Raw genomic sequence first — 48,542 nt, 5'->3', positions numbered from 1 at the left:
TGGTGATGATGGCAGAGAGGCCACACCCGTTCCCATACCGAACACGGAAGTTAAGCTCTCTAGCGCCGATGGTAGTTGGGACCTTGTCCCTGTGAGAGTAGGACGTCGCCAAGCAAGCTAAAACACGAATCATTTGATTCGTGTTTTTTTGTGTTTTCAAACAGCACGAAAAAAGAAGTAATGGTAATACAAACACGTTGCCCAAGAGTGAATCATATTATATAAGAGATTGATGTATATTTTTCTGTAAATTGTTAAGGAATAGGAGTATAAAATATGTCCATTTAAATAGGGAGGGCAAGATATGAAATCACAAAATGAAGTTTGTATTGTTTGTGAGACAGAAAGAAAAGAAGGGATATATATTTATAATAATTTGATATGTTATGAATGTGAAAAGGACATGGTGAATACGGAGACAAATGATCCGAAGTATATATATTATTTAAAACAGCTTCGGAAATTAGAAGTATCATATTTTTAAATAGGCATATGCCTATTATTTTTTTTGTTCTGTATAATAGATAAAGAATGAAATAATAAGGAAGAGATATAGATGAATCAAAATCGCATACCTTTATATGAGGCATTAATAGAGTTTAAAGAAAGAGGGCCATTATCTTTTCATGTTCCAGGGCATAAAAGTGGTTTAAACTTCCCTCAGGAGGCAATAGAGGGGTTTAAAGATATACTATCTATCGATGTAACTGAGTTGTCAGGATTAGATGATTTACATAGTCCATTTGAATGTATAGATGAGGCACAACAATTATTAGCTGATGTATATGGAGTGGAAAAAAGTTATTTTTTAATTAATGGTTCAACAGTGGGGAACCTAGCAATGATTTTGTCTTGTTGCGGGGAACATGATATTGTTCTTGTACAAAGAAATTGTCATAAATCAATTATTAATGGTTTAAAATTAGCGGGAGCAAATCCAATTTTTTTAGATCCATGGATTGATGAAGCTTATAACGTACCAGTGGGAATTCATAATGAGGTTATTAAGGAAGCAATTGAAAAATATCCAAATGCTAAAGCACTCATTTTAACACATCCTAATTATTATGGTATGGGGGTGGATTTAGAGGAAAGTATTGCTTATGCACATGCACATAAAATTCCTGTTTTAGTAGATGAAGCACATGGCGCTCATTTTTGCTTAGGTGGAGCATTTCCAAAGTCAGCTTTAGCATATGGGGCAGATATTGTAGTTCATTCTGCACATAAAACATTACCGGCGATGACGATGGGATCCTATTTACATATAAATAGTAACTTAGTGAAAGAAGAAAAAGTTTCTACTTATTTAAGTATGCTACAATCTAGTAGTCCATCGTATCCAATTATGACTTCTCTTGATATTGCACGTTTTACAATAGCGCGTATAAAAGAAGAGGGACATGATGAAATTGTCGAGTTTTTACGGGAATTTAAAGAAGAATTGTCTTCTATTCCACAAATAGCTATTTTACAATATCCATTACAAGACGAGTTAAAGGTTACCGTACAGACACGTTGTCAGTTATCAGGATACGAATTACAGTCTGTATTTGAAAAGGTCGGTATATATACGGAAATGGCAGATCCATATAATGTCCTATTTATTTTGCCCTTGCAAGCCAATAAGGAGTATATGAAGGCTATAGAGATGATTCGAGTGGCATTGCAATATGATGAGGTCAAAGACAAGAGGGAATCTATTCGTTATACTTATAAAGGGGGAATTTCCCCTTTACCGTATACATATAAACAACTAGAAGGATATGAAACAAAAGTAGTATCTGTAGAAGAAGCAGTTGGTTTGATAGCGGCGGAAATGATAATTCCGTATCCACCTGGAATTCCATTGATTATGTACGGGGAAAGAATTACTTCAGAACATAAAGAGCAAATTATGTATTTAGAGAAAGCGGGCGCTCGTTTTCAAGGTAGTACGAAATATATGAAAGTGTATGATATAGAAAGTAGGTTTTAGGATGAAGGGATTATTTGTAACAATTGAAGGTCCAGAAGGTTCGGGTAAAACAACATTAATTCAAAGTTTATTGCCATACTTTGAACAAAAAGAACAAAAGGTAATGGCGACGAGAGAACCAGGTGGTATTGCAATTTCTGAGGATATTAGAACGATTTTACATAAACAAGAATATACGATGATGGAAGCACGTACAGAGGCGCTTTTATATGCTGCTGCACGCAGACAACATTTAGTAGAAAAAGTTATGCCGGCTCTTAACGAGGGCTACCTTGTATTATGTGATCGTTTTATAGACAGCTCCTTAGCGTATCAAGGATATGCAAGAGGATTAGGTATGGATAAAATATTTGAAATAAATCGTTTCGCAACAGAGGACTGTATGCCTAGTTTAACAATTTACTTAGACATTGAACCAGAGATTGGTTTAGCTCGAATTGAAAAAGATGCAGGACGTGAAGTGAATCGATTAGATATGGAAGATATCTCTTTCCATAAACGTGTGCGTGAAGGATATTTACAAGTTGTAGAACGTTTCTCAGATCGTATTGTATTAGTAAATGCTGATCAACCAATGGAAAAACTTATAGAAGAAGTTGTTCAGATTATAGAAGATAAATTGTTATAATAGAAGGAAAGAATGAAATAAGTGAGGTATGCATTATGATGAAGACGTGGGAGCAGCTTTCTGCTATACAACCCATCGGTGTAAAAATGTTGATGAATAGCATTGCAAAAGAGCGTATATCCCACGCTTACTTGTTAGAGGGAGGGAAAGGGACAGGAAAGTTTGCGACAGCAATTCAAATGGCAAAGAGTTTCCTCTGTTCTCAGCGGAACGGGGTAGAGCCTTGTCACGTATGTACAAATTGTAAGCGAATTGATTCAGGTAACCACCCGAACTTACATATTGTAAAACCAGACGGATTATCGATTAAGAAGCAGCAAATTCATGATTTACAAGAAGAGTTTTCAAAAACAGGATTAGAAGCAAATAAAAAAGTATATATTATTGAGCACGCAGACCGCATGACAGCAAATGCAGCGAATACACTCTTGAAATTTTTAGAAGAACCAAGTAGTGATACAACAGCTATTTTACTTACTGAACAAAGTCATCAAATTTTAAATACGATTTTATCCCGCTGTCAAGTTGTTACATTTAGACCGTTACCTACTGAATCTTTAATTAGAAGATTACAGGATGAAGGTATTACGGCATCTTTAGCGACACTTGCTGCACAACTCACGAATAGTTTTGATGAAGCTTTGGCTTTATGTAGTGATGAATGGTTTGCACAAGCACGAGCTTTAGTGATAAAATTATGTGAAGCGCTCGAAAAAGACAAAGCCTCTATTTTTTTTGTACAAGAAAAATGGGGAAAGCACTTTGGAGAGAAAGAACAATTACAGCAAGGTTTAGATATGTTACTCCTTATTTATAAGGATTTATTATATGTTCAACTTGGAGAAGAAGATCGTCTTGTTTTTCATGAGCAGAAAGAGATGTTTGAATCTTTCTCCTATGCTCAGAAGCGCATTGTATCAGCTCTCTTTAATATATTAGAGGCAAAAAATAGAATCAACGCTAATGTAAATGCGCAGCTTGTGTTCGAACAGTTAGTGTTGCGGTTGCAGGAGGGATGACCGTTTTGTATGATGTAGTAGGTGTTCGCTTTAAGAAGGCCGGAAAGGTGTATTACTTTGATCCGAATCAGTTCGATATCTCTGAAAATGAGTTTGTAATTGTAGAAACAGTAAGGGGTATTGAATACGGAAAAGTAGTTATTACCAAAAAGCAAGTTGATGAAAACGACGTTGTATTACCGCTAAAAAAGGTTATTCGTATTGCTAATGAAAATGATCGTACCATTGTTGAAGAGAACAAACATGCTGCGAAAGAAGCATATCAAGTTTGTCAGCAAAAGGTAGTAGAACATAATCTTGATATGAAACTTGTAGATGTAGAGTATACGTTCGATCGCAATAAGATTATTTTCTACTTTACTGCGGATGGTCGGATTGATTTCCGCGAACTAGTGAAGGACTTAGCGGCAATTTTTAGGACAAGAATTGAACTAAGACAAATTGGTGTTCGTGATGAAGCAAAGATGCTTGGTGGTATTGGTCCATGTGGTCGTATGCTTTGTTGTTCTACTTTTTTAGGAGATTTTGAACCTGTATCCATTAAGATGGCAAAGGATCAAAATTTATCATTAAATCCTGCAAAAATCTCTGGTTTATGTGGTCGCTTAATGTGTTGCTTAAAATATGAGAATGATGAGTATGAGGCAGCAAAGGAACAACTTCCTGATTTAGATCAACGTATACAAACCCCGCATGGTACTGGCCGTGTTATCGGATTAAATATTTTAGAAAGATTAATTCAAGTGGAACTAGTAGACAAGGAACGGATAGTAGAATATACGTTAGATGAGTTAGTGAATAAAGGGGTCGTTTCGAGTCAAACCACAGATTAATGAGGTGGGTGCTTGTGGAGAAAAAAGATATTTTTGCATCGGTTTCTAGTATGGAAGAGCAAATTGGACATTTATACAAACAGTTGGGAGAATTAAAACAACATCTTGCAGAGTTGTTGGAAGAAAACCAACATATAAAAATGGAAAATGAAAATTTGCGACACCGCTTTGAAGAAGTGCAGATTAAGGAAAAACAAAAAACTCAAAAACGTAAAGAAGTGAAACCGAAGACAGATATTGGTGAAGGCTATGATAATTTAGCGAGACTATATCAAGAAGGTTTTCATATTTGTAATCTGCATTATGGAAGTGTACGTAAAGAGGGCGATTGTTTATTCTGCCTGTCATTTTTAAATAAAAAGTGAAATTACCTTTCCAATGATAATTGGAAAGGTAATTTTTTATACATGAGAGTAGAATGAAATATGTTTTTAATTAGTAGAAGATGAAATAGGGTAGGTTAAGGGTAAGAAAAGGAGTAATATATGAAATTATATGAAGATGAACGTTTAGATTACTTATTAGCACAAGAAATGAAAATTATACAAAGTCCATCGGTATTTAATTTTTCATTAGATGCTGTTTTACTTTCAGACTTTGCTTGGGTGCCAATTCAAAAAGGTAATTTACTTGATCTGTGTACAGGTAACGCAGTTGTACCCCTTCTGTTGAGTACGAGAACGAAAGGGAATATTACAGGGGTGGAAATTCAAGAACGTTTATATGATATGGGAATAAGAAGCGTTCAATACAATAAGTTAGAAGAAAGAATTCACTTAATACATGGGGATTTAAAAAATATGCCGGAGAAACTTGGACGTCATCAATATGATGTTGTCACATGTAATCCGCCGTATTTTCAAACACCTGCAACTTCTGAGAAAAATATGAATGAACATTTAGCGATAGCTCGGCATGAAATTATGTGTACATTAGAGGATGTTGTATCTGCAAGCAGTCAGCTAGTAAAACAGGGCGGGAAAGTGGCATTTGTACATCGTCCAGGTCGTTTATTAGACATTGTTACATTAATGCGTAAATATAAAATTGAACCAAAACGTGTACGATTTGTTTATCCTAAGGCAGGGAAAGAAGCGAATACATTGCTAATTGAAGGAATTAAGGACGGAAATGCAGATTTAAAAATATTGCCACCTCTTTTTGTATATGAAGAAAATAATGAATATACAAAGGAGATTCGTTCAATTTTATATGGAGAAGAATAAGCATTGTTTTTATGTAGTGGAGTGCTCTGATGGAAGTTATTATGCTGGATATACAAATCATATAGAGAAGCGGATTCAGACCCATAATAGCGGGAAAGGGGCTAGGTATACGCGTGCTAGACTTCCTGTTGTTTTAAAATACGTAGAAGACCATGAGGATAAGCGTACAGCTATGCAAGCAGAGTATTATTTTAAACAATTAAATAGAAAACAAAAAGAAGAATATATGCAAAAAGGAGAACCATATGTGGCAACAAAAAAGCTTTCAGCAAAATGAAAAGGGAGTTTTATATTTAGTACCAACTCCAATCGGAAATTTAGAGGATATGACATTTCGTGCAATTCGAATTTTAAAAGAAGCAGATGTTATTGCAGCGGAGGATACAAGGCAAACGAAGAAGCTTTGTAATTATTTTGAAATTGAAACACCTGTGATGAGTTACCATGAACATAACAAAGAAGTAAGTGGACGAAAAATTTTAGATAAGTTAGCAGATGGTAAGACTGTAGCCATTGTGAGTGATGCTGGTATGCCGTGTATTTCAGACCCTGGTTACGATATTGTTGTAGAGGCTGTAGCAGCACAGTATCATGTTATCCCGCTTCCTGGGGCAAATGCAGCACTTACAGCATTAATTGCATCAGGTCTTGAAACAAAACAGTTTTATTTCTATGGATTTTTACAAAGAAATAAAAAAGAAAGAAAAATGGAGTTAGAGAAGCTTCGTTATGTACAACCTACAATAATGTTTTATGAAGCACCTCACCGTTTAGATGATACTTTAATCTCGATGCAAGAAGTGTTGGGAAATAGAGAAATTGTATTATGTCGAGAGTTAACGAAAAAATTTGAGGAATTTATTCGAGGGACAATCGAAGAAGCAATTGAGTGGACGAAACAAAATGAAGTTCGTGGCGAGTTTTGTATTTTAGTAGCTGGTTCAACGGAAGAACCTGCCCCAGAAGAACAATGGTGGGAATCTATTTCAGTATATAATCATATTGAACATTATATAAATGAAAAAGGTATGAATTCAAAAGAGGCGATAAAAACAGTCGCTAAAGATCGAGATTTGTCGAAACGCGATGTATATCAAATCTATCATGTCGATAAAAAATAAGCTTCTCATAATTGAGAAGCTTATTTTGCTGTTTCGATATAATCTTGAAGTTCGTTTAAGATTTGCTCAGCGCCTTCTTTGCTTAAGATAATTTTACCTTCAGCTAAAGATAGGTTACCATCAGATACTTCACCAGTTACTTGGCAAGTCATGTTTGGCTTATATTTTTTTAAGATGATTTTCTCGTCATCAACGTAGATTTCAAGAGCATCCTTTTCTGCAATACCTAAAGTACGGCGTAATTCGATTGGAATTACTACACGACCTAATTCATCAACTTTACGAACGATACCAGTAGATTTCATAATTCTTTTCCTCCTAAAGAAATAGTTTATAAGTTTCGAGTCTATTTTCTAGATTCGTCATTTTTCGACAAAATACCCTATGGACATATGATACCAATCATTTACATTTCCGTCAATTCTTTAATTCTATATTTTTTAAAAAGATTTATAGATTTCTTACTTCTTATATATAATAGAATGTGAGTAATTTCTACTATTATTTCACTTTATTTTCAGAAAAATTTATAGATTGTAAGTAAGGACTGTATATTTTCTTGAAATATGAGCAATAGATGATAAAGATACTAAGTATTAACTCGTTTTTATCCAGCATTAACAAGCAGTAAGATTCTAAATTTAAAATTTGGCTAGAGCAAAGAAGTTAAGTTGGAGTCGGATTGCTCGTAAAAGCCCGATTGGTGCGGGCTAATAATCCGCGGGAGTGAACAAAACCCCCACAGATTAAAGTTTCACTTTATATATAAGTTTTTGATATACTATTTATAAATACATATGAGGTTATCCGGGAGGTCCAAAACAATGACAGAGGAAAAAAAATCCTTTTATATTACTACCCCAATTTATTATCCAAGTGGAAAATTACACATTGGACATGCTTATACAACAGTAGCAGGAGATGCGATGGCACGCTATAAGCGTATGCAAGGATATAATGTTCATTATTTAACAGGAACTGATGAGCATGGACAGAAGATCCAAAAGAAAGCAGAAGAACTAAATGTTACACCACAAGCATATGTGGACAACATCGTTGCAGGAATTAAAGAACTTTGGGAGAAGATGGATATCTCTTATGATGATTTTATTCGTACAACTGAAGATCGTCATAAAGATGTTGTTGAAAAAATCTTTAAGCAACTAGTAGATCAAGGTGATATTTACCTTGATGAATATGAAGGTTGGTATTCTGTACAAGATGAGACATTCTATACGGAGCACCAATTAGTAGATCCAATTATGGAAGGTGACAAAGTAGTTGGAGGGAAAAGTCCAGATAGTGGTCATGATGTAGAACTTGTTCGTGAAGAATCGTATTTCTTTAGAATGGGTAAATATGTCGATAGACTATTAAAATTCTATGAAGATAATCCACAGTTCATTCAGCCAGAGTCTCGTAAGAATGAAATGATTAATAACTTTATTAAACCAGGCTTAGAAGACTTAGCAGTTTCTCGTACTTCATTTGACTGGGGAGTTCGTGTTCCAGGTAACCCCAAACACGTTATTTACGTATGGGTTGACGCATTATCTAACTACATTACAGCATTAGGTTATGGAACAGAAAATGAAGAGATGTATAAGAAATTCTGGCCGGCAGATGTACATTTAGTTGGAAAAGAAATCGTTCGTTTCCATACAATTTATTGGCCAATCATTTTAATGGCATTAGATTTACCTCTTCCGAAAAAAGTCTTTGCTCATGGTTGGATTTTAATGAAGGATGGAAAGATGAGTAAGTCAAAAGGAAATGTAGTAGATCCAGTTACATTAATCGATCGTTACGGATTAGATGCATTACGTTATTACTTACTTCGTGAAGTTCCATTCGGATCTGATGGCGTATTCACACCAGAAGGATTTGTGGAGCGTATTAATTTCGATTTAGCAAATGACTTAGGTAACTTATTAAATCGTACAGTAGCTATGATTGATAAGTACTTTAATGGAGAAATCCCTGCATTTAAAGCAAATGTAACAGAATTTGATGAAACGTTAGTAACGTTTGCGAAAGATACATTGAAAAAAGTAGAAGAAGCAATGGAGAATATGGAATTCTCTGTAGCGCTAAGCTCAATTTGGCAATTGGTTAGCCGTACGAATAAATATATTGATGAAACACAACCATGGGTATTAGCGAAAGATGAGAATGATCGTGAAAAGTTAGCTTCTGTAATGGCTCATTTAGCAGAAGTACTTCGTCAAACGGGTATTATGCTTATGCCATTCTTAACAGTAGCACCAAGCAAAATGTTTGCTCAGCTTGGTCTTAATGATGAAGCACATAAATCTTGGGAAAGTCTATCTACAATTGGCTGTATTCCAGCTGGAACAAAAGTAGAAAAAGGAAACCCAATTTTCCCTCGTTTAGAAATGGAAGTGGAAGTAGAGTACATTAAAGAACAAATGAAAAGCTCTGCACCTAAAGTAGAAGAGAAAAAAGAAGAAGAACCGAAGGCAGAAGAAATTACAATTGATGATTTCTTTAAAGTAGAATTACGCGTAGCAGAAGTACTATCTGCTGAACCTGTGAAAAAAGCAGATAAGTTGTTAAAAATCCAGCTAGACTTAGGCACAGAAAAGCGTCAAGTCGTTTCTGGAATTGCAAAATTCTATTCGCCAGAAGAACTAAAAGGTAAAAAGGTTATTTGTGTAACAAACTTAAAACCTGTAAAATTACGCGGTGAATTATCACAAGGTATGATTTTAGCGGGTGAAGAAAATGGCGTATTGTCATTAGCGTCAATTGACCAAAATCTACCAAATGGTACAAAAATCAAGTAATTAAGACAAGAAAAGAGATGTTTCACGTGTAACATGTGTGAAGTGTCTTTTTTCTTTTTACACTCTCTATTTTTGCATTAAGATTGTAGTATTGTTATCGTTAAGTTATTAAAGAGCTTATTTGTGTAGAATAAATTTGATTTCAATATAAAAGGAGTTATGTATTATGTTGTTTGATACACATTCACATTTGAATGCGGAGCAATTTGAAGAAGATTTACAAGAAGTTATTGCACGAATGAAAGAAGCAGGAGTTACTTATACAGTCGTTGTTGGTTTTGATGAAGTAACGATAAAAAAAGCGATTGAATTAGCCGAAGCCTATGATTTTATTTACGCTGCGGTTGGATGGCATCCAGTTGATGCAATCGACATGACAGAAGAGCATTTAGCGTGGTTAGAAGAACTTGCTTCCCATCCTAAAGTCGTTGCACTTGGGGAAATGGGCTTAGATTATCACTGGGATAAGTCTCCAAAAGAAATACAGAAGGAAGTATTCCGTAAACAAATTACATTAGCCAAAAAGGTAAAATTGCCGATTATTATACATAACCGCGATGCAACTCAAGATATTGTTGATATTCTGGAAGAAGAGAATGCAGCTGAAGTGGGAGGCATTATGCATTGCTTTAGCGGCAGCGTAGAAGTAGCGCAGCGATGTGTTGATATGAACTTTTTAATTTCGCTAGGCGGACCGGTTACATTTAAGAATGCTAAGAAACCGAAAGAAGTTGCTGCAGAGATTCCATTAGAGAAATTGTTAATAGAGACGGATTGTCCATATTTAACACCACATCCGTTTCGAGGGAAACGAAATGAACCGAGTTATGTAAAACTTGTAGCAGAAGAAATTGCGAACTTAAAAGGAATTTCTTATGAGGAAGTAGCAGAAATAACAACAAAAAATGCAAAAGCTTTATTTGGTGTTGAATAAAAAGGAGTGGGAGAACCCATTCTTTTTTTATTTCTGTGAAAAAATGGTGAGAGTGATAGAGAAAATAAGGGCGAATGAGGAAGTGTTACAATAAGGAGAGAGAACAAAGTTTTGGACATTCTATTTTTTAAAATGTAAGAATGGGGAAAATAATAATGGAAAAGTCGTCATTTTTTTGTTTTACTAAGTAGAGACGAAACGAGTGTGGAGGCAAGCATGAAAATTAAAGAGATTATCGTTGTAGAAGGTAAAGATGATACAGTTGCGATTAAGCGTGCTGTTGATGCGGATACAATTGAAACGAACGGTTCAGCAATCGGTGATCATGTTATTGAGCAGGTGAAATTAGCGCTGCAAAAAAGAGGCGTTATTATTTTCACAGATCCGGATTATCCTGGAGAGCGTATTCGAAAAATCATTTCTGATAAGGTCCCTGGTTGTAAACATGCTTTTTTACCGAAGGAAGAAGCACTTGCTAAAAGGAAAAAAGGCGTCGGAATTGAACATGCTTCTAATGAATCAATTCGCCGTGCTTTAGAGAATATACATGAAGAAATGGAAGCTTACACAAGTGAAATTAGTTGGAGCGATTTAGTCGATGCAGGCTTAGTGGGCGGAGAAAGGGCAAAGAGTCGCAGAGAAAGAATGGGTAAGCTATTAAAGATTGGTTATACAAATGCAAAACAGTTACATAAACGTTTACAAATGTTTCAAGTTTCAAAAGAATCGTTTGCAGAAGCTTATAAGCAAGTCATACAGGAGGAAAGAAAATGAAGGATATCGCAACGCCAAATCGTACGAAAGACATAGTTGAAAAATATGGATTTTCATTCAAGAAAAGTTTAGGGCAAAATTTTTTAATTGATACGAATGTATTAAATCGTATCGTTGATCATGCTGAGATTGGTTCAGAAAGTGGTGCAATTGAAATTGGACCAGGTATCGGTGCGTTAACAGAACAATTAGCGAAGCGTGCTAAAAAAGTAGTTGCTTTTGAAATTGATCAGAGATTATTACCGATTTTAGATGAAACGTTAGCTCCATATAGCAACGTTACAGTTATAAATAAAGATGTACTAAAGGCAGATGTACATGAGGTGTTTAGTGAGCAATTTGAGGAAGGGCAAGATGTAATGGTAGTAGCTAACTTACCATACTATATTACAACGCCAATTTTATTTAAATTGCTGGAAGAGAAATTACCGGTTCGTGGATTTGTTGTTATGATGCAAAAAGAAGTTGGAGATCGTTTAGCTGCTAAACCTGGAACGAAAGAGTATGGTTCTTTATCGATTGCTATTCAGTATTATACAGAGGTAGAAACAGTTATGACTGTACCACGTACAGTGTTTGTACCACAACCAAATGTGGATTCTGCAATTATCCGTCTTCTAAAACGTCCGAAACCAGTTGTAGAAGTAACAGATGAGAATTTCTTCTTTGAAGTAGTACGAGCAAGTTTTGCACAGCGTCGTAAAACTTTAATGAATAATTTATCAAATAATTTAAATGGTTTCCCGAAAGATAAAGAGCTGTTAGATCGAATTTTAACAGAAGTAGAAATTGATCCAAAACGAAGAGGCGAAACACTATCGATTGAAGAGTTTGCAACATTAAGTAATGCATTAGTTCTTCATAAATTGTCATAAGAATATAAAAGGGACAGTTCAACTTGAACTGTCCCTTTTGTCACCTTTTCTCTCCTAAATTCATACTTTAAAAACAGGTAAGATGGCCTAACGAGTTTGGAGGTAGGAGAATGGCTTTACATGTTGGAGAATTAGTGGAACGATATTCTCATAATAGGGATATCCTTTTTCGTATTATAGAAATAAAAGGCGAGATAGCTATATTGTTTGGAGAGGAAATTAGATTGGTGGCGGATGCGCCACTTGAAGATTTAATTAGTATAGATCAACGAGAACATAAAAAAAGAGCGAAGCGTGAGAAAGAAACAATGGAGCGCACGTATCGTTTGTTTCAACAAGATTATGTATTGATGAAACAAAGGCATGAACATACTTCAACTGGTGGATATACAAGTGAGGTAAATTATTTTCAAATGCCAGGACGTGTATTGCACATAGATGGAGACCCGTTATATTTGCGCAAGTGCCTAGACCTATATAATAAAATTGGTGTTCCTGTACAAGGTATTCATTGTAAAGAAACAGAGATGCATGAAAAGGTAGTAGATTTAATAGATCATTTCCGTCCGGACATTTTAGTTATTACAGGGCACGATGCGTATACAAAATCCAAAGGGGTAAAGGGAGATTTAGCGGCATATAGGCATTCAAGACATTTTGTACAGGCTGTTCGAGAAGTGCGAAAAAAATATCCATCATTGGATCAACTCGTTATTTTTGCTGGAGCATGTCAATCACACTTTGAAGCATTAATTCGAGCGGGTGCTAATTTTGCTAGTTCACCATCTAGAATTAATATTCACGCACTAGATCCTGTATATGTGGTTGGCAAAATTAGTTTTACGTCATTTATGGAGAGAGTCAATGTATGGGATGTTGTACGTAATACGATTACTGGCGAAAAAGGACTTGGCGGGATTGAGACAAGGGGAATTTTGCGAACTGGATTACCCTTTCAACATTATGAAGAATAAGCAAGGTACATATGTATCTTGCTTTTTTGTATGGAAAGGATTTAAATCAGCTTGGATAAAAAGAGACAAGAACGTACAGACTACATAATGATACTTTTACAATATAGTATTTCTTCTATCTATTCGAACGCATGATGCTTTTATAATGATATTGTCTGTGAGTTGCGGTTAATAATTGGGATAGATATATCGTGTTTTAAGTGTTCAATCTAAATTACAGCGAGGTGTAACGAAGTATATGTCAAAACGTTTAGATGAAATTAAAAGCGAATTAGATCACCATCTTGGACAGAGACTGATGTTAAAGGCAAATAGTGGGAGAAGAAAGACTGTAGAACAATCAGGTGTACTTGCAGAAACGTACCGTTCTGTTTTTGTTGTACAACTGGATCAGCAAGAAGATGCGTTGCAACGTGTATCGTATAGCTATGCGGATGTTTTAACAGAGACAGTAGAGTTAACATTTTATGGTGAACCTCATAATGAAGTACTTTTATAATTTATGTATCGTTACATATATTCCCACAAATGAAAAGCTATATTATTTTGCATACTAATTATACCGTAGCAAAATAAGGAGGGACTTTGCATTGAGTAGACGAAGAGGTGTCATGTCAAATCAATTTAAAGAAGAGCTTGCAAAAGAGCTAGGCTTTTATGATGTTGTTCAGAAAGAAGGCTGGGGCGGAATTCGTGCGAAAGATGCTGGTAACATGGTGAAACGTGCTATAGAAATTGCAGAACAGCAATTAATGAAACAAAACCAGTAGTTGTAAGATACTTTCTATGCTACGGTAGCCGAGGAATGATTCCTCGGCTTTTTGTACTATAAAAGGTGCCGTCATTTTACATAAGTAGTTTCATTCTGAATGCTTTTCGTTATAATTAGGGAAGTGTCATCGTCTTACTATAAATTTATGGTAAAATAAACGATAAAAGATTGAGTACATAGAGTGGGTGAATAGATTGAAGCTACTAGTGAAAGCACCAGCAAAGATTAATCTGTCGTTAGATGTACTGGGAAAAAGACAAGACGGATATCATGAAGTGAAAATGATTATGACAACAATTGATTTAGCGGATCGTTTAGAACTAATGGAATTAGCAGAAGACCGTATTGAAATTTTATCCCATAATCGGTATGTCCCAGACGACCAAAGGAATTTAGCTTATCAAGCAGCGAAATTATTAAAAGAGAAGTTTAATGTGAAAAAAGGTGTATCTATTACTATCGAAAAAACGATTCCAGTAGCAGCTGGATTAGCGGGTGGAAGTAGTGATGCAGCAGCGACATTACGTGGTCTTAATAAATTATGGAATTTAGGGCTTACAATTGACCAGTTAGCAGAGCTTGGCGCAGAAATTGGGTCAGATGTATCGTTTTGCGTATATGGTGGAACAGCAATTGCCACTGGAAGAGGAGAGCAAATTGAGCATATAAAAACTCCACCTTCTTGTTGGGTTATTTTAGCAAAACCACATATTGGTGTATCTACTGCTGATGTGTATGGAAATTTAAAATTAAATCGAGTTACACATCCAAATGTAGATAAAATGGTTGATGTCATAAATGCTGGGGACTACAAAGGGATTTGTGATACTGTTGGTAACGTTTTAGAAGATGTAACGTTTGCGATGCACCCTGAAGTTGCGCGTATTAAGGCACAAATGAAGCGATTTGGAGCGGATGCCGTATTAATGAGTGGAAGTGGCCCAACCGTATTTGGTCTTGTGCACCATGATTCGCGAATGCATCGTATATATAACGGATTAAAAGGATTTTGCGAACAAGTATACGCAGTACGTTTATTGGGAGAGCGAGAAACGCTTGAATAAAGACGTATAATACGTTATGATTTGTTTAGAATATTCGTGATTTGAGGTGAGAGTATGAAAATTAGACGAAGTACAAGATTAGTCGACATGACTTATTACTTGTTACAAAACCCTCGTCAGCTAGTTTCTCTCACTTTTTTTGCTGAAAGGTATCAATCGGCTAAGTCTTCTATTAGTGAAGATTTAGTTATTATTAAGCAAACGTTTGAACAACAAGGGGTCGGCACATTGCAAACGGTACCAGGAGCAGCAGGAGGAGTGAAATATATACCATATATAAGTGAAGAAGAGGCAGATCTAATTATTGGCGAGCTGTGTAGCTTATTCGAAAATCCAGATCGTATTTTGCCTGGTGGTTACTTATATATGACAGATCTTTTAAGTAATCCTCGTCATATTAATGGCGCAGGTCGTTTGTTTGCTTCTGTTTTTGCTAGGCAACCAATTGATGCAGTTATGACGGTGGCAACAAAGGGGATTCCACTTGCTTATGCAGTGGCAAATTACTTAGATGTACCGGTAGTAATTGCAAGGAAAGACAATAAGGTAACAGAAGGACCAACAGTTAGTATTAACTATGTATCAGGTTCTTCTAAGCGAATTCAAACAATGACGTTAGCAAAGCGTAGTCTTCCAGAAGGATCAAATGTTTTAATTATTGATGACTTCATGAAAGCTGGCGGAACAATTCAAGGTATGATGAGTATGTTAGAAGAGTTTAAGGCTAATGTTGTTGGTATTGGTGTATTAGTAGAGTCCACGGATATTGAAGAAAGATTAATTAATAATTTTGTATCATTAATCCGTCTTTCAGAAGTTGATGTGAAGGAAAAAGCAATTCAAGTGGAAAAGGGAAATTATTCACTGGCACCATTTGAAGAAGGGCTTGTAGAGGCTGAGTAAAAAGGTAAAGCAGATAGCTTTATCTTTTTTTTATTCTATTTATAAATTATAAAATAGATGGACAAACTGCTTTTCGTGCACTATTTTTAAAGAGTAAAAATAAATAATAAAAGGGTGAAAAAAATGAAAGTTGTTCAAACAAACAATGCACCACAAGCGATTGGACCATATTCACAAGGGATTATTGTAAATAATATGTTTTATAGTTCAGGACAAATTCCGTTAACTGCAAGTGGAGAGCTTGTAGCAGGAGACGTGACAGTACAAACAGAGCAAGTGTTTCAAAATTTACAAGCAGTATTAGAAGAAGCGGGTGCTTCATTTGATACAGTAGTAAAAACAACAGTATTCTTAAAAGATATGGATGATTTTAATGCTGTTAATGAAGTATATGGCTCTTATTTCTCTACTCATAAGCCAGCTCGTTCTTGTGTACAAGTAGCAAAATTACCGAAAGATGTATCAGTTGAAATCGAAGTAATTGCCCTAGTTAAGTAATTCTTTGTAAGCGATAACGTCTACTAATCTCTATATTCAATTACATTAAAAATTTTTATCTTAAAAATTTTTAAAAAATTAAAGGGAAAATAGAAATTTTGTGGAATTTATACAAATATATCGCTTATTTAGAAAAGGGTGGTGAACACAAGATGGAAGTGACTGACGTAAGATTACGCCGCGTAAACACAGAAGGCCGCATGAGAGCAATTGCCTCTATTACTCTAGACCATGAATTTGTTGTTCATGATATTCGTGTAATTGACGGTAATAATGGATTATTTGTAGCAATGCCAAGTAAACGTACTCCAGATGGAGAATTCCGTGACATTGCACATCCAATTAATTCTAATACACGCTCTAAAATTCAAGATGCGGTTTTAACAGAGTATCACCGTTTAGGCGAGTTAGAAGAGGTTGAGTTTGAAGAAGCGGGCGCTTCGTAAAATTCGAATGACAAGGGCTTTTTAAAGAAAGTCCTATAATTTTGCAACAAACTCCTGTAAGCATTTACAGGAGTTTGTTTTTTTGTGTTTATATTTATATGTCGTTCGGAAAATTCTAAATTCAATAAAACAAAGAGGAAAACTTCTAATTTTTTCAAAATCATTTTAAATAGTATAGCTTATTTCTTAAAAAAGATACTAAAGAGTAAAACATCTTATAAGAATTATGGTAAAATTTAATAGTTAAAATGTGTTTCTTGAAATATATGATGATTTAGGATAATATCGTTAATGGATAAATAGGTTGCGATGGAGGGTCTATATGTCAAACAGATTTGCAGTGATTCTAGCTGCGGGCAAGGGCACACGTATGAAGTCTAAGCTATACAAAGTGCTTCATCCTGTATGTGGAAAACCTATGGTACAACATGTTGTCGATCAAGTATCTCAATTAGGATTGCAGAAACTTGTAACAGTCGTAGGACATGGTGCTGAAATGGTACAAGAACAGCTAGGAAACGTAAGTGAGTTTGCATTACAAGCAGAACAACTTGGTACAGCGCATGCTGTAGATCAAGCTGCAAGTGTACTTGCAAATGAAGAAGGAACAACTTTAGTTATTTGTGGTGATACACCGCTAATAACTGCTGAAACGATGGAAGCATTACTTCAGCAACATAAAGAAGCAGGGGCAATGGCGACGGTGCTAACAGCTTACATAGAAGAACCTGCTGGATATGGTCGTATCGTTCGTAATGAGAATGGTCATGTTGAAAAAATTGTTGAGCATAAGGATGCAAATGAGAAGGAATTAGCTATTAAAGAAATCAATACAGGTACGTATTGTTTTGATAATAAAGCTTTATTTGCTTCACTTTCTAAAGTTTCAAATGATAACGTACAAGGTGAATATTACCTGCCAGATGTTATTGAGATTTTAAAAAATGAAGGTCATATTGTATCAGCTTATCAAACAGAGCACTTCGATGAAACGTTAGGTGTTAACGACAGAGTCGCTCTATCGCAAGCGGAAATTATTATGAAAAACCGTATCAACCGAAAAAACATGGTAAATGGTGTTACGATTATTGATCCAAGTAACACGTATATTTCTGCTGATGCAATTATCGGTAGTGATACAGTTCTTCATCCAGGAACAATTATTGAGGGGAACACTGTAATTGGTTCAGATTGTGAAATTGGACCACATACAGTAATTCGTGATAGTGAAATTGGAGATCGTACGACAATTCGTCAATCTACTGTACATGATAGTAAGCTTGGTACAGAAGTATCGGTTGGTCCATTTGCACATATTCGCCCAGATTCAGTTATTGGAGATGAAGTACGCGTTGGAAACTTCGTGGAAATCAAAAAAACTGTTTTTGGTAATAGAAGTAAAGCTTCACACTTAAGTTATATCGGGGATGCACAAGTTGGAGAAGACGTGAATCTTGGTTGTGGTTCAATTACGGTGAACTATGACGGTAAGAATAAATTCAAAACTGTGATTGGTAACGGGGTATTTATTGGATGTAATTCAAACCTTGTTGCTCCTGTAACAGTTGAAGATGGTGCTTATGTGGCAGCAGGCTCTACAATTACAGAGAATGTTCCATCAAAAGCATTATCTGTAGCACGTGCACGTCAAGTTAACAAAGAAGACTATGTTGATCAATTGCTGAATAAGAAAAAATCATAATGTGGAGGGTTAATCTAGATGTCGACTCAATATCTAAATTCTAATTTGAAAGTATTCTCTTTAAACTCTAATAAGGAACTTGCTGAGCAAATTGCAAAGCACATTGGAGTAGGACTAGGAAAATGTTCTGTTGATCGTTTTAGTGATGGAGAAGTTCAAATTAACATTGAAGAAAGTATCCGTGGTTGCGATGTATTCATTATTCAATCTACAAGCTTCCCAGTAAACGAACATATCATGGAATTACTTATTATGATCGATGCATTAAAGCGTGCATCTGCAAAAACAATTAATATTGTTATTCCTTACTATGGTTATGCGCGTCAAGACCGTAAAGCGCGTTCTCGTGAACCAATTACATCGAAACTTGTAGCAAACTTGCTTGAAACAGCAGGTGCAACTCGTGTAATCACTCTAGATTTACATGCTCCACAAATTCAAGGGTTCTTTGATATCCCAATCGACCACTTAATGGGTGTACCGATTCTTTCAGATTACTTTGAAACAAAAGGTCTTAAAGATATCGTAATCGTGTCACCTGACCATGGTGGGGTAACTCGTGCTAGAAAAATGGCAGATCGCCTAAAAGCGCCAATCGCTATTATTGATAAGCGTCGTCCTCGTCCGAACGTATCAGAGGTAATGAACATTATCGGTAATATTGAAGGTAAAACAGCAATTTTAATTGATGACATCATTGATACAGCTGGTACAATTACATTAGCAGCGAACGCTCTTGTTGAGAACGGTGCTTCTGAAGTATATGCTTGCTGTACACACCCAGTATTATCTGGTCCAGCAATTGAACGTATCCAAAACTCAAATATTAAAGAGTTAGTTGTAACGAACTCTATCGTATTACCAGAAGAGAAGAAAATCGACAAAGTACATGAACTTTCAGTTGCTCCACTAATCGGAGAAGCGATCATTCGTGTATACGAAGAAGAATCTGTAAGTGTATTATTCAATTAATTGGATAGAATGAGACGTAACCAAGATTGGTTACGTCTTTTCGTATCGAAAAAAGAAAGTAGTGGTACAAGAATGAAATTGATAGTAGGACTTGGGAACCCGGGTAGAGAATATGAATTAACAAGGCATAATATTGGGTTTATGGCGATTGATGAACTTGCAAAGCGTTGGAATATTTCTTTAAACGAACAAAAATTTAAAGGAGTATTTGGTGCAGGGTTTGTTAATGGAGAAAAAGTAATCTTACTAAAGCCACTTACATATATGAATTTATCTGGGGAAAGTATTCGTCCACTTATGGATTACTATAAAATTGATGTAGAGGACTTCGTTGTTCTGTACGATGATTTAGACATCCCTGTAGGTAAATTACGCCTTCGTATGAAAGGTAGTGCTGGTGGACATAATGGTGTGAAATCAACAATTTCACATTTAGGAACACAAGAGTTTCAACGTATCCGTATGGGAATTGATCGTCCGAAAAATGGAATGAAGGTAGTAGATTACGTATTAGGACGCTTTACATCGGAAGAAATTCCTGATGTAAATCATTCTATTGAAAAAGCAGCAGATGCATGCGAAGAATGGTTAAATAAACCGTTTCTTCAAATCATGAATACTTTCAATAGTTAAGGGTATGGTTTGGAATATTTTATTTAGTTTTTACCCATACTAGTGGTAATTGGATTTTTAGGAGGCTAGTATGGAAGGGTATTATTATTGCAGACATTGCGGGAGTAATGTAGGCTCCGTTACCGCAGAAAAAGTATATAGCGACGTTTTATTTCAACTAACAGAGCAAGAAGTAGTAGAGATGATTCATTTTCATGAGAATGGAAATATATATATAAAAACGATTTGTGAATCGTGTCAAGAAACGCTCGCATCTTATCCTGAGTATTATGAATATGAAAAATTTCTGCAATAAAATGTTGTCGCTTTGGCGTGTCCAAAGCATTTTTCTGTTTTCTTTTTCCAAAATATTTGCATAAAATATAGTGGCTTGCTCTTTATGTTGAGAGGGGTTTTGAAAATGATAGGTTTATTAGAACAATTTTATAAAAATGAAGAGATCCAATCGGTTATTAATGGATTAGAAGATGGTTTAAAAGAGCAACTTGTATCAGGTATGGCAACCTCTTCTCGTTCGTTATTAATGGCGGCCTTATATAAAAAAACAAAAAAATCACAACTTATTGTGACACATAATTTATATCAAGCGCAAAAAGTGCATGAAGATTTAGTGGCATTACTTGGTGAAAAAGATGTATGGCTATATCCAGTGAATGAATTGATAGCATCAGAACTTGGTGTTGCAAGTCCAGAATTGAAGGCGCAACGTATTGAGGTATTAAACCGTTTAGCTGCTGGAGAGAATGGGATTATTGTAGCGCCAGTTGCAGGGCTGCGCAGATTTTTACCAATGAAAGAATTGTGGAAGCAAAGGCAAATTGAAATCAATCTAGGGCAAGAGATTGATTTAGATACATTTTTGCATACTTTACATCATATTGGTTATGAGCGTAAGTCGATGGTAGAGGCTCCTGGGGAATTTAGTTTGCGCGGGGGAATATTAGATATTTATCCACTAACTGAAGAGTTACCATTTCGTATTGAATTTTTCGACACAGAAGTCGATTCTATTCGATTATTTGATGTGGATGAGCAGCGCTCTCAAGATAAAAAAGAAAGTGTTAGATTTGGTCCAGCAACAGAGTTTTTATTTTCGCAGGAAGAATTGAAATTGGGAATTAAGCATCTTGAGGAAGGCTTGACCAAGACGATGCAAAAACTTTCCGATGATAAATTGAAGACTACAGTGCTTGAGACGGTAAGTCATGAAATTGAGATGTTAAAAAACGGGCAAAGTATAGAACAGATGTTTAAATATTTATCTATTTTCTATAAAGAACCTGCTAGTCTGATAGATTATTTACCAGAAGATGGTGTTGTAGTTTTAGATGAGATTTCCCGTATTCAAGAAACCGCATCACATCTTGAAACAGAAGAGGCGGAATGGTATATATCACTTCTTGGTGAGGGAACAATTATTCAAGATTTATCTTTCTCCCACTCGTTTGAGGAATTTCTTCATCATAAAAAAAGAAGTTTTGTATATTTAACGTTATTCTTACGTCATATAGCACATACACATCCGCAAAACATTGTGAATGTGACATGTAAAACAATGCAAGACTTCCATGGGCAGATGCAGTTGTTGAAAACTGAAATTGATAGATGGAGCGAAGGGCATTTTACGACTGTTGTGCTTGGCACAGATGATGAACGTGTGAAAAAACTACAACATATTTTAAGTGATTATGATATTGAGGCAGATATTGTAGAGGGCACAGATATATTATTGCCTGGAAGGTTACAAATTGCTGTAGGTGATTTACATGCGGGATTTGAAATGCCGATGCAAAAGCTTGTTGTCATTACTGAAAAAGAGCTTTTTCATAAGAAAGTTAAAAAATCACAACGTAAGCAAAAGTTATCGAATGCTGAACGTATTAAAAGTTATTCGGAATTAAAAGTTGGAGATTATGTAGTTCATGTAAATCATGGTATAGGTAAATTCTTAGGTATTGAGACATTAGAGATTAATGGTGTTCATAAAGATTACTTGAATATTAAATATCAAGGTAATGATAAGTTATACGTCCCAATTGAACAAATTGACCAAGTGCAAAAATATGTAGGATCTGAAGGGAAGGATCCTAAAGTTTATAAATTGGGTGGGAATGATTGGAAGAAGGTCAAAACGAAAGTCGAAAAATCTGTACAAGACATTGCGGATGACCTAATTAAACTATATGCTGAGCGCGAAGCTTCAAAGGGTTATGCATATACACCAGATACAGCAGAACAACAAGAATTTGAATCTTCTTTCCCATATCAAGAGACAGAGGATCAATTACGCTCTATTGAAGAGATTAAAAAGGACATGGAACGCGGACGTCCGATGGATAGGCTTCTTTGTGGTGATGTAGGATATGGAAAGACGGAAGTAGCTATTCGTGCGGCATTTAAGGCAATTATGGATGAAAAACAAGTTGCGATTTTAGTGCCGACAACAATCCTTGCACAACAACACTATGAAACAATTCGAGAGCGTTTTCAAGATTATCCAATCAATATAGGATTATTAAGTAGATTCCGTACGAGAAAACAGCAAAATGAAACGATTAAAGGTTTAAAAGATGGCACGGTAGATATTGTAATCGGAACGCATCGTATTTTATCTAAAGATGTTACTTATAAAGATTTGGGACTTCTGATTATTGATGAAGAGCAAAGATTTGGTGTAACACATAAAGAAAAAATCAAACAATTAAAAGCAAATGTTGACGTATTGACATTAACGGCAACTCCAATTCCGCGTACTCTCCATATGTCTATGCTTGGTGTGCGTGATTTATCTGTTATTGAGACGCCACCAGAGAATCGTTTCCCAGTCCAAACGTATGTAGTAGAGTATAATCCAGCATTAATGCGAGAGGCGATAGAACGAGAGCTTGCAAGAGGTGGGCAAGTTTATTTCCTGTATAACCGAGTGGAGGATATCGAACGAAAAGCAGATGAAATTTCGATGTTAGTTCCAGATGCTCGTGTAACTTATGCGCATGGGAAAATGAACGAAAGTGAATTAGAGTCTGTTATGCTATCGTTTTTAGAAGGGCAGCATGATGTTCTTGTAAGTACAACAATTATTGAGACAGGTGTAGATATTCCGAATGTAAATACGTTAATTGTATTTGATGCAGACCGTATGGGACTATCACAGTTGTATCAGCTTCGTGGGCGTGTTGGGCGTTCTAATCGCGTTGCGTATGCATACTTTGCATACAAACGTGATAAAGTGTTATCAGAAGTTGCAGAGAGACGTCTGCAAGCAATTAAAGAGTTCACAGAGCTTGGATCTGGCTTCAAAATTGCAATGAGGGATTTATCAATTCGTGGTGCGGGTAACTTGTTAGGGGCAGAACAACATGGATTTATTGATTCTGTCGGATTTGATCTATATTCTCAAATGCTAAAAGATGCGATTGAACAGCGCAGAGGAACAGATGGAGTTGAAAATACAGTTAATGTTGAAATCGACTTGGAAGTAGATGCATATTTACCAGATGCTTATATTTCAGATAGTAAACAAAAAATTATGATGTATAAACAATTTAGAGGTGTTTCTGCAATTGAGGATATTGAAGAGCTGCAGGAAGAGATGATAGATAGATTTGGTGATTACCCGCAAGAAGTTGGGTACTTATTACAAATTGCAAATATTAAAGTATTAGCAATGAAAGAACAAATTGAATTAATTAAGCAAAATAAATTTGAAGTAACAATCCTGTTCTCGGAACAAGCCAGCCAAAATATTGATGGCGGAAAATTATTCATGCTCGGAAATAGTTTTGGACGTATGATTGGTTTAGGAATGGAAGGATCACAATTGAAAATCGTTATGAAAACAAATGGTTTAGAAACATCGAAGTGGTTAACAATTGCTGAAAATTTACTAAAAGGCCTACCAGATGTAAAAAAAGAAGTCATAAATGCCTAATATAAGATAAAAAAATACAATTCGACGTGCATAGAAGAACTAATGTGTAAAATACTATGTCTAACAGTTGGTGATTTTTACATGAACAGGTAAATTCACCACTTTGATCATCAGTAGAAAGTGAGGCAGCATTAGAATGAAAGCAACTGGAATCGTACGTCGAATTGATGATTTAGGCAGGGTAGTAATCCCGAAGGAAATTCGTAGAACTTTACGTATTCGAGAAGGGGACCCACTAGAAATATTTGTTGATCGCGATGGAGAAGTAATTTTGAAGAAATATTCTCCGATTAGTGAATTAGGTGATTTTGCAAAAGAATATACGGAAGCTTTATACGATAGCTTAGGACATAATGTGCTTGTATGCGATCGTGATTCTATTATCGCAGTAGCAGGCATATCTAAAAAAGAATACTTAAATAAAAGTGTTGGCGATTTAATTGAGAAGACAATGGAAGAGCGTAAATCTGTAATTATGACAGATGAAAGCGAAATTTCAATTATTGATGGAGTAACAGAAAAAGTTCATTCCTATACAATTGGTCCAATTGTTGCGAATGGGGATCCAATTGGGGCTGTTATTATCTTCTCTAAAGAGGATATTATAAGTGAAATAGAGCATAAGTCAGTAAATACAGCTGCAAGCTTTTTAGCGAAACAGATGGAGCAATAAGGCTGTATCGAATTTCAGAAGTAGCAATCTGTCCTAATTATGATATTTCTTCTTGAGAAATCAATTATTTGGAGATATATGTATATTGAATGAAGGTAGCGCTTTGCTACCTTTTTTCGTTGCACGAACGTATTATTACTCGTGTAGGTAAGGAAGTTTGTCCTTTTCTTTATGATATAATACGAGGGGTGAGAACAGAAAAAGGAGTTTTCTTGTATGGAATCGAGGAAATATCAAGCCTTTTGGCGTGGGGCTATTATATTAACAATCGCAAGTTTTGTTACAAAGGTATTAAGCGCTTTTTACCGTATTCCATATCAAAATATAGCGGGTGATATTGGTTTTTATATTTACCAACAAATTTATCCGTTTTATGGATTTTGCTTAATTTTAGCTACTTATGGGTTCCCCATTATAATTTCAAAAATGGTTGCGGAACGATTAGAGCGAGGGAAAAAGCAAGAAGCAGAAGAAATTATTTGTGTATCTTTTTGGTTTTTATTGGGAATTGGTTTCGTTGGCTTTTTTACATTGTTCTTTGGTGCCGAAGCAATTGCAACAGCCATGGGCGATATACACTTAGATAAGCTATTGCGTGTTATTTCGTTTTCATTCATATTGATGCCGTTTTTATCTGTAGCAAGAGGATATTTTCAGGGTTTTAATAATATGATGCCAACAGCTGTTTCGCAAGTGATAGAACAAACAATTCGTGTTTCTATTATTGTATTTTTATCTCTATTCCTCATTGCTCACGGATTTGATTTATATACAGTCGGTGCAGGTGCTATGTTAGGCTCAATCGCAGGCGGATTGATTGGGATTATCGTACTTGTACTTTATATGCGTCATGACTTTCGTTCCATATTCTTTAAAAGTGTAAAGAGAATTAGAGGGAAAAAGAGGATTATTAATATCCTGTTTTGGCAAGGACTGGCGATTTGTGTTAGTAACTTAGTGCTTATTTTTATACAAATGGCCGATTCTGTTTCCTTCTATTCTTTACTTATTGGGGCAGGAGAGCAAGCTGAAAGTGCAAAGGTATTAAAAGGTGTTTATGACAGAAGTATCCCACTTATGCAATTAGGTACTGTCGTGACAACTTCTTTCTCGTTGTCGCTTATTCCAATTATTACAGCGGCGAAGGAAAGAGGAGATCTTACCTTTATTCGAGAAAAGGTAAAGTTAGCACTGAAAATAACATTTGTTATCGGGTTTGCAGCGGCCATTGGATTAACTTGTATTATTCAGCCTACGAATATTATGTTGTTTGAAAATAGTGATGGATCAGATGTTTTATCCATTTTATCCTTATCTATTTTATTTAGTTCATTGTCGATTACAACTGCTTCTATTTTGCAGGGGTTAGGACAAACATTAAAGCCAGCGATATTCGTTATATTTGGAGGTTGTTTAAAGTTAGCTTTAAACTATATGTTAATGCCGTATTTTGGTGTGAAGGGAGCTGCAATTGCAACACTAGTTGCGTTACTTGTAATTTCTTTGCTAAATAGTGCACTACTTATGCGAGCTGTATCGGAATCGCTTATCGATAAAAGGAATATGTTAGGTGTAGTTATTAGTGGTATCGGTATGGGATTTGTATTAATAATGTTTATGCGTGTATTGCAAATGTCTGGATTAGTAATTGATACGGAACATAGAGGGATTGCGACACTTGAGGCGTTGTTAGGTGTAGCTATCGGTGGATTAACATATGGGTTTTTAATTTTAAAATTACGCGTATTTACAAAAGCGGAAATAGGAACCGTTATGAAAAAAGAGAAAAAAGAAGGTTCATTGAAGAAGAGTGGATAGAGGTGGCAGGTTGTGAGTGGAATCATTACTATTTTAGGATTAGGTGCTGGTGAGTTAGATCAGCTAACGATGGGTGTATATCGGAAAATAAAAGAAGCAGATCACATGTTTGTTAGAACGAAGGAACATCCCGTTATAGAAGAGTTGGAGAAAGATGGTATACAATATACAGCCTTTGACAATATATATGAAGCACATGATACATTTGAAATTGTATATGAAACAATTGCGAATACATTGCTAGAACAAGCTGAAGGCACAGAAATCATCTATGCCGTTCCAGGGCACCCACTTGTAGCGGAAAGAACGGTTCAGCTACTTTTGGAAAAAGGCGAAGTAGCGAATGTTGAGGTGCGAATTGAAGGTGGACAAAGTTTTCTTGACCCTATGTTTGCAAGTCTTAAGATTGATCCGATTGAAGGATTCCAATTAATTGACGCCACATCATTTGAAAGAGGACAATTAGAATTACGTCAACATTTAATCTTTTGCCAAGTTTATGACGCATTCGTTGCATCAGATGTGAAATTAACATTAATGGAGATGCTACCAGATGATTACGAAGTGTATATCGTAACAGCTGCAGGGACTTCATTTGAACAAGTTAAAAAGGTACCGTTGTACATGTTAGATCATGAAACTGAGTTGAATAATTTAACGAGTGTGTACGTACCACCAGTTCAGGAACGTGCGTCCTTGTATCAACAGTTTGATGTGCTTAGAGAAATTATTGCAGACCTTCGTGGACCAAATGGTTGTCCGTGGGATAAAAAGCAAACACATCAATCTTTAAAGAAGTATTTAATTGAGGAAGCTTATGAAGTGTTGGAAGCAATTGATGAAGAGGATGATGATCACTTAGTAGAAGAACTGGGTGATATATTATTACAAGTTATGTTGCATGCCCAAATTGGAGAGGACGAAGGTTGGTTCTCTATAGATGATATTATTCGAACTTTATCTGAGAAAATGGTTCGTCGCCATCCGCATGTATTCGGGAATATGGATGTAAATAATGCCGATGAAGTAATTGCCAATTGGGAAGAAATTAAAAAACAGGAAAAAGGATTCGTGAAAGAATCTGTTTTAAATGGAGTTCCAAAGAGTTTACCACAGTTATTACGCGCTTATGAAATTCAGAAAAAAGCTGGTAAGGTTGGTTTCGATTGGGTTGAAGTACAACCGATGATAGAGAAAGCCTTAGAAGAATGGCAAGAGTTCCAACAAGAAGTTACAAACATGGATGAGACGAAGATGTTAGGTGAATTTGGCGATTTACTATTTGCGTTTGTTAATATAGCTCGTCATTATAAAATAGATCCAGAAGAGGCGTTACGTTCAACTAATGAGAAATTCGTTGGTCGTTTCTTATTCATGGAAGCAAAGGTAGCTGAAATGAATAAAGAGATGCAAGATTTATCATTAGAGCAGTTAGATGTTTTATGGGAAGAGGCAAAACAAACAGAGCGTTAATAGGGGGATTTAACATGCGTCTAGATAAGTTTTTAAAAGTATCGCGTTTAATTAAAAGAAGAACATTAGCGAAAGAAGTGGCTGACCAAGGAAGAATATCAATTAATGGTCAAGTGGCAAAAGCGAGTTCAGATGTGAAAGTAGCTGATGAATTAACAATTCGTTTTGGGCAAAAAATAGTAACTGTAAAAATAAACGAATTGAAAGAAACGACAAAAAAAGAAGATGCAGCAAATATGTATAGCTTAGTTCGTGAAGAAAAAGTAAAGGCTGAAGAAGGCTTGTTCTAAAATCAATTATCTCTTCATACATTACTATTAGCTAGTATAAATGTATGGGGGGATTTACGTGAATAATGGTTACTCACCTATGTCTTCTAATCAACAAAATGTTTCTGTAGAGCATGATATTATTATGCGTGGCAGGCGTGTAATTGATATTACCGGTGTAAAGCAGGTAGAGAGTTTTGATAGCGAAGAGTTTTTACTTGAGACTGTAATGGGCTTTTTAACAATTCGTGGTCAAAATTTGCAAATGAAAAATTTAGATGTAGAAAAAGGTATTGTATCGATTAAAGGGAAAGTTCATGAGATGCTGTATATTGATGAGAATCAAGGGGATAAAACTAAAGGCTTCTTTAGTAAGTTGTTTAAATGAGTCTAACAATTCAGTTGTATACGATGCTCTCAATGATTGGAATGGGTGCTTGGATTGGAGCGTCTTTAGATACCTACCAACGATTTTTAAAGCGTCAAGAACGTAAACGTTGGCTTGTATTTATACATGATATACTATTTTGGATTGTCCAAGCATTATTCGTTTTTTATGTATTGCTTCTTGTAAATGAAGCTGAACTACGTATATATGTATTTTTAGCATTATTATGTGGTTTTGCGGCATATCAAAGCTTATTGAAAGCAGTATATATGAGACTGTTAAATTTTCTCATCTATATTTTTGTGCAAACAACACACTTTTTTGTTCAAATTATACAGCTACTCATGATAAAACCTGTTATTATTATAGCGCAGCTATTTATTGCATTTATATTATTCTTATTTCGTATACTGCTTTCAATTGGACATGTGTTATGGAAAATGGTGATTTGGATATTACTTTTCATATGGAAAGTTTTTTTCTGGCCTGTTCGATTTATTGCTTCGCTCATATGGAAACTTCTCCCTAATCGTGTTAAACTTTTTATAATGAAACATGTAGGGTTCCTGCAATATGTAGCAAAATTGAAGGGACATATCTTCCAATTATGGGAGCGTATAAAAAAGAAGTTAGGGGGACCTCGGAAATGAGGGAACTGAGACAAAGAACAATCGAAAAACAGAGTCCAAATCCTGTTAAAGAGCATATAATACAAACGGATGAGAACAGGAAGCGACTTTATCGCCGTTTAGCGGTTTTTCTTGTCTTTGCTTTTACAATTATTGCGAGTATTAGTGTAACGTTTTATCAACAAAACAGTTCCATTAGAGCAAAAGAAGCAAAAGTTAAGGACATGAAAAAAGAACTGGATTCATTAACGAATAAAGAAAAGAGTCTAAAAGACGAAGTTCAAAAGTTAAATGATGAAGAGTACGTATTAAAGATTGCTAGAAGGGATTATTTCTTCTCTGGAAAAGGGGAGATAATTTTTCCTGTTTCTAAGTAGAGTATGTCTTATTGACACTATATTTTAGGATTATATATAATAAAGTAAAATTTGACTTTTTAACCACTAAGGAGGAGCATTTTTTTTATGTCAATCGAGGTAGGCAGCAAGTTACAGGGTAAAGTAACAGGTATTACAAATTTTGGGGCTTTTGTGGAGCTGCCAGAAGGCTTAACGGGTCTAGTTCATATTAGTGAAGTTGCTGATAATTATGTGAAAGATATTAACGATCACTTAAAAGTGGGCGACCAAGTAGAAGTAAAAGTTATTAACGTTGAAAAAGATGGTAAGATCGGTCTATCTATTAAAAAAGCGAAAGAGCGTGAAAAAACAGAAGGAGATCGTCCACGTGGTGAATACCAACGCGGTGGCGATCAACAACGTTCTGGACGTCCACAACGTAATAATCGTTCTTTCAACAGAGATAACCGTGGCGGTGGTAACGACCGAGCTCCAAAAGAAACATTCGAGCAAAAAATGGCACGTTTCTTAAAGGATAGCGAAGATCGCTTAACTTCTTTAAAACGTAACACAGAATCTAAACGTGGTGGCCGTGGCGCACGTCGCGGATAATCAGAACGTTTAATTCTTAGCATATAGAGAGGTGCCCAGGGCAATTGCTCGGGGTACTTTTTTATATGTGAAAATATATTTTTAAAAAAATTTTCAAGATATGTTGACTTTAAATTATATCTGAGGTAAGATACTAATTGTCCGTTAAATAAGACGACATGGCGGTGTAGCTCAGCTGGCTAGAGCGTACGGTTCATACCCGTGAGGTCGGGGGTTCGATCCCCTCCGCCGCTATATTTAATTTAACGGCCCGTTGGTCAAGTGGTTAAGACACCGCCCTTTCACGGCGGTAACACGGGTTCGAATCCCGTACGGGTCATCTAAAAAGATCATGCAAATTTGCATGATCTTTTTTTGTTAAATAAATTAAGACATACAATGCTTCTACAAAATCACCCTATATTTTCTGAATGTTCAATTAAAAACTTAAGGATAAATTACATACCGTGTATATATGTAGAGTTATTTCGAATAAAAAGTCGAACGATTATAAATGTGAAAACTGTTGTTTTGACAAAAATCCCAATGATCATCTTTTATAATGACAGTAATTAAACTATGCAGGTGGTGTTAAAAATATGCCTAAAGCAGGAAGGAATACTATGAATACAAGTGCATTGGCAATGAATGAGAGTCAGCTTGGAGCAGTAAAGTGGACGAGTAAGTTGCGAATGAAGTTTGAGCAAGTTTTCTTTAGATGGGGATTTATTATTGTTGTTATTGGTTTTCTTTTGGGACGAGCATATATATTAACAAACATTTTACCGTTTGCACTGCCGTTTTTTGCTGCTGTTTATGTTATGAAGCGGGATAAAATGCCGCTCGCGTTCTTGGCTCTAATGGGAGGCGCACTTTCAGTTTCGATAGATAATTTATTCTTTACCTTTGCATCTATTTTTACTTTCTTCATTTATAATATCTTCTTCAGTCGATTTACACGTAAAACTGTTGGTCTTGTTCCGTTCCAAGTATTTATCTCCGCATTAACCGCACATTTAGTTGTCGTATATTTTGCACAACAAACCGTCACCATGTACGATTTACTCGTTAGTACGATTGAGGCAGGGCTTAGCTTCGTATTAACTATGATATTTTTACAAAGTGTTCCGCTTTTAGTAGAAAGAAAAGGTAAACAGCAAGCATTAGAGACAGAAGAAATCGTTTGTTTAATTATATTACTAGCATCTGTTTTAACAGGTACAACAGATTGGTTTGTATATGATGCTTCTATTCAACATATTTTTACTAGGTATTTAGTGCTCGTGTTTGCATTTATCGCGGGGGCCGCTACAGGATCTACAGTGGGGGTTGTAACTGGACTAATATTAAGTTTAGCCAATGTCTCCAGCTTATCTCAGCTTAGCTTGTTAGCCTTTTCTGGGTTGCTTGGTGGTTTATTAAAAGAAGGGAAACGTTTAGGTGTTAGTTTAGGCTTATTAATTGGGACGAGCTTGATTACGCTATATGTAGACAAGCAAACAAACATTGTGACAACTTTAATTGAATCTGGTGTGGCGATTGCTTTCTTCTTATTAACACCGAAACTTGTAATGGATCGTATTGCTAAATTTATGCCGGGCACACAGGAACATTCGCAAGATCAACAGCAGTATTTAAGAAGGATGCGTGATGTTACAGCGAATAAGATTAATCAATTTGCCAATGTATTTGCTGCTTTATCTAATAGCTTTTCTGTATATGGATATGTGGAGGAGGAAGATAAAGAGACAGAGGCAGATTTGTTCTTAAGTACAATTACTGCAAAAACATGTCAAACATGCTTTAAAAAGGACCAATGCTGGGTAGTTAACTTTGATAAAACGTATGATTATATGAAACAAATAATGAGCGAAACGGAAGAGGGGACGTTGCAGCATAATCGGAAGTTAGTTCGTGAATGGGATAAGCATTGTGTGAGAGGGAAGAAAGTGACGGATTTAGTAGCAGGCGAATTAGATCACTTTTATGAGGGGCAAAAATTACGAAAACAAATGAAGGAAAATCGTAGAATAGTAGCAGAGCAACTATTAGGTGTATCAAAAGTTATGGAAGATTTCGCTAAGGAGATACAGAGAGAACGAGAAAATCATCAAGTACAGGAAGAACAGATTTTGCAAGCGTTTCGTGATTTTGGTGTAGAAATAGAGCATGTTGATATTTATTGTTTAGATAGAGGGAGTATTGATATTGAAATGTTGATTCCAGTTGCATCTAATGAACATGGGGAATGTGAAAAGTTAGTTGCACCGATGCTTTCTGATATTCTAAAGGAAAACATTGTTGTTAAACATGAAGAAAAATCTTCTTATCCGAACGGCCATAGCTTAATATCATTTGGTTCAGCAAAAACGTATTCTCTTGATACAGGATTGGCCACAGCTGCAAAAGGCGGTGGGTTTGTTTCGGGTGATTCTTACGCGATGATGGATTTAAGTGTTGGTAAATATGCACTTGCAATTAGTGATGGTATGGGAAATGGGCAAAGAGCTCATATGGAGAGTAAAGAAACGGTAAAATTATTACAAAAAATACTTCAATCAGGTATTGATGAGGAAATAGCGATTAAGTCTATCAATTCTATTCTTTCATTAAGAACAACAGAAGAGATGTTTACGACGTTAGATTTAGCTATGGTAGATTTGCGGGATGCGAGTGCGAAATTTTTAAAGATTGGATCGACGCCGAGTTTTGTTAAACGTGCAAATAATATTTTGAAAATTGAGGCAAGTAATCTGCCAATGGGGATTATTGAGGATGTTGAAGTTGATGTAGTGGGTGAACAATTAAAAACGGGCGATATTCTTATTATGATGAGCGATGGGATTTTTGAGGGAGCACAGCATGTGGAAAATCATGAACTATGGATGAAGCGGAAAATTAAAGAGTTACAAACCGAAGATCCGCAAGAAATTGCTGATATCATCATGGAAGAGGTGATTCGCTCTTGTGATGGTTATATAAATGACGATATGACCATTGTTGTGGCGAAAGTGAAGAAAAATATGCCAAAGTGGGCTACGATTCCAATTGTAGGAGTGCAGGCACAATAAAGTAAAACTTTAATTAGTGGGGGGCTTCATCTCCCGCCGATTATTATCCTTCACCAATTGGGCTTTTACGGGTAGCTTGTCCCATCTAACTTCTTTGTTTTTACTGAATTTTGAGTTGGGATTCTTACTGTCCACAAATAGCGGGATAAATTTGAAGAGTGATGTTTTTCTATCGCTGTTTCTTTCTAAAACCTAGGTAAATGCCTAGGTTTTTTTTCTTTAGAAGATAATGTTATTATTTTTGGGAATATGTACGGATGATGTAAGATAAAAATGTAATTTTTGTATATCTTTTTTTTGCACAATGTTTGTAAAAGTTGTACCATTATAAACAAGGTAACTAACGTTGCTGTTCTTGTTTAATGAAAGGTGATTACGAAGTTGAAAGATACATTTGTTGAAAAGGTAGATGACTTTGTAAAGCAGCATGATGTATTAAAGGAACGTTCAACAATTGTTGTAGGTGTTTCAGGTGGTCCTGACTCTTTGGCTCTTCTATATTATTTGTTAGAAAAAAGAGCAGCAAAACGGTTTGAAATTGTAGTGGCACATGTGGATCACATGTTTAGAGGTGATGAATCTCATGAGGACTTACAGTTTGTGCAGGACCTTTGTAAAGGACTGGGAGTTATTTGCGAAACGATAAGGATTAATGTGTCGCAATATCAACAGCAATACGGGATGAATGCACAGGTTGCTGCTAGAGAATGCAGATATGCATTTTTGGAAAGAATAATGAAGAAATATGATGCGAGGTATGTAGCTCTTGGACATCATGGTGATGATCAAGTGGAGACGATTTTAATGCGTCTTGTACGAGGGAGTACTCCGAAAGGGTATGCAGGAATTGCGGTGAAGCGTCCTTTTCATAATGGGTATTTAATTAGGCCGTTACTTGGAGTAACGAAGGAGGAAATTGTTGATTACTGTAATAAGCTAAAAATAATTCCCCGTATAGATCCGAGTAATAAAAAGGAAGTATATACAAGGAATCGATTACGTAAATATGTTCTTCCTCATTTGAAAGAAGAAAATTCAAAAGTGCATGAGAAATTCCAAAAATTTAGCATGCAGATGCAAGAGGATGAGGCGTATTTGCAGGAATTAGCTTTTGAGAAAATGAATAAAGTAATTACAAAAAAAAGTGATAAACAAATTAGCTTATCAATTCCTGCCTTTGAATCCATGTCTATGCCTTTACAAAGAAGAGGGATTCAACTAATATTAAACTATCTTTATGAATATAAGATTCCATCTTCTCTTTCCTCTATACATATTGACAAAGTGATTGAGTTTTTTAAGCGGACACAACCTTCGGGTTCACTTGATTTCCCAGGTGATTTAAAAATTGTTCGCACATACGAGGAGTGTAGCTTTGGATTTAAACAAGAAATTGTTTCTCCTTTTTTACAAGGTTTATCAGTACCCGGGACAATTACGCTATCGAACGGGGATAAACTTGTAACCGAGGTGAGCGAAGATATACCAAGTAACATGAATGAAACAGTATTTGTTGCTAAGTATAATGATATATCATATCCACTTCGTATTCGTTCTAGAGAAAATGGAGATCGCATGTCAATACAAGGTATGAATGGCACCAAAAAGATAAAAGCTATTTTTATCGAAGCGAAAGTACCAAGAGAAAAAAGAGAAGAATGGCCGGTCGTTTGTGATGCAAGTGGGAATATTATTTGGTTACCCTTGTTGAAGCGATCTGCATTTGCTATCTCGAAAGAGAAGGCAAAGAAGGATAAATATATGATTATTCACTACAAAAGCAAGGAGTCTTCCGGGAGGATAATGAAATGATGAATCAAGATATCGAAAAAGTATTAATTTCTGAAGAGCAAATACAAGAAAAGGTGCTCGAATTAGGCGCAATTATTGCAGAGGATTACAAAAACACAGTACCTCTTGCGATTGGTGTACTAAAGGGTGCAATGCCATTCATGGCAGATTTATTAAAGAGAACAGATACATATCTTGAAATGGATTTTATGGCTGTATCTAGTTACGGTCACTCAACTGTTTCAACAGGCGAAGTGAAAATTTTAAAAGACCTTGATACTTCTGTAGAAGGTCGCGATATTTTAATCGTTGAAGATATTATTGATAGCGGTCTTACGCTAAGTTACTTAGTAGACCTATTTAAATATCGTAAAGCGAAGTCTGTAAAAATCGTTACGTTATTAGATAAACCGACAGGCCGTAAGGTAGATTTGAAAGCGGATTATGTTGGATTTACTGTACCGCATGAATTTGTTGTAGGATATGGATTAGATTATAAAGAGCAGTACCGTAATCTTCCTTATGTAGGAGTATTAAAACCAAGCGTTTACTCAAATTAATTAAATACAGGCGTCACAATTGTATAGGAAAGTTTTTCTATGTTACGATTTACTATAGTGTTTATGCCGTGAGAGGAGGTTAGGAATGAATCGTATCTTCCGTAATACCATCTTTTATTTACTGATATTCCTAGTAGTAATTGGAATCGTGAGCTATTTTAATGGTTCGACACAAAAAACGACATCAGTTAGCTACGATAAATTCATTACTAAACTAGAAAAAGGTGAAGTGCGTAATGTGCAACTTCAACCGAAAAATGGTGTGTTTGAAGTAAAAGGACAATTTAATAACTCTAGCCAGGGAGAACAATTTGTTACTTATGCACCAAATACTGAGGAATTACAAAAGAAAATTAATGATAAAGCGCAAGGTGCTGAAGTTAAGTATCAACCAGCAGAAGAAACAAGTGCTTGGGTAACCTTCTTTACTTCTATCATCCCGTTTGTCATTATCTTCATTTTATTCTTCTTCTTATTAAACCAAGCTCAGGGCGGCGGTAGCCGTGTTATGAACTTCGGGAAAAGTAAGGCGAAGTTATATAATGACGAAAAGAAAAAAGTTCGTTTCAGAGATGTTGCTGGAGCGGATGAAGAGAAACAAGAGCTTGTTGAGGTAGTTGAATTCTTGAAAGACCCTCGTAAGTTTGCTGAAGTTGGTGCCCGTATTCCGAAGGGTGTTCTATTAGTGGGACCTCCAGGTACAGGTAAAACTTTACTAGCACGTGCCGTTGCAGGTGAGGCAGGCGTTCCGTTCTTCTCTATCAGTGGTTCTGATTTCGTAGAGATGTTCGTCGGTGTCGGTGCATCACGTGTACGTGATTTATTCGAAAACGCAAAGAAAAATGCTCCTTGTATCATTTTCATTGATGAAATTGATGCGGTAGGACGTCAACGTGGCGCGGGTCTTGGTGGTGGCCATGATGAGCGTGAGCAAACGTTGAACCAATTACTTGTTGAAATGGATGGATTCGGTGCAAACGAAGGTATTATTATCATCGCTGCGACAAACCGTCCTGATATTCTTGACCCAGCATTATTACGTCCAGGTCGTTTTGACCGTCAAATTACAGTAGATCGTCCAGATGTAAATGGCCGTGAAGCTGTACTTAAAGTACATGCTCGTAATAAACCGCTTGATGAGAATATCAACTTAAGAGCAATCGCGACTCGTACGCCAGGATTCTCTGGTGCCGATCTTGAAAACTTATTAAACGAAGCTGCTTTAGTGGCTGCACGTCAAGATAAGAAGAAAATTGATATGAGTGACATTGATGAAGCGACGGATCGTGTTATTGCAGGTCCAGCTAAGAAAAGTCGTGTTATCTCTGAAAAAGAACGTAATATCGTTGCTTTCCATGAAGCGGGCCACACTGTAATTGGTGTTGTTCTTGATGAAGCTGATGTCGTTCATAAAGTAACAATTGTCCCTCGTGGTCAAGCTGGTGGATATGCGGTAATGCTTCCGAAAGAAGATCGTTACTTCATGACAAAACCAGAGTTGCTTGATAAAATCACTGGTTTACTTGGTGGTCGAGTAGCTGAGGAGATTGTATTTGGTGAAGTAAGTACAGGTGCTCATAATGACTTCCAACGTGCGACTGGTATTGCAAGACGTATGGTTACGGAATTTGGTATGAGTGATAAGCTTGGACCAATGCAATTTGGTAGCTCACAAGGTGGTCAAGTGTTCTTGGGAAGAGACTTCCATTCAGAACAGAACTATAGTGATGCGATTGCACATGAAATCGATGTGGAAATGCAAACGATTATGAAAGAATGTTATGCTCGTGCAAAAGAAATTCTTACTGACAATCGTGATAAACTAGATCTTATTGCGAAAACGTTACTTGAAGTAGAAACGTTAGATGCAGAGCAAATCAATCATTTATGTGATTATGGCAGATTGCCAGAACGTCCAACATCTTCAGCTGATGTGAAAGTAAACATCAACATGAAGAAGGACGATGAAGATACAGAAGATAAGTAAGAGATGAAGGAGTGACGATAGTCACTCCTTTTTTATTTGTAGAACGAAGTGAAAAAAGAATTTAAATAAAACTGGTATTAAAAATTGAAATAGAGAGTCATCTTTTTGTAAAATGATGAGGATAGAAAAGCTGATTATATAAGTATGTGTGATATGATGTTTTTATAAGTTTTATACATACTGCACAAATATAGATTAAATAAGATAAGTGGTGAGAATATGATTTTTGTATTGGATGTAGGGAACACAAATGCTGTACTAGGCGTGTTTGAAGAAGGGGAACTTCGTCAACATTGGCGCATGGAAACAGATCGTCATAAGACAGAAGATGAATATGGAATGCTTGTAAAACAATTGCTTGAGCATGAGGGTCTTTCGTTTGAAGATGTGAAAGGTATTATCGTGTCTTCAGTCGTACCACCAATTATGTTTGCTTTAGAGCGCATGTGTGAAAAGTATTTTAAAATTAAACCGCTTGTAGTAGGTCCTGGAATAAAAACAGGGCTAAATATTAAATATGAAAATCCACGTGAAGTAGGCGCGGACCGAATTGTAAATGCAGTAGCAGGAATCCACTTATATGGAAGTCCGCTTATTATTGTCGATTTTGGTACGGCTACTACATATTGTTATATTAACGAAGAAAAGCATTATATGGGTGGAGTTATTACGCCGGGAATCATGATTTCAGCAGAGGCTTTATATAGTAGAGCGGCAAAACTTCCTCGTATTGAAATTACAAAACCAAGCAGTGTTGTTGGGAAGAATACAGTAAGTGCGATGCAATCTGGCATTCTTTATGGGTATGTTGGACAAGTGGAAGGTATCGTTAAGCGTATGAAAGAGGAAGCTAAACAAGAACCGAAAGTTATTGCAACAGGTGGATTGGCGAAATTAATTTCAGAAGAATCGAATGTAATTGATGTTGTAGATCCATTTTTAACATTAAAAGGTTTATATATGTTATACGAGCGTAATGCAAATTTACAGCATGAGAAAGGTGAATAAATAAGTATGAAAGATTATTTAGTAAAAGCGTTAGCATTTGATGGGGAAGTGCGTGCGTATAGTGTACGCACAACAAACACAGTAAGTGAGGCACAAAGACGTCATGATACATGGAGAACAGCTTCAGCAGCGCTTGGTCGTTCTTTAACTGCAGGTACAATGATGGGTGCAATGTTAAAAGGTGACCAAAAGTTAACGATTAAGGTAGAAGGTAATGGTCCGATTGGTCCTATCTTAGTAGATGCTCATGCAAATGGGGATGTACGTGGTTATGTAACAAATCCACATGTTGACTTTGAAGGAACGGAACAAGGGAAATTACGTGTATATCAAGCTGTAGGTACTGAAGGATTTGTAACGGTAATTAAAGATATTGGTATGCGTGAGCCATTTATTGGTCAATCTCCAATTGTTTCAGGAGAATTAGGGGAAGACTTCACGTATTATTTTGCAGTTTCCGAGCAGACACCTTCTTCTGTAGGTGTTGGCGTTCTTGTAAATGGGGATGATAGCATATTAGCGGCAGGTGGATTTATCCTTCAAATTATGCCAGGCGCACAGGAAGAAACAATTTCATTCATTGAAGAACGTTTGCAAAAAATCCCTCCAGTATCAACGTTGATCGAACAAGGGCTTTCTCCAGAAGAGTTACTGTATGCAGTTCTTGGAGAAGATAAAGTAAAAGTATTAGAAACGATGGATGTTCAATTTAATTGCACATGCTCACGCGAACGTATTGAGAGTGTGTTAATTAGTTTAGGTAAAACAGAGTTAGAGCAAGTTCGTGAAGAAGAGGAAGAGACAGAAGTGCACTGTCATTTCTGTAATGAACGATACAAGTTCTCTAAAGAAGATATTACAAATTTAATTGAGAATCTGTAATAAGGGAATTAAGGGGAGCGATCCTCCAAATAGATTGACAAACAGGGAATTTTCTGACAAAATCTAAATATAGATAAAACCAATAAAAATACTCGGTGTTAGGAGTGACAGGAATGCGAGTGGCACAATCAGTTTCAGAATTAATCGGGAAAACGCCGATCGTTAAGTTGAACCGCATCGTAGAATCAGACAGCGCAGATATATACTTAAAATTAGAATTTATGAATCCCGGGAGCAGCGTTAAAGATCGTATTGCGTTAGCTATGATTGAAGATGCTGAAAAAAAGGGATTATTAAAAGAGGGCGATACAATCATTGAGCCAACAAGTGGTAACACAGGAATTGGTTTAGCGATGGTAGCAGCTGCTAAAGGATATAAGGCAATTTTAGTAATGCCAGAAACGATGAGTGTTGAGCGTCGTAATTTATTACGTGCTTATGGCGCTGAATTAGTATTGACTCCAGGGCCTGAAGGAATGGGCGGAGCAATTCGTCAAGCGACTGAATTAGCAAAAGAACATGGTTACTTTATACCGCAACAGTTCAAAAATCAATCAAATCCAGAAATTCATCGTTTAACAACAGGTCCAGAAATTGTTGAACAAATGGGTGACCAATTAGATGCGTTTATTGCAGGTATTGGTACAGGTGGAACGATTACTGGTGCTGGTGAAGTACTGAAGGAAGCGTATAAAGATATTAAAATTTATGCAGTAGAACCTGCGGATTCACCAGTATTATCTGGTGGGAAACCAGGTCCACATAAAATCCAAGGAATTGGAGCGGGATTCGTTCCAGAGACATTGGATGTAGAAGTATATGATGAAATTGTTCAAGTGAAAACAGAGCAAGCATTTGAATATGCAAGAAGAGTGGCTAAAGAAGAAGGTATTTTAGTGGGTATCTCTTCAGGAGCGGTTATTTATGCAGCGACAGAAATTGCGAAAAAGTTAGGTAAAGGGAAAAAGGTACTTGTTATTATCCCAAGTAACGGTGAACGTTATTTAAGTACACCACTTTATCAATTTGAGTCTTAATTATATGTGATTGAAAAAGCATCCTTGAAAAAGGATGCTTTTTCTTTTTGGATTGGAAATAGGAAAAGAGTGAATGACTAGAAAACTTCATGTAAAATAAGAGGTAGTATAATTAATTTATTTTCACTAGCCTTCGAGTATAACCGATCTATACACATAACGAATGTAGTTGAGGTGGTTAATCTAAGAGGGTGGGATAAAAGAAGACGGGGTGTTGATATGCAACGAAGAAAATCTTTAGCGCTTTCTATTCCATATCAGTTAGATTTCTTTAAGCAATATAAATTTCTTTCTAAGGATAAGCCACAACATATTTTGTTAGAGAGTGGACGTGGCGGTCGTTATAACATTGTGGGATTAAACCCAGTAGCGATAATCCGAGGGAAGGGTGAAGCGTTACATATAAGCGAAAGTGGTAAGGAAACAATAAAGCAAGGAAACCCATTAGATCTAATGCAGGAATATATGGAGCGATGGAAAACAGACTATAATCCGGAGTACCCGCCGTTTCAAGGTGGGGCAATTGGTTACTTTAGTTATGATTGCATCCGTTATATTGAAAAACTTCCTTCTCTTGCGGAGGATGACATTAATATACCTGATATATTCTTTTTATTATTTGATGATGTGTTTGTGTATGATCAAGAAGAAAAAGTACTATGGATTATTATACATTATGTAGATGAGCATGAAGAGGCGAAAGAACGATTAAATGAATGGAAGATTCTTTGGGCGACAGAAGCGCCGGAAGTGACTATACCATTTGCATGCCCTGAAAAGAAAAGTGAAGCAGTTGCTTTTACTGAAGAAAGCTTTATGAAGGCGGTTGAATGTATTCAAGAATATATTGGGGCTGGTGATGTGTTCCAAGTAAACTTGTCGACAAGACAAGAGAGAACGTTACAAACACACCCGCTAGAAATCTATACAAGTCTTCGTGAAATTAATCCATCTCCATATATGGGTTACTTGGAGCTTGGGGAGTTTCAAATTGTTAGTGGTTCGCCAGAGTTGCTAATTAAGAAAAAAGGAACTGAAGTAAGTACAAGACCAATTGCCGGAACAAGATCTAGAGGGGCGAATGAGCAAGAGGATGAAGAATTAGCAAGAGAATTAATTGAGAATGAAAAAGAAAGAGCGGAGCACGTCATGCTTGTAGATTTAGAACGAAATGATTTAGGACGTGTTTGTAAATATGGCACTGTAGAAGTAGATGAATTTATGGTAATTGAGAAATACTCACATGTTATGCATATTGTTTCTAATGTGCGTGGTGAGGTGGAAGAAGATAAAGATGCTTTTGATTTAGTAAAGGCTGTATTCCCAGGGGGAACAATTACTGGTGCCCCGAAAATACGTACGATGGAAATTATTGAAGAATTAGAACCTGTTCGCCGAGGGATTTATACAGGTTCAATTGGTTGGATTGGTTATTCTGGAGATACGGAATTAAATATTGTAATTAGAACACTTCTTGCTAAAGATGGAAAAGCGCATGTACAAGCAGGAGCGGGAATTGTAATTGATTCAAATCCGGAAAATGAATATAAAGAGTCGTTAAAAAAGGCGATTGCTTTATGGCGTGCAAAAGAATGTAGTGAAGAAACGGTTAGGTGAGAGAAATGATATTAATGATTGATAATTATGATTCTTTTACATTTAATTTAGTGCAGTTTCTTGGAGAACTGGGACAAGAGCTTGTTGTTAAACGTAACGATGAAGTGACTATTTCAGATATTGAGAATATGAAACCAGACTTTTTAATGATTTCGCCAGGCCCATGTAGTCCGAATGAAGCGGGTGTTAGTATGGAGGTTATTCAACACTTTGCCGGAAAGATTCCGGTTTTTGGGGTTTGTCTTGGGCATCAATCCATTGCACAAGTGTTTGGTGGGGAGGTAGTTCGTGCAGAGCGATTAATGCATGGGAAAACATCGCTTATGCATCATGACGGAAAGACAATTTTCTCGGATATTCCTAATCCATTTACCGCGACACGTTATCACTCACTTATTGTTAAGAAAGAAACGTTACCTGATTGCTTAGAGGTAACATCTTGGACTGAAGAAGGGGAAATTATGGCGCTTCGCCATACAACATTACCAATTGAAGGTGTACAGTTCCATCCGGAATCTATTATGACTTCTCATGGGAAAGAGTTGTTGCAGAATTTCATTCGTAAATACAGTCCAAGTGTGACATCATGTTAATTTACGTAAATGGTGAGTATATAGAAGCGAGTGAAGCGAGAATTTCCCCGTATGACCATGGTTATTTATATGGTCTTGGAGTTTTTGAGACGTTTCGTATTTATAATGGTCATCCTTTCTTGTTGGATGATCATTATGACCGTTTAATAGATGCGCTAGATACATTGCAAATTAAATGGACAATGACGAAAGATGAAGTACTGCTTATTTTGAAGAATTTACTCGTTAAGAATGAATTAGAGCATGCCTATGTACGTTTTAATGTATCAGCGGGTATAGATGAAATTGGATTGCAAACGGAAATGTATGAAGAGCCGTCTGTTATTGTTTTTATAAAACCGTTAGCAGCCCCGGGAGATGTAGTGGAAAAAGAAGGGGTTGTTTTAAAGCAAGTGCGAAATACACCAGAGGGTGCGTCCCGTTTGAAGTCTCATCATTATTTAAATAACATTTTGGGAAAACGTGAAATTGGAAGTGTTGCGAGTAAGGAAGGTATTTTCCTTACTGAAACAGGTTATGTTGCAGAGGGTATTGTTTCGAATCTCTTTTTTGTAAAAGGTGATATTCTATATACACCTTCGTTAAAAACGGGGATTTTAAATGGTATCACTCGTGCGTTTATTATAAAAGTTGCTGAAGAACTAGGTATAGAAGTAAAGGAAGGTTTCTTTACAAAAGAAGAATTGCTTTCAGCTGATGAAGTCTTTGTAACAAATTCGATTCAAGAAATTGTTCCACTTAATCATATAGAGGGGCGAGATTTCCCGGGTAAAGTAGGGATGGTTACAAAAAAGTTTATGAACCTTTATGAAATGCAGAGAGAGAAATTGTGGAGCAGAAATGAATTACGAAGAGGAGATGTGTAGTTTGAAGTGGGATTATGATTTGCGCTGCGGCGAATATACATTGAACTTAAATGAAAAAACTTTAATTATGGGGATTTTAAATGTAACGCCAGATTCGTTTTCTGATGGTGGGAGTTACAACGAGGTAGAGGCTGCGGTGCGCCATGCGAAAGAAATGCGAGATGCAGGTACTCATATTATTGATATCGGTGGAGAATCTACTCGCCCGGGCTTTGCTAAGGTATCAGTGGAAGAAGAAATAAAACGAGTTGTGCCGATGATTCAGGCAGTTTCAAAAGAAGTGCAATTGCCTATTTCTATCGATACGTATAAAGCTGAAGTTGCAAAACAAGCAATAGAAGCGGGTGCCCATATTATTAATGATATTTGGGGAGCGAAGGCGGAACCGAAAATTGCTGAAGTTGCAGCTCGTTATGATGTACCTATCGTCTTAATGCATAATCGCGATAACATGAATTATCGTAATTTAATGGCGGATATGATTGCTGATTTATATGACAGTATTAAAATTGCTAAAGATGCTGGCGTGCGAGATGAAAATATTATTTTAGACCCAGGTATTGGTTTTGCTAAAACACCTGAACAAAACTTAGAAGCAATGCGTAATTTAGAACAGTTAAACGTACTAGGTTACCCAGTTCTCTTAGGTACTTCAAGAAAGTCCTTTATTGGACACGTGCTAGATTTACCGGTAGAGGAACGTCTTGAGGGAACGGGAGCTACCGTTTGTCTTGGTATTGAAAAGGGTTGTGAGTTTGTTCGTGTTCATGATGTGAAGGAAATGGCACGTATGGCTAAGATGATGGATGCAATGATTGGTAAGGGGGTAAAGTAATTGGATAAAATTTATATTCATGATATGGAGTTTTATGGTTATCATGGTGTATTCCCAGAGGAAAATAAATTAGGCCAGAGATTTAAAGTGGACTTAACGGTGGAATTGGATTTGAAACAGGCAGGAGAAAGTGATGACTTAGAGCGGTCTGTCAATTATGGAGAGCTTTTCGAATTATGTAGGAAAGTTGTTGAAGATAGAACGTATAAGCTTGTAGAGAGCATTGCTGAAAATATTGCTACAGATATACTGAAACAATATGAGAGTATTTCAAGATGTACGATAAAGGTAATTAAACCAGATCCGCCGATCCCGGGACATTATCGTGCTGTAGCAGTAGAAATTACGAGAGAACGTCCATGAATAATATAGCTTACATTGCATTAGGTTCAAATATCGGAGAACGTTATACGTATTTAACTGAAGCGATTCAGTTTTTAAACAAAAACCCGTATATCCAAGTTAACGATATTTCATCTGTATATGAAACAGAACCAGTTGGCTATACTGACCAAAGTTGCTTTTTAAATTTAGTTATAAAAATTTCTACCAATTTATCACCGCAAGAATTATTGAAGGTTACACAAAGAGTAGAGAATGATTTAGGAAGAAAAAGGGAAATCAGGTGGGGTCCGAGGACCATCGACCTTGACATTTTGCTATATAATCAAGAAAATATTGAAGCAGAGAATCTTATTGTTCCGCATCCGCGGATGTTCGAAAGAGCTTTTGTTATCGTTCCGTTGTTAGAGATTAATCAAGATATAAAACAAAACATTTCACGTTCACAAGTAGAAGAAATGAAAAGGCGAGAGGGAGTAACGGTATGGAAGCAGAAAAATGGGGAAGACGCATTCGTGCTTTTCGAAAGCTAAAAGGTTATACACAAGAAGGCTTTGCAAAAGAGTTAGGGGTATCTGTATCTGTTTTAGGTGAAGTTGAGAGAGGGAATCGATCGCCTTCCCAAGATTTTGTAGTGGAAGTTGCTAAAGCATTAAAAGTCTCGATAGATGAGTTAATGCCAAAGTGACTATGAAGGAAGGAGTAAGTCGAGTGTTAAAAATCGCAAATATTGAGATGAAAAATCCAGTTGTATTAGCACCGATGGCGGGAGTGTGTAACTCTGCATTCCGTTTGACAGTAAAAGAATTCGGTGCAGGTCTAGTTTGTGCCGAAATGGTAAGTGATAAGGCAATACTACTGAACAATAAAAGAACATTAGATATGTTATATATCGATGAGAGAGAAAAGCCATTAAGCTTACAAATTTTTGGTGGCGAGAAAGAAACTCTTGTAGATGCTGCGAAATACGTAGATAAATATACGACAGCGGACATCATTGATATTAATATGGGTTGCCCGGTACCAAAGATCGTTAAGTGTGATGCAGGAGCGAAGTGGCTTTTAGACCCGAATAAAATATATGAAATGGTAGCGGCAGTTGTAGATGCTGTAGAAAAGCCGGTTACAGTTAAAATGCGTATTGGTTGGGATGAGGACCATATTTTCGCAATCGAGAACGCGAAAGCTGTTGAGCGTGCTGGTGGACAAGCAGTAGCAGTTCATGGACGTACACGAGTACAAATGTATGAGGGAAAAGCAGATTGGGATATTATTAAACAAGTAAAGCAAGCTGTAAACATCCCGGTTATCGGAAATGGTGATGTCGCAACGCCACAAGATGCAAAGTGTATGCTTGATGAAATTGGTGTAGATGGTGTTATGATTGGCCGCGCTGCCCTTGGAGACCCGTGGATGATTTATCGTACGGTAAAGTATTTAGAGACAGGTGAACTAATGCCGGAACCGACAGTGCGTGAGAAAATTGACGTATGTATGTTGCATCTAGATCGTCTTATCGATTTAAAGAACGAAAATGTCGCTGTAAGAGAGATGAGAAAGCATGCAGCTTGGTATTTAAAAGGTATTCGTGGTAATGCAACTGTACGTAATGGTATCAATGCTTGTAATACGCGTGAAGACCTTGCGAATGTATTAGGTGTATTTGTAGAAGAAATAGAGGCAAAACAACAAACAATTCACGTTGGTTAATAATAGATAGGGAAGATTGACATTCTTCTATACACTTCCTATAATTACGTGAAAGAAAGAAGAACTGCCAGTTAGTTGCTGGCAGTTTTTCTAGTTGAGTAGAAAATGCTATACTGTATATATTGTAAAAATTAATAGAGCTGGAGTGATATCAATACCATGGATAACATGAACCACGAAGAATTAAACGACCAATTGCTTGTTCGTCGTGAAAAGCTACATAACTTACGTGAGCAAGGAATCGATCCGTTCGGTAAACGATTTGAACGTACAAATGCAACAAATGACTTATTAAGCTTATATGGAGAGTTTTCTAAAGAAGAATTAGAAGAGAAAGAAATCTCTGTTTCTATCGCTGGTCGTATTATGACAAAACGCGGTAAAGGAAAAGCTGGATTTGCACATATTCAAGATCTACATGGACAAGTTCAAATTTATGTTCGTAAAGATGCTGTTGGGGATGAAGAGTACGAATTATTTAAAACAGCAGATTTAGGTGACTTAGTAGGTATTGAAGGTAAAGTGTTCAAAACGAACGTTGGAGAACTTTCAGTGAAAGCAACAGGCTTTACGCTATTAACGAAATCTCTTCGTCCATTACCGGATAAATATCATGGATTAAAAGATGTTGAACAACGCTACCGTCAACGTTACTTAGACTTAATTACAAGTATGGAAAGCCGTGAAACATTCGTTACTCGCAGTAAAATCATTCGTGAAATGAGAAGATACTTAGATGATAACGGTTATCTTGAAGTGGAAACACCTATGATGCATGCAATTGCAGGTGGAGCTTCTGCACGTCCTTTCATTACGCACCATAATGCGTTAGATATGGAATTATATATGCGTATCGCAATTGAACTTCATTTAAAACGCCTTATTGTAGGTGGATTAGAAAAAGTTTATGAAATTGGTCGTGTATTCCGTAATGAGGGTGTATCAACTCGTCATAACCCTGAGTTTACGATGATTGAATTATATGAAGCGTATGCTGACTATAAAGATATTATGAAACTAACAGAAAATATGGTTGCTCATATTGCGAAGCAAGTACTAGGTACAACAACAATCCAATATGGTGATTATGAAATTAATTTAGAACCAGAATGGACGCGTCTTCATATGGTAGATGCAATTAAGGAACATTCTGGAGCAGATTTCTGGAATCCAATGAGTGTAGAAGAAGCGCGTGAACTTGCAAAAGAACATAATGTAGAAATTAAGGATACAATGGAAGTTGGTCATATTATTAATGAATTCTTCGAACAAAAAGTAGAAGATAAATTAATCCAACCAACATTCATTTATGGTCATCCGGTAGAAATTTCGCCACTTGCGAAAAAGAATGACGAAGATCCACGATTCACAGATCGTTTCGAATTATTTATCGTTGCACGTGAACATGCAAATGCATTCACTGAGTTAAATGATCCGATTGATCAGAAAGAACGTTTTGAAGCACAATTAAAAGAACGTGAACAAGGTAATGACGAAGCTCACATGATGGATGATGATTATATCGAAGCTCTTGAGTATGGTATGCCTCCTACAGGTGGACTAGGAATTGGTATTGATCGTCTTGTTATGTTATTAACGAATGCACCATCTATTCGTGATGTATTATTATTCCCTGCTATGCGTCACAAACAAGACTAAGCTTTGGAGATTTCTCCAAAGCTTTTTTTATTTGAGTATGAGTTATCTGTAGATAGTAGATCTTGATAGTGTAAAAAATTATATTTATATAGAAGAAAAGTACTGTTTTTATACTTTTTTACTAAGTTAAAAATTTTATTAGAAAAACTATTGCATTTTAATAATCAAACTGGTATATTTATATTCGTTGCCACGAAAGGTAACAAGCAAAACAAACGAAAAACAACTTATTGAAAAAAGTTGTTGACGAAAATATAACAAAATGTTATATTGATAAAGTCGCTTCTGAGCGATGAAGTAGTTCTTTGAAAACTG

The 48,542-nt window shown here is 36.2% G+C and carries 50 protein-coding genes, 2 tRNA genes and 1 rRNA gene; 52 read left to right on the top strand and 1 reads right to left on the bottom strand.

Annotated elements, in window-relative coordinates:
- The 10 genes from rrf to rsmI all read left to right on the top strand — a co-directional run.
- Positions 1 to 114 (top strand): 5S ribosomal RNA (gene rrf / locus DN390_RS12980); the annotation flags it as partial.
- Positions 115 to 304: 190 nt separating this feature from the next.
- Positions 305 to 484, top strand: a complete 180-nt coding sequence (locus DN390_RS12975) for a sigma factor G inhibitor Gin (protein ID WP_060629167.1) — start codon at positions 305 to 307, stop codon at positions 482 to 484.
- Positions 485 to 556: 72 nt separating this feature from the next.
- Positions 557 to 1,978, top strand: coding sequence for an aminotransferase class I/II-fold pyridoxal phosphate-dependent enzyme (locus DN390_RS12970; protein ID WP_060629168.1), 1,422 nt, complete (start codon positions 557 to 559; stop codon positions 1,976 to 1,978).
- A 1-nt stretch (position 1,979) separates the two neighbouring features.
- Positions 1,980 to 2,606, top strand: coding sequence for a dTMP kinase (gene tmk / locus DN390_RS12965; RefSeq protein ID WP_147807479.1), 627 nt, complete (start codon positions 1,980 to 1,982; stop codon positions 2,604 to 2,606).
- A 35-nt stretch (positions 2,607 to 2,641) separates the two neighbouring features.
- Positions 2,642 to 3,625 (top strand): DNA polymerase III subunit delta', encoded by a 984-nt coding sequence (gene holB / locus DN390_RS12960; RefSeq protein ID WP_060629170.1) that lies wholly within the window; start codon positions 2,642 to 2,644, stop codon positions 3,623 to 3,625.
- A 5-nt stretch (positions 3,626 to 3,630) separates the two neighbouring features.
- Positions 3,631 to 4,458 carry a PSP1 domain-containing protein gene (locus DN390_RS12955; protein WP_000272429.1) on the top strand — a complete coding sequence of 276 codons (828 nt, stop codon included), beginning with the start codon at positions 3,631 to 3,633 and terminating at the stop codon, positions 4,456 to 4,458.
- Positions 4,459 to 4,472: 14 nt separating this feature from the next.
- A complete protein-coding gene (yabA, locus tag DN390_RS12950) occupies positions 4,473 to 4,823 on the top strand; it encodes a DNA replication initiation control protein YabA (RefSeq protein WP_000412056.1) in 351 nt (116 codons plus the stop codon).
- Between the two features lie 120 nt (positions 4,824 to 4,943).
- Complete coding sequence (locus tag DN390_RS12945) at positions 4,944 to 5,684, top strand: tRNA1(Val) (adenine(37)-N6)-methyltransferase (RefSeq protein ID WP_147807478.1); 741 nt, start codon at positions 4,944 to 4,946, stop codon at positions 5,682 to 5,684.
- Positions 5,671 to 5,961 carry a GIY-YIG nuclease family protein gene (locus DN390_RS12940; protein WP_060629172.1) on the top strand — a complete coding sequence of 97 codons (291 nt, stop codon included), beginning with the start codon at positions 5,671 to 5,673 and terminating at the stop codon, positions 5,959 to 5,961. The genes DN390_RS12945 and DN390_RS12940 overlap by 14 nt, the downstream gene beginning before the upstream one ends.
- Entirely contained in the window at positions 5,930 to 6,805 is an 876-nt protein-coding gene (rsmI, locus tag DN390_RS12935) for a 16S rRNA (cytidine(1402)-2'-O)-methyltransferase (protein WP_060629173.1), read from the top strand. Before DN390_RS12940 ends, rsmI begins: the two co-directional genes overlap by 32 nt.
- 20 nt (positions 6,806 to 6,825) lie before the next feature.
- On the opposite strand, the gene DN390_RS12930 is transcribed toward rsmI, so the two are convergent.
- Positions 6,826 to 7,110 (bottom strand): AbrB/MazE/SpoVT family DNA-binding domain-containing protein, encoded by a 285-nt coding sequence (locus tag DN390_RS12930; RefSeq protein WP_000843036.1) that lies wholly within the window; start codon positions 7,108 to 7,110, stop codon positions 6,826 to 6,828.
- A gap of 519 nt (positions 7,111 to 7,629) precedes the next feature.
- Here DN390_RS12930 and metG point away from each other — a divergent pair.
- The 42 genes from metG to lysS all read left to right on the top strand — a co-directional run bounded on the left by metG (position 7,630) and on the right by lysS (position 48,227).
- Positions 7,630 to 9,612 (top strand): methionine--tRNA ligase, encoded by a 1,983-nt coding sequence (gene metG, locus DN390_RS12925; protein WP_147807477.1) that lies wholly within the window; start codon positions 7,630 to 7,632, stop codon positions 9,610 to 9,612.
- Positions 9,613 to 9,778: 166 nt separating this feature from the next.
- Positions 9,779 to 10,546, top strand: coding sequence for a TatD family hydrolase (locus DN390_RS12920; protein WP_060629175.1), 768 nt, complete (start codon positions 9,779 to 9,781; stop codon positions 10,544 to 10,546).
- 216 nt (positions 10,547 to 10,762) lie between these two features.
- Entirely contained in the window at positions 10,763 to 11,320 is a 558-nt protein-coding gene (gene rnmV / locus DN390_RS12915) for a ribonuclease M5 (protein WP_147807476.1), read from the top strand.
- Entirely contained in the window at positions 11,317 to 12,195 is an 879-nt protein-coding gene (gene rsmA, locus DN390_RS12910) for a 16S rRNA (adenine(1518)-N(6)/adenine(1519)-N(6))-dimethyltransferase RsmA (RefSeq protein WP_063222202.1), read from the top strand. Before rnmV ends, rsmA begins: the two co-directional genes overlap by 4 nt.
- A 110-nt stretch (positions 12,196 to 12,305) precedes the next feature.
- Entirely contained in the window at positions 12,306 to 13,169 is an 864-nt protein-coding gene (yabG, locus tag DN390_RS12905) for a sporulation peptidase YabG (RefSeq protein ID WP_001173738.1), read from the top strand.
- A 238-nt stretch (positions 13,170 to 13,407) separates the two neighbouring features.
- On the top strand, positions 13,408 to 13,668 hold the full coding sequence (gene veg, locus DN390_RS12900; protein ID WP_060629177.1) for a biofilm formation stimulator Veg: 261 nt from the start codon (positions 13,408 to 13,410) through the stop codon (positions 13,666 to 13,668).
- Positions 13,669 to 13,759: 91 nt separating this feature from the next.
- Positions 13,760 to 13,939 (top strand): acid-soluble spore protein SspF, encoded by a 180-nt coding sequence (gene sspF, locus DN390_RS12895; protein ID WP_001985066.1) that lies wholly within the window; start codon positions 13,760 to 13,762, stop codon positions 13,937 to 13,939.
- A gap of 196 nt (positions 13,940 to 14,135) precedes the next feature.
- Positions 14,136 to 15,005, top strand: coding sequence for a 4-(cytidine 5'-diphospho)-2-C-methyl-D-erythritol kinase (ispE, locus tag DN390_RS12890; protein ID WP_000772094.1), 870 nt, complete (start codon positions 14,136 to 14,138; stop codon positions 15,003 to 15,005).
- 54 nt (positions 15,006 to 15,059) lie between these two features.
- A complete protein-coding gene (gene purR / locus DN390_RS12885; protein ID WP_060629178.1) occupies positions 15,060 to 15,908 on the top strand; it encodes a pur operon repressor in 849 nt (282 codons plus the stop codon).
- Positions 15,909 to 16,031: 123 nt separating this feature from the next.
- Positions 16,032 to 16,406, top strand: a complete 375-nt coding sequence (locus DN390_RS12880) for a RidA family protein (RefSeq protein WP_060629179.1) — start codon at positions 16,032 to 16,034, stop codon at positions 16,404 to 16,406.
- 152 nt (positions 16,407 to 16,558) lie between these two features.
- Positions 16,559 to 16,852 (top strand): septation regulator SpoVG, encoded by a 294-nt coding sequence (gene spoVG, locus DN390_RS12875; RefSeq protein WP_000454042.1) that lies wholly within the window; start codon positions 16,559 to 16,561, stop codon positions 16,850 to 16,852.
- Between the two features lie 322 nt (positions 16,853 to 17,174).
- Complete coding sequence (gene glmU / locus DN390_RS12870) at positions 17,175 to 18,554, top strand: bifunctional UDP-N-acetylglucosamine diphosphorylase/glucosamine-1-phosphate N-acetyltransferase GlmU (RefSeq protein WP_000071036.1); 1,380 nt, start codon at positions 17,175 to 17,177, stop codon at positions 18,552 to 18,554.
- 18 nt (positions 18,555 to 18,572) lie between these two features.
- Positions 18,573 to 19,526, top strand: coding sequence for a ribose-phosphate diphosphokinase (locus tag DN390_RS12865; RefSeq protein WP_000107420.1), 954 nt, complete (start codon positions 18,573 to 18,575; stop codon positions 19,524 to 19,526).
- A 72-nt stretch (positions 19,527 to 19,598) separates the two neighbouring features.
- Positions 19,599 to 20,159, top strand: a complete 561-nt coding sequence (pth, locus tag DN390_RS12860) for an aminoacyl-tRNA hydrolase (RefSeq protein ID WP_001979768.1) — start codon at positions 19,599 to 19,601, stop codon at positions 20,157 to 20,159.
- A gap of 70 nt (positions 20,160 to 20,229) precedes the next feature.
- On the top strand, positions 20,230 to 20,454 hold the full coding sequence (locus tag DN390_RS12855) for an anti-sigma-F factor Fin family protein (RefSeq protein WP_000399441.1): 225 nt from the start codon (positions 20,230 to 20,232) through the stop codon (positions 20,452 to 20,454).
- Positions 20,455 to 20,559: 105 nt separating this feature from the next.
- Positions 20,560 to 24,090, top strand: coding sequence for a transcription-repair coupling factor (gene mfd, locus DN390_RS12850; protein WP_060629180.1), 3,531 nt, complete (start codon positions 20,560 to 20,562; stop codon positions 24,088 to 24,090).
- A gap of 136 nt (positions 24,091 to 24,226) precedes the next feature.
- Positions 24,227 to 24,763, top strand: a complete 537-nt coding sequence (gene spoVT, locus DN390_RS12845; protein ID WP_097952533.1) for a stage V sporulation protein T — start codon at positions 24,227 to 24,229, stop codon at positions 24,761 to 24,763.
- A 216-nt stretch (positions 24,764 to 24,979) separates the two neighbouring features.
- Positions 24,980 to 26,581: a putative polysaccharide biosynthesis protein gene (locus DN390_RS12840; RefSeq protein WP_147807475.1), complete on the top strand. Its 1,602-nt coding sequence runs from the start codon at positions 24,980 to 24,982 to the stop codon at positions 26,579 to 26,581.
- Between the two features lie 12 nt (positions 26,582 to 26,593).
- The gene (yabN, locus tag DN390_RS12835) at positions 26,594 to 28,054 is read left to right on the top strand and encodes a bifunctional methyltransferase/pyrophosphohydrolase YabN (protein WP_147807474.1); all 1,461 of its coding nucleotides are present in this window, start codon (positions 26,594 to 26,596) and stop codon (positions 28,052 to 28,054) included.
- 14 nt (positions 28,055 to 28,068) lie between these two features.
- Complete coding sequence (locus DN390_RS12830; RefSeq protein ID WP_001234876.1) at positions 28,069 to 28,344, top strand: RNA-binding S4 domain-containing protein; 276 nt, start codon at positions 28,069 to 28,071, stop codon at positions 28,342 to 28,344.
- 79 nt (positions 28,345 to 28,423) lie between these two features.
- On the top strand, positions 28,424 to 28,711 hold the full coding sequence (yabP, locus tag DN390_RS12825; RefSeq protein WP_206772775.1) for a sporulation protein YabP: 288 nt from the start codon (positions 28,424 to 28,426) through the stop codon (positions 28,709 to 28,711).
- A complete protein-coding gene (yabQ, locus tag DN390_RS12820) occupies positions 28,708 to 29,361 on the top strand; it encodes a spore cortex biosynthesis protein YabQ (protein ID WP_060629185.1) in 654 nt (217 codons plus the stop codon). The genes yabP and yabQ overlap by 4 nt, the downstream gene beginning before the upstream one ends.
- Entirely contained in the window at positions 29,358 to 29,717 is a 360-nt protein-coding gene (gene divIC / locus DN390_RS12815) for a cell division protein DivIC (protein WP_001208737.1), read from the top strand. The genes yabQ and divIC overlap by 4 nt, the downstream gene beginning before the upstream one ends.
- An 87-nt stretch (positions 29,718 to 29,804) precedes the next feature.
- On the top strand, positions 29,805 to 30,290 hold the full coding sequence (locus DN390_RS12810) for a S1 domain-containing RNA-binding protein (protein ID WP_000021451.1): 486 nt from the start codon (positions 29,805 to 29,807) through the stop codon (positions 30,288 to 30,290).
- A gap of 160 nt (positions 30,291 to 30,450) precedes the next feature.
- A tRNA-Met gene (locus DN390_RS12805) sits at positions 30,451 to 30,524 on the top strand.
- A 13-nt stretch (positions 30,525 to 30,537) separates the two neighbouring features.
- Positions 30,538 to 30,609, top strand: a tRNA-Glu gene (locus DN390_RS12800).
- Positions 30,610 to 30,868: 259 nt separating this feature from the next.
- On the top strand, positions 30,869 to 33,340 hold the full coding sequence (gene spoIIE / locus DN390_RS12795) for a stage II sporulation protein E (RefSeq protein ID WP_141439340.1): 2,472 nt from the start codon (positions 30,869 to 30,871) through the stop codon (positions 33,338 to 33,340).
- A gap of 381 nt (positions 33,341 to 33,721) precedes the next feature.
- Complete coding sequence (gene tilS / locus DN390_RS12790; RefSeq protein ID WP_147807473.1) at positions 33,722 to 35,152, top strand: tRNA lysidine(34) synthetase TilS; 1,431 nt, start codon at positions 33,722 to 33,724, stop codon at positions 35,150 to 35,152.
- Entirely contained in the window at positions 35,149 to 35,691 is a 543-nt protein-coding gene (gene hpt / locus DN390_RS12785) for a hypoxanthine phosphoribosyltransferase (RefSeq protein ID WP_000981838.1), read from the top strand. The genes tilS and hpt overlap by 4 nt, the downstream gene beginning before the upstream one ends.
- An 85-nt stretch (positions 35,692 to 35,776) precedes the next feature.
- The gene (gene ftsH, locus DN390_RS12780; protein WP_097952541.1) at positions 35,777 to 37,678 is read left to right on the top strand and encodes an ATP-dependent zinc metalloprotease FtsH; all 1,902 of its coding nucleotides are present in this window, start codon (positions 35,777 to 35,779) and stop codon (positions 37,676 to 37,678) included.
- Positions 37,679 to 37,897: 219 nt separating this feature from the next.
- Positions 37,898 to 38,686 (top strand): type III pantothenate kinase, encoded by a 789-nt coding sequence (locus tag DN390_RS12775; RefSeq protein WP_000578367.1) that lies wholly within the window; start codon positions 37,898 to 37,900, stop codon positions 38,684 to 38,686.
- A 6-nt stretch (positions 38,687 to 38,692) separates the two neighbouring features.
- Entirely contained in the window at positions 38,693 to 39,568 is an 876-nt protein-coding gene (hslO, locus tag DN390_RS12770; RefSeq protein ID WP_000656366.1) for a redox-regulated molecular chaperone HslO, read from the top strand.
- Between the two features lie 113 nt (positions 39,569 to 39,681).
- Positions 39,682 to 40,605, top strand: coding sequence for a cysteine synthase A (gene cysK / locus DN390_RS12765; RefSeq protein ID WP_060629189.1), 924 nt, complete (start codon positions 39,682 to 39,684; stop codon positions 40,603 to 40,605).
- A gap of 219 nt (positions 40,606 to 40,824) precedes the next feature.
- A complete protein-coding gene (gene pabB, locus DN390_RS12760) occupies positions 40,825 to 42,222 on the top strand; it encodes an aminodeoxychorismate synthase component I (protein ID WP_147807472.1) in 1,398 nt (465 codons plus the stop codon).
- A gap of 5 nt (positions 42,223 to 42,227) precedes the next feature.
- Positions 42,228 to 42,815 carry an aminodeoxychorismate/anthranilate synthase component II gene (gene pabA / locus DN390_RS12755; RefSeq protein WP_147807471.1) on the top strand — a complete coding sequence of 196 codons (588 nt, stop codon included), beginning with the start codon at positions 42,228 to 42,230 and terminating at the stop codon, positions 42,813 to 42,815.
- Positions 42,809 to 43,681, top strand: coding sequence for an aminodeoxychorismate lyase (pabC, locus tag DN390_RS12750; protein ID WP_147807470.1), 873 nt, complete (start codon positions 42,809 to 42,811; stop codon positions 43,679 to 43,681). Before pabA ends, pabC begins: the two co-directional genes overlap by 7 nt.
- Positions 43,656 to 44,516 carry a dihydropteroate synthase gene (gene folP / locus DN390_RS12745; protein ID WP_141439341.1) on the top strand — a complete coding sequence of 287 codons (861 nt, stop codon included), beginning with the start codon at positions 43,656 to 43,658 and terminating at the stop codon, positions 44,514 to 44,516. Before pabC ends, folP begins: the two co-directional genes overlap by 26 nt.
- Positions 44,517 to 44,879 carry a dihydroneopterin aldolase gene (gene folB, locus DN390_RS12740; protein ID WP_147807469.1) on the top strand — a complete coding sequence of 121 codons (363 nt, stop codon included), beginning with the start codon at positions 44,517 to 44,519 and terminating at the stop codon, positions 44,877 to 44,879.
- A complete protein-coding gene (gene folK / locus DN390_RS12735; protein ID WP_060629194.1) occupies positions 44,876 to 45,391 on the top strand; it encodes a 2-amino-4-hydroxy-6-hydroxymethyldihydropteridine diphosphokinase in 516 nt (171 codons plus the stop codon). Before folB ends, folK begins: the two co-directional genes overlap by 4 nt.
- Positions 45,343 to 45,546, top strand: a complete 204-nt coding sequence (locus tag DN390_RS12730; protein ID WP_000387027.1) for a helix-turn-helix domain-containing protein — start codon at positions 45,343 to 45,345, stop codon at positions 45,544 to 45,546. Before folK ends, DN390_RS12730 begins: the two co-directional genes overlap by 49 nt.
- 23 nt (positions 45,547 to 45,569) lie before the next feature.
- On the top strand, positions 45,570 to 46,568 hold the full coding sequence (gene dusB, locus DN390_RS12725) for a tRNA dihydrouridine synthase DusB (RefSeq protein ID WP_147807468.1): 999 nt from the start codon (positions 45,570 to 45,572) through the stop codon (positions 46,566 to 46,568).
- Between the two features lie 159 nt (positions 46,569 to 46,727).
- Positions 46,728 to 48,227: a lysine--tRNA ligase gene (lysS, locus tag DN390_RS12720; protein ID WP_000369671.1), complete on the top strand. Its 1,500-nt coding sequence runs from the start codon at positions 46,728 to 46,730 to the stop codon at positions 48,225 to 48,227.
- Positions 48,228 to 48,542: the final 315 nt, after the last annotated feature.

This window comes from Bacillus sp. SH7-1, from assembly GCF_008042405.1.
Lineage (GTDB): Bacteria > Bacillota > Bacilli > Bacillales > Bacillaceae_G > Bacillus_A > Bacillus_A thuringiensis_N.
The sequence above is the reverse complement of the archived record's forward strand: the minus strand, read 5'-3'. Positions and strand labels throughout refer to the sequence as shown.

Bases quoted from the DNA above. Each gene is read 5' to 3' on its own strand.
- lysS (WP_000369671.1), top strand. From the start codon at position 46,728: ATGGATAACATGAACCACGAAGAATTAAACGACCAATTGCTTGTTCGT.
- tmk (WP_147807479.1), top strand. From the start codon at position 1,980: ATGAAGGGATTATTTGTAACAATTGAAGGTCCAGAAGGTTCGGGTAAA.
- DN390_RS12810 (WP_000021451.1), top strand. From the start codon at position 29,805: ATGTCAATCGAGGTAGGCAGCAAGTTACAGGGTAAAGTAACAGGTATT.
- DN390_RS12775 (WP_000578367.1), top strand. From the start codon at position 37,898: ATGATTTTTGTATTGGATGTAGGGAACACAAATGCTGTACTAGGCGTG.
- pth (WP_001979768.1), top strand. From the start codon at position 19,599: ATGAAATTGATAGTAGGACTTGGGAACCCGGGTAGAGAATATGAATTA.
- yabG (WP_001173738.1), top strand. From the start codon at position 12,306: ATGGCTTTACATGTTGGAGAATTAGTGGAACGATATTCTCATAATAGG.
- pabA (WP_147807471.1), top strand. From the start codon at position 42,228: ATGATATTAATGATTGATAATTATGATTCTTTTACATTTAATTTAGTG.
- rnmV (WP_147807476.1), top strand. From the start codon at position 10,763: ATGAAAATTAAAGAGATTATCGTTGTAGAAGGTAAAGATGATACAGTT.
- spoVT (WP_097952533.1), top strand. From the start codon at position 24,227: ATGAAAGCAACTGGAATCGTACGTCGAATTGATGATTTAGGCAGGGTA.
- spoIIE (WP_141439340.1), top strand. From the start codon at position 30,869: ATGCCTAAAGCAGGAAGGAATACTATGAATACAAGTGCATTGGCAATG.
- yabP (WP_206772775.1), top strand. From the start codon at position 28,424: ATGTCTTCTAATCAACAAAATGTTTCTGTAGAGCATGATATTATTATG.
- pabB (WP_147807472.1), top strand. From the start codon at position 40,825: ATGCAACGAAGAAAATCTTTAGCGCTTTCTATTCCATATCAGTTAGAT.
- holB (WP_060629170.1), top strand. From the start codon at position 2,642: ATGATGAAGACGTGGGAGCAGCTTTCTGCTATACAACCCATCGGTGTA.
- DN390_RS12730 (WP_000387027.1), top strand. From the start codon at position 45,343: ATGGAAGCAGAAAAATGGGGAAGACGCATTCGTGCTTTTCGAAAGCTA.
- folP (WP_141439341.1), top strand. From the start codon at position 43,656: ATGAATTACGAAGAGGAGATGTGTAGTTTGAAGTGGGATTATGATTTG.
- glmU (WP_000071036.1), top strand. From the start codon at position 17,175: ATGTCAAACAGATTTGCAGTGATTCTAGCTGCGGGCAAGGGCACACGT.
- folK (WP_060629194.1), top strand. From the start codon at position 44,876: ATGAATAATATAGCTTACATTGCATTAGGTTCAAATATCGGAGAACGT.
- hslO (WP_000656366.1), top strand. From the start codon at position 38,693: ATGAAAGATTATTTAGTAAAAGCGTTAGCATTTGATGGGGAAGTGCGT.
- DN390_RS12865 (WP_000107420.1), top strand. From the start codon at position 18,573: ATGTCGACTCAATATCTAAATTCTAATTTGAAAGTATTCTCTTTAAAC.
- ftsH (WP_097952541.1), top strand. From the start codon at position 35,777: ATGAATCGTATCTTCCGTAATACCATCTTTTATTTACTGATATTCCTA.
- DN390_RS12855 (WP_000399441.1), top strand. From the start codon at position 20,230: ATGGAAGGGTATTATTATTGCAGACATTGCGGGAGTAATGTAGGCTCC.
- spoVG (WP_000454042.1), top strand. From the start codon at position 16,559: ATGGAAGTGACTGACGTAAGATTACGCCGCGTAAACACAGAAGGCCGC.
- DN390_RS12975 (WP_060629167.1), top strand. From the start codon at position 305: ATGAAATCACAAAATGAAGTTTGTATTGTTTGTGAGACAGAAAGAAAA.
- DN390_RS12880 (WP_060629179.1), top strand. From the start codon at position 16,032: ATGAAAGTTGTTCAAACAAACAATGCACCACAAGCGATTGGACCATAT.
- rsmA (WP_063222202.1), top strand. From the start codon at position 11,317: ATGAAGGATATCGCAACGCCAAATCGTACGAAAGACATAGTTGAAAAA.
- DN390_RS12840 (WP_147807475.1), top strand. From the start codon at position 24,980: ATGGAATCGAGGAAATATCAAGCCTTTTGGCGTGGGGCTATTATATTA.
- DN390_RS12930 (WP_000843036.1), bottom strand. From the start codon at position 7,110: ATGAAATCTACTGGTATCGTTCGTAAAGTTGATGAATTAGGTCGTGTA.
- hpt (WP_000981838.1), top strand. From the start codon at position 35,149: ATGATGAATCAAGATATCGAAAAAGTATTAATTTCTGAAGAGCAAATA.
- yabQ (WP_060629185.1), top strand. From the start codon at position 28,708: ATGAGTCTAACAATTCAGTTGTATACGATGCTCTCAATGATTGGAATG.
- cysK (WP_060629189.1), top strand. From the start codon at position 39,682: ATGCGAGTGGCACAATCAGTTTCAGAATTAATCGGGAAAACGCCGATC.
- DN390_RS12920 (WP_060629175.1), top strand. From the start codon at position 9,779: ATGTTGTTTGATACACATTCACATTTGAATGCGGAGCAATTTGAAGAA.
- DN390_RS12830 (WP_001234876.1), top strand. From the start codon at position 28,069: ATGCGTCTAGATAAGTTTTTAAAAGTATCGCGTTTAATTAAAAGAAGA.
- mfd (WP_060629180.1), top strand. From the start codon at position 20,560: ATGATAGGTTTATTAGAACAATTTTATAAAAATGAAGAGATCCAATCG.
- metG (WP_147807477.1), top strand. From the start codon at position 7,630: ATGACAGAGGAAAAAAAATCCTTTTATATTACTACCCCAATTTATTAT.
- purR (WP_060629178.1), top strand. From the start codon at position 15,060: ATGAAAATTAGACGAAGTACAAGATTAGTCGACATGACTTATTACTTG.
- veg (WP_060629177.1), top strand. From the start codon at position 13,408: ATGTCAAAACGTTTAGATGAAATTAAAAGCGAATTAGATCACCATCTT.
- DN390_RS12945 (WP_147807478.1), top strand. From the start codon at position 4,944: ATGAAATTATATGAAGATGAACGTTTAGATTACTTATTAGCACAAGAA.
- pabC (WP_147807470.1), top strand. From the start codon at position 42,809: ATGTTAATTTACGTAAATGGTGAGTATATAGAAGCGAGTGAAGCGAGA.
- DN390_RS12970 (WP_060629168.1), top strand. From the start codon at position 557: ATGAATCAAAATCGCATACCTTTATATGAGGCATTAATAGAGTTTAAA.
- rsmI (WP_060629173.1), top strand. From the start codon at position 5,930: ATGTGGCAACAAAAAAGCTTTCAGCAAAATGAAAAGGGAGTTTTATAT.
- DN390_RS12940 (WP_060629172.1), top strand. From the start codon at position 5,671: ATGGAGAAGAATAAGCATTGTTTTTATGTAGTGGAGTGCTCTGATGGA.
- divIC (WP_001208737.1), top strand. From the start codon at position 29,358: ATGAGGGAACTGAGACAAAGAACAATCGAAAAACAGAGTCCAAATCCT.